This window comes from Pseudomonas sp. AN-B15, assembly GCF_019056475.1.
In the GTDB taxonomy this organism is placed as follows: Bacteria; Pseudomonadota; Gammaproteobacteria; order Pseudomonadales; family Pseudomonadaceae; genus Aquipseudomonas; species Aquipseudomonas parakoreensis.
In genome coordinates this window covers 4,642,073-4,698,658 of record NZ_CP049737.1, presented here as the reverse complement: position 1 = coordinate 4,698,658, position 56,586 = coordinate 4,642,073, and the positions used below count along the sequence as shown (strand labels likewise).

Here is a 56,586-nt window from a genome sequence, read left to right as displayed (position 1 = left end):
GCGTAAGCCGCACGGGGCGACGAAATAGGGGAAGGCGCGATATTGACACTAAATGTCGCGTTACGCCAATAGGCTACGGATTTTGCGGGACTCGGAGGATGTTTCGTATCTTGCTGGCGGACATATGAAGACCGGTTCAAGGCCGCAGCGAGGCTCTTTGTACACCGGCCTTGCAGGGCTTGGCAATCGAGTGTGGCGGGGATCGAGTCGCCTGAGTCGGTTTACGACCGTGGCGCCATGCCATCACTTGGTCGGATGCTCGGACTGAAACATTTGCTAAAGCAAAGTGCTGGGTTATAAATAAGTTTCGAGCGACGCAGGAAGCCTCCGCATGGAATCGAAAGAAAAACTGTTAATGGAACTGCTGGGTCACACGGCTCGCTCATTGACCCATCTCACCGCGTCGGTGACTTCAATGTCCTTCGAACTGCTGCGCAGCGAAGACGAAGTGGTCAAGACCGCCGGCCGTCACATGATCGATCGCATGGCGACCATCAGTGCCGGGCTCGACGAGCACTGGCGACTGATCGGCGAACTCACCGGCGTGCACGTCGCCCACGAGCAGATCGAAACCATTCAGGAAATTCAGCTGGCCGCGCCGCCGCAGCTGCCGTCGAATTGATCATGGCGGCTTATCGGCTCGCCTGATAACCGTCGATTCACAGGACAAACGTCGCTGGCGCAGGATCTGCGCGGGGGCCATAGTTTTGTTCCCGCAGGCATGCCCGTTGCCTGCCCAGAACAAGACAGAGACTGGCCATGACCAAGACTCTCCATCACCGTGCCTGCCACCTGTGTGAAGCCATTTGCGGCCTGACCATCGAGACCACCGAAACCGATGGCAACGTTGCGATCACCTCGATCAAGGGTGACGCGCTCGACACCTTCAGTCGCGGGCACATCTGCCCCAAGGCCGTGGCCCTGCAAGACATCCAGAATGACCCCGATCGCCTGCGTCAGCCGATGCGCCGGGTCGGCAGCGAATGGCTGCCGATCGAGTGGGACGAGGCCTTTGCACTGGTGGCCGAGCGTCTGGCGACGATTCAGGAGCGTCACGGGCAGAATGCGGTGGCGGTCTACCAGGGCAACCCGAGCGTGCACAACTATGGGCTGATGACTCACAGCAACTACTTTCTCGGCCTGCTGAAGACGCGCAATCGCTTCTCGGCGACTTCGGTCGATCAGTTGCCGCATCACCTGAGCAGTTACCTGATGTACGGCCATGGCTTGCTGCTGCCGATCCCGGACATCGATCACACCGATTTCATGTTGATCCTCGGCGGCAACCCGCTGGCGTCCAACGGCAGCATCATGACCGTGCCGGATGTCGAGAAACGCCTGAAGGCGATTCAGGCCCGCGGCGGCAAAGTGGTGGTGGTCGATCCACGGCGCAGCGAAACGGCGGCCATCGCCGATCAGCACCTGTTCGTGCGGCCCGGTGGCGACGCGGCGTTGTTGTTCGGGGTGCTCAACACCTTGTTCAGCGAAGGCCTGACCCGTGACAGCCACTTGCCGGTTGATGGCCTTGATGAAGTGCGCGCAGCCGTCGCAACCTTCACCGCCGAAGCCATGAGTCCGCTGTGTGCGGTGCCGGCCGAGCAGATCCGCCAACTGGCGCGGGATTTCGCTGCCGCCTCGAGTGCGGTGTGCTACGGGCGTATGGGCGTTTCGACCCAGGCGTTCGGCACCTTGTGTCATTGGGTGGTGCAGTTGATCAATCTGGTCACCGGCAACCTTGACCGGGTGGGCGGCGCGTTGTGCACCGAGCCGGCGGTGGATCTGGTGGCGTCGACCTCGGGCGGGCATTTCAACAAATGGCAGAGCCGGGTGTCCGGACGGCCCGAATACGGCGGCGAACTGCCGGTGTCGGCGCTGGCCGAAGAGATGCTCACCGAAGGCGAAGGGCAGATTCGCGCGCTGATCACGGTGGCCGGCAATCCGGTGTTGTCGACGCCCAACGGCCGGCAACTGGAGCAGGCGCTGGACGGTCTGGAGTTCATGCTCAGCATCGACCTGTACATCAACGAAACCACGCGTTACGCCGACCTGATCCTGCCGTCGACCTCGGCGCTGGAGAACGATCACTACGACACTACGTTCAACCTGTTCGCGGTGCGCAACGTCACTCGCTTCAACCGGGCGATTCTCGCCAAGCCCGAGGGGGCGTTGCACGATTGGGAGATCTTCGTCGGCCTGGCCAAAGCCTTTGCCGAAAAGACCGGCAAGGAACTGAAGCCGACCCTGCCGCCGGCGAAGATGATCGATATGGGCCTGCGCATGGGGCTGTATGGCGATACGTCCGATCGGAAGCTGTCGTTGGCGACATTGTTCGATCATCCGCACGGGATTGATCTTGGGGCGTTGAAACCGAATCTTGCCGCCCGCCTCAAGACGCCAGATCAACGGGTGCAGGCTGCGCCGCCGGAGATCCTCGCTGATCTCGCACGCTTTGCGGCCTTGCAGGCACCGGCAGCCGATGAGCTGTTGATGATCGGCCGGCGCCATGTGCGCAGCAACAATTCGTGGATGCACAATTACCATCGTCTGGTGAAGGGCAAGCCGCGTCATCAACTGCTGATGCACCCGGACGATCTGGCGAGTCGCGGACTCGACGACGGGCAATTGGTGCGCGTCAGTTCGCGGGTCGGACAGATCGAAGTGGAGGTGCTCGGCAGCCTGGACATGATGAAAGGCGTGGTCAGCCTGCCCCATGGCTGGGGGCACGCGCGCCCGGGCGTGCAGATGGCGATTGCCAGTGGTCAGCCGGGGTCGAGCGCCAACGACCTGACCGATGAATGCCAGCTCGACGAGCTGTCGGGCAACGCGGCGCTCAATGGCGTACCGGTGACGGTGGTGGCGGCTTGAATATGCCTGTCGGGGAGACCGAGCAGCGCGCTCGGGATTCCGTTACAATGCGTCACCGTGCCGACCCATGAGTCGGAAAGTTCAGCCGAGGTGCTCCATGGATATCATCGAAACGATTAAAGAGCAGATTGCCAACAACACCATTCTGCTTTACATGAAAGGCTCGCCGAATGCCCCACAGTGTGGCTTTTCCGCGAAAGCTGCGCAGGCTGTAATGGGCTGTGGCGAGAAGTTCGCCTACGTCGACATCCTGCAGAACCCGGAAATCCGTGCCAATCTGCCAAAGTACGCCAACTGGCCGACTTTCCCGCAACTGTGGGTTGGCGGTGAACTGGTCGGCGGCAGCGACATCATGGCTGAAATGTTCGCCAACGGTGAGCTGCAGACTCTGGTCAAGGAAGCATCGGCCAAGGCGGCTGCGGCCAAGTCCGAAGCCTGATCCGGCTTTCACTCGGCACATGCTTCTGCTGTAGGAGCTGTCGAGTGAAACGAGGCTGCGATCTTTTGATCTTCAGCCAATAAAAAGCCCCGCACCTCGAAAGAGGGCGGGGCTTTTTAGTGCGCTGGAAAAGTTAACGCGAGTTGCCGGTGCAATCTGAAAAGATCGCAGCCTGCGGCAGCTCCTACTCTTCGCCCATCTGCGATTGCAGATAGTTCTCGAGACCGACTTTATCGATCAGGCCCAGTTGGGTTTCCAGCCAGTCGATATGCTCTTCTTCGGATTCGAGAATGTCTTCAAGCAGTTCACGGCTGCCGAAGTCGCCAACCGATTCGCAATGGGCGATGGCGGCTTTCAGGTCGGCGTGGCCGGTCTTCTCGATGCGCAGGTCACACTCCAGCATTTCCCGGGTATGCTCGCCGATGTGCAGCTTGCCCAGGTCCTGCACGTTTGGCAGTCCTTCGAGGAACAGGATGCGCTTGATCAGCTTGTCCGCGTGTTTCATCTCATCGATGGATTCGTGGTACTCGTGCTTGCCCAGCTTGTTCAGGCCCCAATCTTCATACATGCGGGCATGCAGGAAGTACTGATTGATCGCGACCAGCTCATTGGCAAGGATCTTGTTGAGATGCTGGATGACTGTAATGTCGCCTTTCATGATGGGAGTCCTGCCCTGTAATAGCTGTATATAAGGCGGAGTTTGAGCCGGGTATTTATAAGTGTCAAACCTAAGTTATTGAATAATAAATGAAATTAAATCTGAATAAGAATGTTTGTGTTCCGCGTCTGGCACCTAAGCACTTGATTTGCGGACATAAAAAAACCGGACATAAGTCCGGTTCTTCGAAATCTGGGTAATTACGCAGCTGTAAATTCTACCGGATAGGGGATCGCAGCCTGAGCGGTTTGCAGCTTGGTCAGGGTTTCGCGAACCACTTCCTTGGCCAGGCAGGCACATTTGCCGCATTGACTGGCGACGCCGGTGGCCTGGCGGACTTCTTTATAGCTGCAGCAACCTTCATAGATCGCTTCGCGGATCTGTCCGTCGGTGACGCCAGTGCAGAGGCAAACATACATAAGTGAGAACCGTCGCTGGTTGTGACTCAATTGCGATGGATCTTAATGTTAACGAGAATGATTGTCAAAGTGCTTTCTGAATGGTTTTCGATCGAAAGGCGGGTCACTGACGAACGGTGATTAATGGCGAATTGCCTGGCCCCGAAAATGCGGGTCCGTTACCTGCATTGGGCAAAAAACCGTTAAGGACAGGCGAAAAACGCAGTGTATGATGGTCAGCCCTTGCGAAGAGGGTTCGTGTCACAGGGCTGTCGCCTAAGGGTGGCAGGCTGGCCCGGACCCTGAACTTCAAAGTTATTCACCAGGAGATATCCATGAGCGTACTCGTAGGCAAACAAGCCCCTGACTTCACCGTCCCGGCCGTACTCGGCAATGGCGAGATCGTTGACAGCTTCACCCTGTCCTCGGCCATCAAAGGCAAATACGGCCTGGTGTTCTTCTACCCGCTGGACTTCACCTTCGTCTGCCCGTCCGAGCTGATCGCTCTGGACAACCGCATGGCTGACTTCAAGGCGCGCAATGTGGAAGTGGTCGCCGTGTCGATCGACTCGCACTTCACCCACAACGCCTGGCGCAACACTCCGGTCAACAACGGCGGCATCGGCCAGGTGAAATACACCATGGCTGCCGACATGAAGCACGAAATCGCCAAGGCCTACGACGTTGAATCCGAAGGCGGCGTGGCTTTCCGTGGCGCGTTCCTGATCGACGACAAGGGTGTCGTCCGTTCGCAGATCATCAACGACCTGCCGCTGGGTCGTAACATGGAAGAGCTGATCCGTCTGGTCGACGCTCTGCAATTCCACGAAGAGCACGGCGAAGTTTGCCCTGCCAACTGGAAGAAAGGCGACAAAGGCATGAACGCTTCGCCAGAAGGCGTCGCGGCTTACCTGACCGAGAACGCTGCTGCCCTGTAAGGCGCAACGTCGAGGTACAAAAAAACCGGCCCAAGTGGCCGGTTTTTTCATGCGCAGGAAATACCCGACGAGGATCAGTCGTCGAAGTCTTCCCAGCCGCCCATCTGCTTCCAGCGGTTGACGATGCCGCAGAACAGCTCGGCGGTCTTCTCGGTGTCGTAACGCGCCGAATGCGCTTCACGGCCATCGAAGTCGATGTCGGCGGCCTGACAGGCTTTCGCCAGAACGGTTTGCCCGTAAGCCAGGCCGGCCAGCGTCGCGGTGTCGAAGCTGGAGAACGGATGGAACGGGTTGCGCTTCATGTCCAGACGCGCCACGGCGGCATTCAGGAAGCCCAGATCAAAACTGCTGTTGTGGCCGACCAGGATCGCCCGTTTGCAGCCGTTGGCTTTCAGTGCCTTGCGCACGCCACGGAAGATGTCGGTCAGCGCGGTTTCTTCGCTGACCGCCATGCGCAGCGGGTGATCGAGCTTGATCCCGGTGAATTCCAGCGCGGCTGCTTCAATGTTTGCGCCTTCGAATGGCTCGACGCGGAAGAAGTAGGTGTGGTCCGGGTAAACGAAACCCTTTTCATCCATGGCGATGGTGGTCGCAGCAATCTCCAGCAGAGCGTCGGTGGCCGAGTTGAAGCCACCGGTCTCTACGTCGACGACAACCGGCAGGTAGCCGCGAAAACGCGCTGCCATTGGATGGCGGGAACCGCCGCCGCCACCTTGACCGTCCAGTTCGTCGTCGAAATGGTCTTCACTCACGCGTGTTCCTCCAGCAGGCGCCAGCGCAGTTTTTCACCGGCGCGCAGCGGGATAACGTTCAGCTCGCCGAATGGCAGGCTGGTCGGGGCGGTCCATTCTTCACGAACCAGGGTGATGCGATCGGTGTTGGCCGGCAGACCGTAGAAGCGCGGGCCGTTGAGGCTGGCAAACGCTTCGAGCTTGTCCAGCGCATTACGCTGTTCGAACGCTTCGGCATACAGCTCGATGGCGGCGTACGCGGTGTAGCAGCCGGCGCAGCCGCAGGCGGCTTCCTTGGCGTGCTGGGCGTGCGGCGCCGAATCGGTGCCGAGGAAGAACTTCGCGCTGCCGCTGGTGGCGGCGTCGAGCAGGGCTTCCTGATGGGTATTGCGCTTGAGGATCGGCAGGCAGTAGAAGTGCGGCCGGATCCCGCCCACCAGCATGTGGTTGCGGTTGTACAGCAGGTGATGCGCGGTGATGGTCGCGCCAACGTTGGCCGAGGCTTCGTTGACAAACTGCACGGCGTCGCCGGTGGTGATGTGTTCGAACACCACTTTGAGCGTCGGGAAACGCTCGACCACACGGCGCATGTGTTCATCGATGAAAATCTTTTCGCGGTCGAAGACATCGACATCGCCACGGGTGACTTCGCCGTGGATCAGCAGCGGCATGCCGACTTCGGCCATGGCTTCCAGCGCCGGGAAGATCTTGTCGATGCTGGTCACTCCGGAATCGGAGTTGGTGGTGGCGCCAGCCGGATACAGCTTGGCAGCGTGCACGAAACCGCTGGCCTTGGCCTCACGAATTTCTTCGGGCTGGGTGCGGTCGGTGAGGTACAGCACCATCAGCGGTTCGAAACGACTGCCGGCCGGGCGGGCAGCGAGAATCCGCTGGCGATAGCCATCGGCTTCAGCGGCGTTGCGCACCGGTGGTACCAGGTTGGGCATGATGATGGCGCGGCCAAAGGTGCGCGCCACATCGGCAACGGTATTGGTCAACACGGCACCATCGCGAAGATGAATGTGCCAGTCGTCGGGACGCAGCAGGGTCAGGCGGTCGGACATGAGGGGATTCCAGGCGGGTCAAACTGAGGGGAATGCTACCGGAAAAGACTCTTGCAGGCACTCGCTATCAAGTTTTGCCGGAACCTTCCGATAGCCCGTAGGTATGCCGTAAACATAGTGTGAATCGGTCTTTGTGTGACAGAAGCCAATGGAGCCTCCCGTGCGCCAGCGATATTTAGCCTTGCTCAGTGTGTTTGCCAGCCTCCCCGCGATGGCGCTCACCTACCAGACGCGTCTGGAGAACATTGAGTGGACGGTCGAGGGCGACAAGTTCGAGTGCCGTCTGACCCAGCCGATCACCGATTTCGGCTCGGGCCAGTTCGTGCGCAAGGCCGGCGAGCAGGCGATCTTTCGTCTCAATGCCTACAACGCCATGCTGGGCGGCGGTTCGGCGACGTTGCTCGCGGCGGCCGCGCCCTGGCAGCCGGGGCGCAACGACATCAATCTGGGCAGCGTCAGGATCGGCACCGGCAACGTGCTGTTCAACAGTTCGCAATCCCAGGCCGGCGGACTGATCAGCGGTTTGCTCGACGGTCGCAGTCCGGTGGTGCGTCGTGCGTCCAGCGATGGCCGGGTTTCTGAAGTGCGTCTGTTGCCGGTGAAGTTCAGCAAGGCGTTCAACGAATACCAGACCTGCGTGGCGAAGCTGCTGCCGCAGAATTTCGATCAGGTCAAACACTCGCAGATAGGCTTTCCTGGCGAAGGCACCGATCTGGATGCCGACGCCAAGGCCAGGCTGCAGGTGATGCTCGAGTTCATGAAGGCCGACCCGACGGTCAATCACATCGAACTGGATGGCTATTCCGACAACAGCGGTAATCGCCTCACCAATCGTGAACTGTCACGCCGGCGCGCGCTGGCGGTGGTCGACTTCTTCAAGGCCAACGGCATCGCCGAATCGCAGATCACCGTGCGCTTCCATGGCGAGCAGTACCCGCTGGTGCCGAACAACAATGCGGCTAACCGGGCGAAGAATCGCCGGGTCAGCGTGAAGCTTGCACGAGTGGCGCCGACCACCGCGCCAGCGCCGCAAGCCAGCACACCCGCCAATGCTGCGGCGACTTCCTGACCCGCCGGTCATCGTCGCGCTCTCGACAGATTCTGTCGCTTTGTCGTCTTAAGCTGTCGCGCCTCTGTAAATTATCGGATTTGAGCGGTAGACTCCTCGGCTTTCCGTAGAACCCCGTGGAGTGATGGCATGGCGGACGTAAACAAGGTCGTTCTGGCGTATTCCGGCGGCCTGGACACTTCGGTGATCCTCAAGTGGCTGCAGGATACTTATAACTGTGAAGTGGTGACTTTCACCGCTGACCTGGGTCAGGGCGAAGAGGTCGAGCCGGCTCGCGCCAAGGCTCAGGCCATGGGCGTCAAAGAAATCTACATTGACGACCTGCGCGAAGAATTCGTGCGTGACTTCGTGTTCCCGATGTTCCGCGCCAACACCGTTTACGAAGGCGAGTACCTGCTGGGTACTTCCATCGCACGTCCGCTGATTGCCAAGCGCCTGATCGAAATCGCCAACGAAACCGGCGCCGACGCCATTTCCCATGGCGCCACCGGCAAGGGCAACGACCAGGTGCGTTTCGAACTGGGTGCCTACGCCCTCAAGCCAGGCGTGAAAGTGATCGCGCCATGGCGTGAGTGGGACCTGCTGTCGCGCGAGAAGCTGATGGACTACGCCGAGAAGCACGCGATCCCGATCGAGCGTCACGGCAAGAAGAAGTCCCCGTACTCGATGGACGCCAACCTGCTGCACATCTCCTACGAAGGCGGCGTGCTGGAAGACACCTGGACCGAGCACGAAGAAGACATGTGGCGCTGGACCGTCTCCCCGGAGAAGGCTCCCGACACCCCGCAATACCTGGAACTGACCTACCGCAACGGCGACATCGTTGCCCTCGACGGCGTCGAAATGACCCCGGCCACCGTATTGGCGACACTGAACAAGATCGGTGGTGCTCACGGCATCGGCCGTCTCGACATCGTGGAAAACCGCTATGTCGGCATGAAGTCCCGTGGTTGCTACGAAACCCCGGGCGGCACGATCATGCTGCGTGCACATCGCGCCATCGAATCGATCACTCTGGACCGCGAAGTCGCTCACCTCAAAGACGAGCTGATGCCGAAATACGCCAGCCTGATCTACACCGGTTACTGGTGGAGCCCGGAGCGTCTGATGCTGCAACAGATGATCGACGCTTCGCAGGTCAACGTGAACGGTGTGGTTCGTCTGAAGCTGTACAAAGGCAACGTGATCGTCACCGGTCGCAAGTCCGACGATTCGCTGTTCGACGCCAATATCGCGACCTTCGAAGAAGACGGCGGCGCTTACAACCAGGCTGACGCGGCGGGCTTCATCAAGCTTAACGCGCTGCGCATGCGCATTGCAGCCAACAAGGGCCGCAAGCTGTTTTAAGTCACGCAGGCCTGTATGAAAAATGGCGGCTTGTCTCTGGACAATGCCGCCATTTTTTTGTGCTCGTCTGGCGCTCTCCTGGATTGTCTGTCGCTACGGCCCATTCCGGGGTTTTCTTGAATACCCATTTCAGGCATCTGCCTTGCGTTTCATAGTTCTCTCAGAACCGTAGTGCTTTGCGTACTCACGTTATAGGCGACAAAGAGTTTCGCACCGCCGCTTTTCTTCGACTGTCTGATAAGGCTGAGCGTCCTTTGCTTGAGCAAAACTTCGGATACGGGATCGGTCAAAAACAGCACTGCCTTGGTTGATTGCTTGCTCAGGCGCGGAAAGTGTTCGACCAGAATATTGAACGCCTGTGAATTGTTCATCGGACGTACATCTATGGCACGCAACGTGCCCACGGGTTTAGGGAACTGAATGTTGTGTTCAATCCACGGTTCCTCCGGGCAGGCTATTTCAGCAGACCGATGGGAGTGCGTCTGGTCAGTACCTTGTTTTGGTAGCGTTCGTTCTGGCTTATTCGAATTTGATTTCTTGCCGCTTGCAATTGAAGTGTCTGTCGGAGACAAATCAGGGGTGCTCTCGGTGGTCTTGAGTTCCTCAAAGGTTTTTAGAAAGCTGTCATCTTTCTCGAAATCCGAGGGGGCGTACAGAGAGCGGTAGTTGAAGTTCAGTGTTAGAAAAAACAGCAGCAACAAGTAAAACGGGAAGCTGATCAGAAACCAGACATAGACCTCCCTTTCGTTGTTATCTAAAAAAGGCAAGGAAATGGCGGCTGATGATTCGGAAATAAATGCAAATATCGCAATTATAGTCATGGGGTTGGTTATCTTTTTTCTGACTTTTATCATGGGAAGTGCTCATTAAATGTGTGTTTCCGATAGGTGGAGTGGTTGGGTGTGGGTTGAAGTTTATGCTTGAGGCTATTTTTATATTAAAGAAAATCAGTTGGGTAGAAGTATCTTGTTTCAGACATTGATTGTTAAAGTGCTTTGAATGGTTTGTATGTTGTTTTTTACAATTGGTCATCTGCCAAGTGCCGATGGCGGGTGAGTCACAGGTATTCGTCGAACAGGAATATTCTGTCTGCATTCGATGAGCAACTTGCTCTGAAAGCGAGTGCGCAAGGGCTTCAGGGCGTAGTATTTTTCACGTCGGTGCAGGGGGTGGAAAAACAATCGTGTCATGGAAATAGTGCGTCAGTGGGTTTTTTTGTAGGAATAGTCTTTATTTGTTGTAGGGAATGTCTTTCGCTGGGAGTGCAATGGAACTCTCTTGTGCCATGTCGGAAGTGACTGGGCTATTGTGCGTGCTCTAAAAATTCGAACAGCGAAACTGGACTTGCCCATGAATAAAGTGCTGATCGTGGATGATCATCCCGTCATTCGTCTTGCTGTGCGTATGCTGATGGAACGTCATGGCTACGAAGTCATTGCAGAAACGGATAACGGTGTAGATGCTTTGCAACTTGCGCGTGAACAGATGCCGGACATCGTTATCCTGGATATTGGAATACCGAAGCTCGATGGTCTTGAAGTTATTGCGCGCCTGAACTCGACACCGATGCCCCTGAAAGTATTGGTGTTGACTTCCCAGGCCCCAGGGCATTTTTCAATGCGCTGCATGCAATCGGGGGCGGCAGGGTATGTCTGTAAACAGCAGGATCTGACGGAGCTGCTCAGTGCGATCAAAGCCGTACTGTCCGGATACAGTTATTTTCCCAATCAGGCCCTGCATACCGTACGTACCAGCCTCGGTAATGCCAGCGAGGCCGATATGGTAGACCGCCTGTCAGGGCGGGAGATGATGGTGTTGCAGCAGTTGGCGCGGGGTAAAACGAACAAGGAAATCGCCGATGGCATGTTTCTCAGCAACAAGACGGTCAGCACTTACAAGACCCGCCTGCTATTGAAACTCAATGCCCGGTCGTTGGTGGATCTGATTGAACTGGCGCAACGCAACGGGCTTGTCTGATGCTCCTGAAGCCCGAGGCAGCGTGGGCCGCACCGTGTCAGATGCTGCAGAAAGTAAAAAGCCTCCGGTCAGGGAGGCTTTCAAGTGTCAAAGATCAAAATCGTAGTCGGCCAATTGCTTTTGCAGTCGGCGCTCCTCAAGCAGGTTGTCGATGGTGCGGCGTTTGCTCAGATTGGTCTTGGCGACTTCGACCACCGGTTCGGCGTCGTCGGTTTCTACAGCGGTGAAATCGTCATCTACATCCAGTTGTTCTTTGCTGTCAGTCATAAGGTGAACTCCAGGCTAAGACTGCCTTTGGCGCTCCTTATATCGATATTCCTGCTGCGGGTAAAAAAGATTTTTTCAATCGGTAAATCAATTATTCCAATAGCCAATCAATCGTCCGAGGTTTTGTGTTTGTACTCGCACAAATCTTCGATCCGGCAGCTGCCACAGCGTGGCTTGCGCGCCAGACACACATAGCGACCGTGCAGAATCAGCCAGTGGTGAGAATCCAGCAGGTAGTCTTTTGGCACAAATTTCATCAGCTTCTTTTCAACTTCAACGACATTTTTACCCGGGGCAATACCGGTGCGGTTGCTCACACGAAAAATGTGCGTGTCGACCGCCATGGTCAACTGACGGAAAGCGGTATTCAGGACCACGTTGGCCGTCTTGCGGCCGACGCCGGGCAGCGCTTCCAGTTCTTCGCGCGTCTGCGGGACTTCGCCATTGTGCAGTTCGACCAGCATGCGGCAGGTCTCGATCACGTTTTTCGCTTTGCTGTTATAGAGACCGATGGTTTTGATGTATTCGGACAGCCCTTCGACGCCCAGTGCGTGGATCGCAGCGGGGGTGTTAGCCACCGGGAACAGTTTGGCCGTGGCCTTGTTGACGCCGACGTCGGTTGATTGCGCCGAAAGAATGACCGCGATCAACAACTCGAACGGCGAGGAATAGGCCAGCTCGGTCTTCGGCTCGGGATTGTCTTCATGAAGTCTGCGGAAGATTTCCAGACGTTTTGCGGCATTCATGGATGATGTGTTTCCTTGGAGAGAGCGTTCGAACGGGTCCAGGCCTGGCGGGCGGCGAGCAGAAGCCCAAGCACGATAAAGGCGCCGGGAACCAGGGTGAACAGGTGCAGCCCTTCGTCGAACAGCACCAGGCCTTGCCAGTGCTCAGGCAGGCCACGGCCGATATGGCCCTGACCGAACAGTTCACGCAGTCCAGCCAGCGCGATCAGCAACCCGCTCGACAGGCCAAAAAACTTCAGGCGCAGGCCAAATGCCTGAGCAAAGAATCCATTGTATTCCAGCACCACGCATTGCAAGGCGATCAGCCCGGCATAGATTCCGAGTGACTGTTGCCACTGCAACGCCCAGCGTTGCGCGAGGAGATTGGCGCAACTGGTCAGGGTGGCGGCCAGCAGCAGACTGGCCAGCATCCGGTCACTGTCAGACAGTCGCGAGCGCAATGCGCCGAAACAGACACCGTAAACCGCCACGACGGCGCCCGACATCAGCAGCATGCCCACTGCGCTAGCCAGTGTTGTACTGGTGCCAAGCAGCACAACCAGCATCAAGGCATTCGTCAGGTTTATCGGCCGGTTCATGATCCGATCCCCAGCAAGGTTGCCCGGTGCTCATCGAAGTAGCGCAAGGCGTCGTGGATGGCATTGACGGTGGCCCGGGAGGTGATGGTCGCGCCCGCCAGTTGATCGAACTGTCCCTGATCCTTTTTCAGCGCCCAGCCTGCGTTGTCAGGCGCGTGACGCGATTGACCGGTAAATGTCGCCAGCCAGTGGTTCGGCCAGTCGCCAATCCGCCCGCCGAGCGCGGGCGTTTCGTTGTGCCGCAGGGTTTTTACGCCCAGCAGTCTGCCGTTGGCATCGATGGCGATCAGCAGTTCGATAACGCCGGCATAACCCTCGGTCTGCGTGCGCAACAGCACCGCCACCGGCTGTCCGGCTTTGCTGGCGCGGTAACCCGCCAGCAATTTGCTGTGGCTCAACGTCGCATCAGTCAATGCCAGTGGCTGCTCCAGCGGCTGATTGTCGTATGCATCAGCCGCGAGTACATCGAGCAGTTTGCGGCTGTCGAGCAGGGTTTGCTCGCTGGCAATCTGTGGCGCACTGGCGCGTTGCACCACATAAGTCAGGCCGAGCCCTGCGCCGGCCAGCAGCACAAGCGTCACGACAGATACCGTGCGGCTCATGATTGCACCTGCGTCTGGCGGGCGGCGGCAAAACGTTCCAGCGCTGGCACGCAGAGATTCATCAGCAACACCGCAAACGCGACACCGTCGGGGTAGCCACCCCATGTGCGAATCAGGTAGGTGAGCAAGCCGACGCCAACGCCGAACAGCAGCCGGGCCAGCGGACTTTTGGCGCCCGACACCGGTTCGGTGATGATGAAAAAGGCACCGAGCATGGTTGCCCCGCTCAACAGATGAAACAGCGGTGAGCCGTGGGAATCCGAACCCGAACCGTTCCAGCAGAGCAGGCTGACGACAAACAGGCTGGCCAGCATGCCGACCGGCGCTTGCCAGGCGATTACCCGGCGCTGCAACAGCCACAGCCCGCCGGCGAGAAACGCCAGATTGATCCACTCCACGCCGCGTCCGCCGAAGCGGCCGAACGCCGGGTTGGCGGCGAACAACTCATCCATGGTCAGGCTCTTGTTGATGCGCAGACTGTCCAGCGCAGTGGCCTGCACCCAGGCGTCCGGGGCCTGGCCCAGATTCAGGACTTGGGCAAAAGCGGCCTGCAGATTCATGCCGTGCGCCGGCCAGTGGGTCATCGGCTGCGGGAACAGCAGCATCGCCAGGGCGAAACCGAGCATGGCCGGGTTGAACGGATTCTTGCCGACACCACCGTACAAATGCTTGCCGAACAGCAGACCCGAAGCCACCGCGGTCACGGTCAGCCACCACGGGCAGTAAGGCGGCAGGGCAGCGGCCAGCAGTGTCGCGCTGACCAGCGCGCTGCCATCGCTGAGCGTCAGTTGCAAAGGTTGGCGCCGCAGGCGGGTGACGCCGGCCTCAATCAGCAGCGCCGTGCTCGCCGCCAGAATCAAATTGATCAGCACGCCCCAGCCGTAACACCAGAACAGTGCCAACAATCCCGGCAGCGTGGCCAGCAGCACCTGCTTCATCGCCTGTTGCAGGCGATCATCCGGTGCCTCACGGGGCGACATGGTCTTGCACCTGACGCTCGGCGGCCAGCAGGCGAGCGCGGGCCTTGTCGAGGATGTCATTCGGTGTGTCGGCGCGGCGTTCGAGTTTGCTCAGGTCGGCGCGGGCGTAGGCCAATTCGGTTTTCAACTGGCGGAGCTGGTTGTCGATCGGGCGCTTTTCCATCCGGACCAGATCAGGCACAGGCTGCTCACTGGCCGCCTCGGCCACATGCAGGCCTTGCTCGGCATCACGCAGGGCCTGTTCCAGCGTGGCAATCTGCTGCGCGGGTGCTTCGGCGGTCTGAGCCTTTTTCAGTTCGGCGCGACGCATGGCCAACTGGATTTTTGCCCGTTTCAGATCCGCGTCTTTCACTGGAGCCGGAGCCGGAGCCGGAGCCGGAGCCGCAGCGGCTGGAGCGGCGGCGCTGCTTTCGAGTTTCGCCAGCGCCTGTTCTGCCGCTTCGAACTGCTGTTGCAGCACGATCAGTTGCGATTGCTGTTCGAAGGTCGGTGGATGGCCGAAGGCTTTCAGCGATTTGTGCAATTGTGCGCGGCTCATGGCGACATCGATCTTGGCTTTCTTCAGCGCCGCATCGGCGGTTGCGGCTTTCTGCGCGCGCACCCGTTCCAGAGCTGCCTGCACCGGGTCGAGAGTGGCCGCCGCCGGTTGCGCCGCCCGTTGCGCGCGGGCTTCGCGCTCAGCCTGTTTGTGCTGTTCTTCACGTTGCAGGCGGGCGTTGCGGCGTTCAAAACGCTGGCGCGCATGATCGCGTTTGGCCGTGCGTGCGCGCAGCTCTTCAAGGCTGGTCGCCAGACCACCGACCACCGGCAAGGTGCCGAGCGGCAGCGGGTGCATCTCGATGCAATCCACCGGACACGGTGCCACGCACAGGTCGCAACCGGTGCATTCGTCGATCAGCACGGTGTGCATCAGTTTCGCCGCGCCGACGATGGCGTCGATCGGGCAGGCCTGGATGCACTTGGTGCAGCCGATGCACTCGGCTTCGCGGATGTAGGCCACTTGTGGCGGTGCCGCGCCGCGGCTGACGTCCAGTTCCAGCACCGGTACTTTCAACAGTTCAGCCAGGGCGGCGATGGTTTCGTCGCCGCCGGGCGGGCACTTGTTGATCGGTTCGCCGTCGACGATGCCTTGCGCATAGGGCTTGCACCCGGGGTGGCCGCATTTGCCGCACTGGGTCTGCGGCAGGAGGGCGTCGATGAGTTGAATCAGACTCATGTTTTGATCAGTCCACTGAATCCGAGAAAAATCACTGCGATCAGTCCGGCGCCGATCAGGTCGATCGGCAAGCCGCGAAAGGGCAGGGGAATGTCGTTGTCCGCCGTGCGTTCACGCAAGTCGCTGAACAGGCTCAGCACCAGCCAGAAACCTAGCCCGGCGCCGAGGCTCAGTGCCGCCGCCTGCAACAGGCCATGATCATTTTGCGCATTGATCAAGGCCAGCCCCAGCACGCCGGCATTGCCCAACAACAATGGCCATAGCCCATCGAAGGGCCAGTCAGGCAGCGCACGGGTCAGCAGTTTCAATACTGGCGCGATCAGCAGCACGTTGAGCGGCAAGAACACGAACAGGTGCAGGGCCTGCAGTTGCAGCGGTACCAGCAGCCAGTGCCAGATTGCATAACCGAAGATGCCGACGCTCAGCATCAGGCACCCCGTCGCCAGCCCCAGCGCATGCACCAGGCGCCGACTGCCGGCCAGCAACGGATCGATACCCAGCGGCCAATGCAACACGAAGTTGTTGAGCAGGGCGGCACTGATCAGCGTAAGCGCAAGTTCGGTCATGGTTCTGCCGGCAGCAACGGGCGGGTGTCACTTAAGGTTAGGCATTATCCGGCACCCGCGAAGGGTGGGCCAGATATGAAAAATCCCACAGGCCTGCAGAACATGCCTGTGGGATCGTTTTACCGCTGGGTCTTACTTGATGCGTTGACCCGGCTTGGCGCCGCTGTCCGGGCTCAGCAGGTAGATTTCTTCACCGCCAGGGCCGGCGGCCATCACCATGCCTTCGGACATGCCGAACTTCATTTTCCGGGGCTTGAGGTTGGCGATCATCATGGTCAGGCGACCGTCGAGTTTCGACGGGTCCGGGTAGGCGCTCTTGATTCCGGAGAACACGTTGCGCTGCTCATCACCGATGTCCAGGGTCAGGCGCAGCAGCTTGTCCGCGCCTTCCACGTGTTCAGCCTTGACGATCAGGGCCACGCGCAGGTCGACGGCGGCGAAGGTGTCGAAGTCGATTTCCGGCGACAGCGGATCCTTGGCCAGTTCGCCATTGCCCGCAGGTGCGGCAGCGCCGGTGTCGGTCTGGCTGGCGGTCAGGTCTTCTTTCGAGGCGTCGGTCATGGCTTGCACTTTTACCGGGTCGATGCGGGTCATCAACGGTTTGAATTCGTTCAACTGATGGTTGGCCAGCAGGGTGGTGTGGTCGTTCCAGGTCAGCGGGGCGACATTGAGGAATGCCTCGGCGTCGGCGGCCAGCAGCGGCAGCACCGGTTTGAGGAAGATCACCAGCTGGCGGAAAAGGTTGATGCCGGTGGCGCAGATCGCCTGGACTTCATCCTGCTTGCCTTCCTGCTTGTTCAGCGACCATGGCGCCTTGTCGGCGATCCAGGCATTGGCGCGGTCGGCCAGGGCCATGGTTTCGCGCATGGCGCGGGCGAAGTCGCGGGCTTCATAGGCGTCGGCAATGCTTGGCGCCGCGGCGAGGAAGGCCTCGGTCAGCTCTGGCGCAGCATTGTTGTCGACCAGCAGGCCGCCGTTGCCCTTGTGGATGAAACCGGCACAACGGCTGGCGATGTTGACCACTTTGCCGACCAGGTCGGAGTTGACCTTCTGCACGAAGTCTTCGAGGTTCAGGTCGAGGTCATCGACACCACGGCCCAGTTTGGCCGCGTAGTAGTAACGCAGGTATTCCGGCGACAGGTGATCCAGGTAGGTGCGCGCCTTGATGAACGTGCCACGGGACTTGGACATCTTCTGGCCGTTAACGGTCAGGTAGCCGTGCACGTTGATCCCGGTCGGTTTGCGGAAACCGGCGCCTTCGAGCATGGCAGGCCAGAACAGGGCGTGGAAGTTGACGATGTCCTTGCCGATGAAGTGGTACAGCTCGGCGGTCGAGTCCTTGCCCCAGAACGCGTCAAAGTCCAGCTCCGGCGTGCGGTTGCAGAGGTTCTTGAAACTCGCCATGTAGCCGATCGGCGCATCCAGCCACACATAGAAATATTTGCCCGGCTCGTCCGGAATCTCGAAACCGAAGTACGGCGCATCGCGGGAGATGTCCCACTGTTGCAGGCCGGCGTCCAGCCACTCGGCGATCTTGTTGGCCACGGCGTCCTGCAGGGTGCCGCTGCGGGTCCAGGTCTGCAGCATCTGCTGGAAGTCTGGCAGCTTGAAGAAGAAGTGCTGGGAATCCTTGAGCACCGGAGTGGCGCCGGAGATGGCCGACTTCGGATCCTTCAGGTCGGTCGGGGCGTAGGTCGCACCGCACTTTTCGCAGTTGTCGCCGTACTGGTCTTCAGTGCCGCATTTCGGGCAGGTGCCCTTGATGAAGCGGTCGGCCAGGAACATTTTCTTTTCCGGGTCGAAATACTGGGTAATCGAGCGCTGGGCAATGTGCCCGGCATCGCGCAGCTTCAGGTAGATCTGGCTCGACAGCTCACGGTTTTCTTCGGCGTGAGTGGAGTGGAAGTTGTCGAAGTCGACCAGGAATTCGGCAAAGTCGGCGCTGTGTTCAGCCTGCACATTGGCGATCAGTTGTTCCGGAGTGATGCCTTCCTTTTCCGCGCGCAGCATGATCGCCGAACCATGGGCGTCGTCGGCGCAGACATAAATGCATTGATTGCCGCGATGCTTCTGGAAGCGCACCCACATATCGGTCTGGATGTATTCCAGCATGTGGCCAAGGTGGATCGAACCGTTGGCGTAGGGCAGGGCGCTGGTGACGAGGATCTTGCGTGGTTCGGACATGTGGGGCTTCGCTACTTGATGAAACGGAGGTCGGCCACTATAAAGCGCTGGCGCATATTTTTCACCCTGTGCCGCTGGGTACTTTGAGAGCATTTGTGGCGAGGGGATTTATCCCCGATGGGTGGCGAAGCCGCCCCCAAACCCGATATCAGGGCCTGTCAGACACACTGCGGGTGATGGTTTTGCGACTGCTGCGCAGCCGATCGGGGATAAATCCCCTCGCCACAGGGGATAACGGGTTGAAGTAATCAGTTCGCCACAAATCAGCGTCCAGCGTACGATACCCGCCATCTTTTCCCAGTCTTGTTATCGGAGTTGCCCATGAGTGCCGTCACTCGCGCAGCGGTGGAAGCCGTCCTCAGCCAATACACCGACCCCTACCTGAACCAGGACCCGGTCAGCGCCGGTTGCGTGAAGCACATCGAGATCGATGGCGACCGCGTCAAGGTTCAGCTGGAAATCGGCTACGCCGCCGGCCTGTTCAAGAGCGGCTGGGCGCAGTTGCTGCAACTGGCCATCGAAAACCTCGATGGGGTGACGATCGCCAGGGTCGAGGTCAACAGCGTGATCGCCGCGCACAAGGCCCAGGCGCAGATCCCGGGCCTGGCCAACGTCAAGAACGTGGTCGCCGTGGCGTCGGGCAAGGGCGGTGTGGGCAAGTCGACCACTGCGGCCAACCTCGCATTGGCGCTGGCCCGCGAAGGCGCCAGGGTGGGGATTCTCGACGCCGACATCTATGGCCCGAGCCAGGGCATCATGTTCGGCATCCCCGAGCGCACTCGCCCCGAGGTCAAGGATCAGAAGTGGTTCGTGCCGCTCAAGGCCCACGGTGTCGAAGTCATGTCGATGGCGTTCCTGACCGACGACAACACGCCGATGGTCTGGCGCGGGCCGATGGTCTCCGGCGCGTTGCTGCAACTGGTTACGCAAACCGCGTGGGGCGATCTGGATTATCTGGTCATCGATATGCCGCCAGGCACTGGCGACATCCAACTGACCCTGGCGCAGAAAGTCCCGGTGGCCGGTGCGGTTATCGTCACCACCCCGCAGGATCTGGCGTTGCTCGATGCGCGCAAAGGCGTGGAAATGTTCCGCAAGGTCAACATCCCGGTGCTGGGCGTGGTGGAAAACATGGCGGTGCACATCTGCTCGAACTGCGGACATGCCGAGCATCTGTTCGGTGAGGGCGGTGGCGAGAAACTGGCCACCCAATATGGCGTTGAACTGCTGGCCTCGCTGCCGCTGTCGATGCTGATCCGCGAGCAGGCCGATGGCGGCAAGCCAACGGTGATCGCCGAACCGGACAGCCAGATCGCGATGGTCTATCAGGAACTGGCCCGCCACGTCGGCGCGCGCATTGTGTTGCAGGAAGCGGCGACGCCGGCAATGCCGAATATCAGCATCAGTGACGATTGATCGGCGTCGTTTGCTAAAAGATCGCAGCCTGCGGCAGCTCCTACAGAAAAGCTCTGTGTAGGAGCTGCCGCAGGCTGCGATCTTTTGATCTTGCTTTAGATGCGCAACCCGCCATCCATCTCCAGAATCCGCCCGGTGTAGTAGTCGTTCTCGAAGATGTACGCGGCCGAATGGGCGATCTCTTCCGGCTTGCCCATGCGCTTGAGCGGAATACCCGAGGTCATTTTTTCCAGCGCTTCGGGCTTCATGCCCAGGGTCATCTCGGTTTCGATGAAGCCCGGCGCAATGCCCGCCACGCGAATGCCGTAACGCGCCAGTTCCTTGGCCCAAGTCACGGTGGCTGCGGCCACGCCTGCCTTGGCGGCGGAATAGTTGGTCTGGCCGACGTTACCGGCGCGGGAGATCGAGGAAATGTTGATGATCGCGCCGCTGGTCTTCAGCTCGACCATTTTCGCCGCCACTTCACGGGTGCACAGGAACACGCCAGTCAGGTTAACGTCGATCACCGCCTGCCACTGGGCCAGGCTCATTTTGCTCATTTCGCCGTCTTTGACCTTGAGCAGCAGGCCATCGCGCAGGATTCCGGCGTTGTTGATCAGGCCGTGGATCGCGCCGAAATCTTCGGCAACCTGCGCGACCATGTGTTCAACCTGTTCTTCATTGGCCACGTTGCACAGATAGCTGCGCGCCTCGACACCCTTGGCCTTGCAGGCTGCCACCGCGTCATCGAGTTTTTCCTGATTGAGGTCGACCAGTGCAAGCCTGGCGCCTTTGCCGGCGAAATACTCGGCCATGGAACGGCCCAAACCCTGGCAACCGCCGGTGATAATGATTACTTTGTCGTTGAGTTGCATGCGCATGCCCCGATAGCCGGTCTGAGTGGTTTTTGTTATTGGCGACGCTCGATCCGTACCGGTATGGCCAGATTGCACATGAGCATTGCCCGATGGCGTTACAGGGACTTATCCCCAGGCGCCTGTCCGTTTTTTCGACGGATTCTATTTAAGGAGTCATAAATTGAGCGTTGAAGCGGCCAAGAATGCCCGAGAATTGCTTCTCAAGGAATACCGTGGCGTATTGTCGACCCACTCCAAATCGATGCCCGGTTTCCCGTTCGGCTCAGTGGTGCCGTATTGCCTGGACGAGCAAGGCCGTCCGCTGATCCTGATCAGCCGCATCGCCCAACACACTCACAACCTGCAGAAGGACCCGAAGTGTTCGCTGCTGGTGGGCGAGCGTGAGGCCGACGACGTGCAGGCCGTTGGTCGCCTGACCTATCTGGCCGAGGCGCAAAAGCTCGAAGATCCGGCGGCTATCGAAGGCGCCGCCGAGCGTTACTACCGTTATTTCCCCGATTCGCAGAACTACCACAAGGCCCACGATTTTGATTTCTGGGTGCTCAACCCGGTACGTCACCGCTACATCGGCGGTTTCGGCGCGATTCACTGGGTCGATCAATTGACCCTGGCCAATCCGTTCGCCGGCAAGGCGGAAATCAGCATGGTCGAGCACATGAACAGCGATCACGCCAAAGCCATCGCGCATTACGTGGAGCTCAGCGGGTTGCCGCAAACCGTGCCGGCGCAACTGGCCGGAATCGACAGCGAAGGCATGCACCTGCGCATCGGTCAGGCACTGTACTGGTTGCCCTTTCAAGCGCCTTGTCATACGCCGATACAAGTGCGCGAAGCCTTGGTTTCTCTGGCTCACGCCGAGGTCTGGCCAAAAAATGCGGTGGCCGACGCTTGAATTCACGAAAGGGCGACGTCATCTAAGGCTTACTGCAAGGCATTTCTTGCGTTGAGGAATCTTTGATGCGCCCTTTTTTGTTGCTCTTTCTGCTGTTTCCGGTGCTGGAGCTGTTCGTATTCGTCAAAGTGGCAGGGGCGATCGGGTTTTTCCCGGCCCTGCTGCTGATCATTCTCGGCTCGATGTTCGGTGTGTTCGTACTGCGCGTCGCCGGTCTGGCAACTGCGCTGCGTGCCCGTGAAAGCCTGAATCGCGGTGAGTTGCCCGCACAGACCATGCTTGAAGGCTTGATGCTTGCCTTGGCTGGCGGCCTGTTGATCCTGCCGGGTTTCGTCAGTGACGTGGTCGGTCTGGTGATGTTGTTGCCGTTCACCCGTCGTCTGCTGGCCAATAAAATGCGTCAGCGCGCCGAAGAGCAGGCGATGCGTCAGCGGGCCTTTGCCGATGACCTGCAACCCCGTGGCGGTCCTGCAACGCGCCAGCCTCTGGGCCGCGAGGGTGATGTGATCGAAGGCGAGTTCGAACATCGCGACAGCCAGTAACCCCTGCATTGACACGGCACCTTCGGGTGCCGTTTGTTTATGCGCGGCATTCAAGGGGCACATGATGAAAAATTTTCTGTCCCCGCCCTTGTAATAAGCTTATGCGCCCTTATGTATCGGTCACCGAAAGGTTTCCGGCATTCAAGCCGGACAGACTTCCGCGGTTCGCTCGACGAACCGCAACCGGCGCAGGCCGGATTTGTTAAACCCGCCGGGACTACACCGGCCGATGAAAACCACAATTAGGAGAGATCGACAATGAAGCTTCGTCCTCTGCATGACCGCGTCGTCATCCGTCGCAGCGAAGAAGAAAAGAAAACCGCTGGCGGTATCGTCCTGCCAGGTTCGGCTGCTGAAAAAGCCAACCACGGTGTGATTCTCGCTGTAGGCCCGGGCAAGGCTCTGGAAAACGGTGAAGTGCGTGCACTGTCCGTGAAGGAAGGCGACAAGGTTGTGTTCGGTCCTTACTCCGGCAGCAACACTGTGAAAGTTGACGGCGAAGACCTGCTGGTAATGAGCGAGAACGAAATCCTCGCTGTTATCGAAGGCTGATACCCCCGTTCATTTTCCCGTTACTACAAAGTATTTAAGGAATATCGATCATGGCTGCTAAAGAAGTTAAGTTCGGCGATGCCGCTCGCTCCAAGATGCTCAAAGGCGTCAACGTTCTGGCTGACGCGGTAAAAGCGACCCTGGGCCCGAAAGGCCGTAACGTGATTCTCGAGAAGAGCTTCGGCGCTCCGACCATCACCAAGGACGGCGTTTCCGTCGCCAAGGAAATCGAACTCGAAGATCGCTTCGAAAACATGGGCGCGCAGCTGGTCAAAGACGTTGCCTCCCGTGCCAACGATGACGCTGGTGACGGTACTACCACTGCGACCGTTCTGGCTCAATCGATCGTCAACGAAGGCCTGAAAGCCGTCGCTGCCGGCATGAACCCGATGGACCTGAAGCGCGGTATCGACAAAGCGACCATCGCCATCGTCAAAGAGCTGAAAGCCCTGTCCAAGCCATGCGCTGACACCAAGGCCATCGCTCAGGTAGGTACCATCTCCGCCAACTCCGACAACTCCATCGGCGACATCATTGCCGAAGCCATGGAAAAGGTCGGTAAAGAAGGCGTGATCACCGTTGAAGAAGGCTCGGGCCTGGAAAACGAACTGTCGGTTGTAGAAGGCATGCAGTTCGACCGTGGCTACCTGTCCCCGTACTTCGTCAACAAGCCGGACACCATGGTGGCCGAGCTCGACGGCCCGCTGATCCTGCTGGTCGACAAAAAGATCTCGAACATCCGCGAAATGCTGCCAGTGCTGGAAGCCGTTGCCAAAGCCGGCCGTCCACTGCTGATCGTTGCCGAAGACGTTGAAGGCGAAGCCCTGGCGACGCTGGTCGTGAACAACATGCGTGGCATCGTCAAGGTTGCAGCCGTCAAGGCGCCAGGCTTCGGCGACCGTCGCAAGGCCATGCTGCAGGACATCGCCGTTCTGACCGGCGGTACCGTGATCTCCGAAGAGATCGGCCTGAGCCTGGAAAGCACCACCCTGGAGCACCTGGGTAACGCCAAGCGCGTGACCCTGTCCAAGGAGAACACCATCATCGTTGACGGTGCTGGCGTACAAGGCGACATCGAAGCACGTATCGCTCAGATCCGCGCCCAGGTTGCCGAAACTTCCTCGGACTACGACCGTGAAAAACTGCAAGAGCGTCTGGCCAAACTGTCCGGCGGTGTTGCAGTGATCAAGGTTGGCGCTGGTTCCGAAGTTGAAATGAAAGAGAAGAAGGCCCGCGTTGAAGACGCCCTGCACGCAACCCGTGCAGCCGTTGAAGAAGGCGTGGTACCTGGCGGTGGCGTTGCGCTGATCCGCGCTCTGGAAGCCCTGACCGAACTGACCGGCGACAACGCTGACCAGAACGTCGGTATCGCTGTGCTGCGTCGCGCTGTTGAAGCGCCGCTGCGTCAGATCGCTGCCAACTCCGGTGACGAGCCAAGCGTAGTGGTCAACGAAGTGAAGAACGGCAAAGGTAACTTCGGTTACAACGCCGCTTCCGGCGAATACGGCGACATGATCGAAATGGGTATCCTGGACCCAACCAAGGTCACCCGTTCCGCTCTGCAAGCTGCAGCCTCGATCGGCGGTCTGATTCTGACCACCGAAGCAGCTGTTGCTGATGCACCGAAGAAAGAAGGCTCGGCTGGCGGCGGTATGCCAGACATGGGCGGCATGGGTGGCATGGGCGGCATGATGTAAGCCAGCCTTACCCCTGTAACGAAAAACCCCGCCTGCGATGAGCAGGCGGGGTTTTTTATTGCCTTCGATTTGTCGTTGGCGCTATACCGAGGTGCGCCCATCGCTGGCAAGCCAGCTCCCACAGGTTTAGCGCAATCCTTGTGGGAGCTGGCTCGCCAGCGATGGCGTCATGTCAGTCAACACAGAGGCTGACTGACACAACAACGTCCATCTTCAGTTAACGATCACTGACCTGCGGAGCCTCTTCTTTCACAGGCTTCCAGCTCAGCAACTGCTGTTTGAAGCCATAACTGGCGGTCTGGTAATAGGTGATCGCGCGAGTAATCAGCGGGTCGTCGCTGCTGACCCGCGACTCGCGGCTTTCGGTCAACGCATCGTCATGCCGGCGCAAGCCCTGGCGTGGGCTGAGGATCGCCAGATCCTTGCCATCGAACAGGCCCAGATGCTGGTAGTTGCCGACCACCACGCGCGATGGCAGCGGGTTGTCCTGCAACAGGTTGCGGCCGAAGAACGTCGAGGTGTAATCCAGGTTCAGCAGGCCCAGCAGCGTCGGGGCCAGATCGATCTGGCTGGCCAGTTGCGCGCTTTCGCGAGCCTCGATCATTTTCGGCGCATAGATGAACAGCGGGATCTGATAGTTGGTGATCGGCAAGTCTTCCTTGCCGGCGCTGCCCGCGGTGTGGTCAGCGACGAAAATGAAGATCGTATTGTCGAACCACGGTTTCTGCCGCGCCTGCTCGAGGAACTGGCCAATCGCATAGTCGGTGTACTTCACCGCGCCATCGCGGCCGTTACCGGACTTGATGTCGATGCGGTTGTCCGGGTAGGTGTAAGGGCGGTGATTGGAGGTGGTCATCAACTGCAGCAGAAACGGCTGCTGTTTGGCGTAGTCGGCATCCGCCAGCTTCAGGGTCTGGCGATACAGATCCTCGTCAGCCATACCCCAAGCGTTTTTGAAGTGGATTTCGGCTTCATCGACGCTGCTCTGATCGACGACGCGATAGCCGTTGCCGCTGAAGAACGCGTTCATGTTGTCGAAGTAGCCGCGTCCGCCATAGACGAACACGCTGTCGTAACCTACGGCGCTGAGCTGTTGGCCAAGGCTGGCGAAACCGCTCTCACGGCCGATGCGCTTGACGATCGAGCGGCCCGGCGTTGGCGGGATGGCCAGGGTGATGGCTTCCAGACCGCGGTCGGTGCGGGTGCCGGTGGCGTAGAAGTTATTGAAGTACAGGCTCTGCTTGCGCAAGGCGTCGAGGTTCGGCGTCAGGTTGCGACCGTCGCCGTTGCTGCCCAGGTACTTGGCGCTCAGGCTTTCGATGGTCACCAGCACGATGTTCGGCTTGCGCGGGGTGCCCGGGTTGTCGATCACCCGGCGAATGTCCTGTGGATCTTTGCCAATGAAGCGCGCGTCGCTCTCACTCAGCTCGGAACGGATCTGGCTGGCGACTTTTTCAGCCGGCAGGCTTTTGTAGAACTGGGTGTAGTCCAGTTCATTATTACGGAACGCGGCGAAGAACTGATACGGACCGTTGCTGGCCAGCTCGTTCTGGTAGGCGTTGCCGCCCTGGGCACGTGGGGCGTCCTGACTGAGCAGTTGCAGACTCAGACCCGCGACGATCAGCAGGCCCAGTGCACTGAGCAGACGTCCGCGCAGCGCTGGCAGCGGGGCATTCATGGCGGCATTGAACGGCTTGCGCAAAGCGAAACTGATGACCACGGCCAATACGGCGAGAAGGCTCAGCAGTTTGCCGATCGGGTAGGATTCAAGGACGTTGTTCAGCACTTCGTCGGAGTACACCAGGTAATCGACGGCGATGAAGTTGAAGCGCACGCCGAACTCGTCCCAGAACAGCCATTCGGCCACCGCCACGAACAACATGGCGAACAGGCTGGTCGTCAGCAGGACGCGCAGGAATCCGCGATGTCCGCGACGGCGCCACAGGCCCGGCGGACAAAGCAACAGGTACAAGCCCATTGGCAGTGCCGCGTAGGCAAGGAACCCCAGGTCATACAGCGTGCCGATGCCGAACACGGAAAGGGCGAAGCCACCGGCCTCATCCAGGTGAGTCAGCAACAGAACCGCGCGCGTCAGGAGAAAAATAACCAGCCAGGCACCGGTGATCAGCAGCAGAAGGCGCACGGGCGCTGTCTTGAAAGAGTCCATCGTCTCGTTTTCCTCATAGCAATGGCGCGCGAGTGTCGCGATGCCACTGTGATCAGGTTGTGAATCGATAGTGAAAACCTTGTTAATGAATTAATTTGCCTGGGCAAATGGACTTGCGCGCGTGCCGGCCCTAGCCCTGAACCGGCGTAGGCCTTAAGCTGCGCGGGCCAAGACGGCCGTCACCGTGTACGGAGGAAATGCCAATGCGAATTCTATTGGTCGAAGACAACCGCGACATCCTGGCCAATCTGGCCGATTACCTGGGGCTCAAAGGCTATACCGTCGATTGTGCCCAGGACGGTTTGTCAGGCTTGCATCTGGCGGCCACCGAGCATTACGACCTGATCGTGCTCGACATCATGCTGCCCGGGATCGATGGCTACACCCTGTGCAAGCGTCTGCGTGAAGACGCGCGGCGCGACACGCCGGTGATCATGCTCACCGCCCGCGATCAACTGGATGATCGTCTGGAGGGCTTCAAGTCCGGGGCCGACGATTACCTGGTCAAGCCGTTTGCCCTGTCCGAACTGGCGGCGCGCGTCGAGGCCGTCATGCGCCGGACCCAGGGTGGCGGACGCCGCGCGTTGCAGGTCGGCGACTTGAGCTACGACCTCGACACCCTGGAAGTGACCCGCGAGGGCAAGCTGCTCAAGCTGAATCCGGTCGGCCTCAAACTGCTGGCGGTGCTGATGCAGAAAAGCCCCCACGTCCTGCGTCGGGAAATTCTCGAAGAAGCATTGTGGGGTGACGACTGCCCGGACAGCGACAGCCTGCGCAGCCATGTCCATCAATTGCGTCAGGTGATCGACAAGCCCTTCGCCAAACCGTTGCTGCAAACCGTGCACGGTGTGGGTTACCGCCTGGCCGAGGGGCGTGATGGAGTTTAAGCAAAGCCTTTCCCAGCGGATCATCATCGCCTTTGCGCTGATGAGTGCGCTGGTGGCCGGGGCCTTTGCCATGGGTATTGTGGCGACCGTGCACCTGGTGGAGGAAAAACTGATTTCGGCGGGGCTGGGCGGCGACCTGCAACGTCTGTTGCTGATGGACAACGTCTCGGACTGGAGCCATCGCCCGGAACCGGATCAGTTGTTCTATTTCAGCGGTGGGCCAGGCGATTTCGAGCTGCCCAAGGATCTGCGTCACCTTGATGCGGGCTTCCACGAAGTGTTCCGCGAGCAGTTGTCTTATCACGCGATGGTCGAGATCGTCGACGGCCGTCGTTATGTCCTGCTGCAGGATCAAAGCGATTTCGAAGAACGTGAACGCGTGCTGTTCGCCGTGGTGCTGGTGGGGTTTGTGCTCAGTCTGGCACTGGCGGTGTTTCTCGGCTGGGTGTTGGCGCGCAAGGTCATGGCGCCGGTGGTGCGCCTGGCGCGGCAAGTGCGCCACCGCGATCAACTGTTGGGGCTGGCGCCACCCTTGGCACCGGATTATGCGGCTGACGAAGTCGGCGAACTCGCGGTGGCGTTCGATGCCACGCTCGGGCGTCTACGGCAGGCACTGACCCGCGAGCGGCTGTTCACCAGCGATGTCAGCCACGAACTGCGTACGCCGTTGATGGTGTTGGCCAGTTCCTGCGAGCTGCTTCTGGAAAACCCGGGGCTGGATCAGCGCGGTCGGGCCCAGGTCGAGCGAATTGCCCGAGCCAGCGAGGAAATGCGCGAACTGGTGCAGACCTTCCTGATGCTCGCCCGCGCTCAGCGGGAAGACGCCGGTTCCGCGCCGCAGCAGACCCTTGCCCAAGTGGCTGACGGACTGCTGGGTATCTGGCGTGAACCGATCGAGTCGAAAGGGCTGCGACTGATGTACGAGTCGGGCAACCCGCCGGACACCTGTTTCAATGCCACCCTGCTCAGCGCGGTCATGGGTAATTTGCTGCGCAATGCCTGTCACTACACCGAACACGGATTCATTCGCCTGACACTCAACGACAACGGTTTCGTCGTCGAAGACTCGGGTGTGGGTATTCCCGAGGAAAAACGCGAAGCCATGTTCCAGCCCTTCGTGCGTGGCAATGAAAAGCGCGGTGAAGGCTTGGGGCTGGGCTTGTCACTGGTGCAGCGAATCTGTGAAAACCAGGGCTGGGAGGTGACGTTGAGTACCATGGAGCCTAATGGTTGCCGCTTCGAGGTCACGCTGGGCAAGCGTTGAGAATCGTTGACCGGCCCGCGCTATTGCTTTTCGCTTGTAAAACCCTGTAATAATTTGCCGGTTTACCTGACGTAATTTTCACATAGGGACGACCTGACGCTGACATGCCACTACCTATGGTAAGGGTATCAGTCAATCAGGAGCCCCCATGATGAGCAGACCGATCAAGCTCGATTTTTCCGAAAAGTATGATGACCAGCATGCACAAAAATATTTGCGCAAGCATCAGGACGGTCTAGGTCGTCGGTTGTCTCACTGGCGGGACGAGCAGTTGGCCCGCAAGGCGTTGACGCTGGCCGGCGAGCCGGGGCTGGTTCTGGATCTGCCGTGCGGTGCAGGGCGTTTCTGGCCGTTGCTGGCGGAAAAGCCCAACCGGGTGATCATTGGTGCGGACAATTCCGAGTCGATGATCAAGACCGCGATGCAAGCGCAACCGGCTGACGTCGTGAAACGGGTACAACCTTTGCACACGTCAGCGTTCGACATTGCTTTGCCCGATAACGCCGTCGACAGCATTTTCTGCATGCGATTGCTGCATCACATCGGTGAAGCCGAGCACCGGCGGGCGATTCTGCGCGAGTTCGAGCGCGTCACCCGTGATAGCGTCATCATTTCGTTGTGGGTGGACGGTAATTTCAAGGCCTGGAAACGCAAGCGCGCCGAGCGGCGTCGCGGGCAGGAAGGTTACCAGAACCGGTTTGTGTTACCGGCTGTGACAGTTGAAAAAGAATTCGAAGAAGCAGGTTTTCGCATTCAGGAACAACTCGATTTTATCCCGCTCTATGCCATGTGGCGGGTTTACGTATTACGCAAGAGGTAACAGGATGGTGGTGCAAACAGCAGCAGAAACGGAAGTCGCTCCCCAGGATCGCTTCGATTACTACTGGAACCAGCGCGGTGAATGGGTGGAAGAGCCCAACGTACGCCGTGGCGGGGAAAGTGGTGTGCAACGGGTCGTGGGCCGTGACGGCCAGTTACTGTATGCCAAGCGCCAGACCGGACATATCTATCGCAGCTGGCTGCATCCTTTCGGCCGTCCGACGGTCTTGCGCGAGCTGGATGCACTGACCGGCGTCAGCCGTCTCGGTGTCCGCGTCCCGCAAATCGTCTTCTGCGGCGCGCAGCCCGATCCGCAATACAAGTGGCGTGCGCTGTTGGTGACCAAGTCACTGGACGGCTTCGACGAACTTGAAAAGTGGGAAGCCGCCGGTGGTCGTGCGCAATACGGCGAAGCCGTCTACGAGCGCGTGCTCAAAGACCTGGCAGAAAACCTGGCGCGCATGCACAAGGGCCGCTGGCAGCACAGCTGTATCTACATCAAACACGTATTTGTACGGGTGACCGGTGAGGGCGACGCGGCGCAGGTCGAAGTGGCATTGATCGATCTGGAAAAATGCCGCCAGCGTCTGACCGCTTATCGCGCGGCCTCCCATGACATGAAGCAATTGCGTCGCCATTCGTCGTTCAGCGACACGGACTGGAAAAAACTCGTCTACTTTTACGAGACGGCGTTTGGCAGCGCTATCAAAGGTTTATAGCGATGAAACTCGAAATTGCACGAGGTTTGTTTTTGGTTGGAGCCTTGGCAGTTGCTTCATTGGCGGTGGCGGCCTGGGAGCAGCCCCGCATGCAGGTGATCGGTGCCACGACCGGCGATGCTCACTGCGCAGTACCACGGGTGGCGAAAGCCACCGTGGCGACTAAACCCGACCATGATCTGTTGTTGTTCATGTTCGGACTTTCTCAAGGGATGAGGCCACAGAGTTGAACCGATTGAAGCCAAAATGAAAGGCCTCGCAGATGCGAGGCCTTTTTTATGCATGAATGAAAATCCCCTGTGTAGGAGCTGCCGCAGGCTGCGATCTTTTGATCTTGATCTCGGCTTTTAAAAACAAAATCAAAAGATCGTCCGAACGCGGCCCGAACCTTCGGCAGCTCCTACACGGACATGGTCATGATTTGGGATCGGGCTTTGCCAGCAGGGTGTAGATGCACGGCAGCACAAACAGGGTAAACAAGGTGCCGATCGACATCCCCGTGGCAATCACCATGCCGATATCAAACCGGCTCACCGCACCGGCACCGGTCGCCAGAATCAACGGCACCATGCCGAACACCATCGCCGCCGTGGTCATCAACACGGGGCGCAAGCGGATTGCCGCGGCTTCCTCGACCGCTTCGCGCGCGGTCAGGCCTTTGTCCTTGCGTAACTGGTTGGCGAATTCGACGATCAGGATCCCGTGCTTGCTGATCAACCCGATCAATGTCACCAGGCCGACCTGGGTGTAGATGTTCATGCTCGACCAGCCAAGGAACAGCGGAATCAATGCACCACAGATCGACAGCGGCACCGTCACCAGAATCACCAACGGGTCGCGGAAGCTTTCGAACTGCGCCGCCAGCACCAGGAAAATAATCGCCAACGCGAGGGCGAAGGTTACCCACAGGGCGCTGCCTTCCTGCACGTACTGGCGCGAGGCGCCGCCATAGTCGAAGGCGAAACCCGCCGGCGCTTCTTCCCGGGCGATCTGCAGCACGGTGTCGATGGCTTCGCCCATGCTGACCAGCGGGAACCCGGAGATCTTCGCCGCGTTGAGTTGCTGGAACTGGTTGAGCTGGCGCGGCCGTGCCCGGTCGCTGACCTTGATCAGGGTCGACAGCGGCAGCAGCTCGCCCTGGGTGTTTTTCACGTAGTAATTGTTCAGCCAGCCGGGGTTTTCGCGGTACGGTCGTTCGACCTGAGCAATCACCTTGTAGCTGCGGCCTTCGATGGTGAAACGGTTGATTTCCGCCTCGCCCAGCAGCGTCGCCAGTGTTCCACCGAGGTCCTGCATCGACACGCCCATCTGCGCGGCTTTGGCGCGGTCGATATCGACCACCACTTCCGGCTTGTCGAACGCCAGATCGAGGTCTACGAAGGCGAACTTGCCCGACTCCATCGCACGTTTCTTGATCCGGTCAGCGACTTGCAACAGCAACTCGTAGTCGTTGGCCGTGTTGACCACAAACTCGAACGGCAGACCTTCACCGGTGCCGGGCAGGGAGGGCAGGTTGAAACCGAAAATCTGCAGGCCGGGGATACTCGCCAGTTTGCCTTGCACCTCGGGCAGGATCTGCATCTGGGTGCGGCTGCGCTCGTTCCACGGCTTGAGCAGGAAGCCGCCGATGCCCGCTTGCACACCGTTGTAGCCATTGATCTGGAACGAGGAGTAGTACTCCGGAAACTCTTTGAAGATCTTGATGAATTCGTCGGTGTAGGTGCTCAGGTAATCGAGGTTGGTCGGCTGGGGGGCCGTGGCCATCATGAAGATGATGCCCTGATCCTCATCAGGAGCCAGTTCCGACTTGGTGAACTTGAGAAACACCGGGATCAGGCACAGCACGATCACTGCGAACACCAACACCACCGGCCGTGTGTTCAAGGTGCCGTGGAGCATGCTCTGGTAGCGGCGTTTGAGGCTGTCGAAAATACGGTCGAGGCGGTGCGCCAGGCCACTGGGGTTTTCTTCGTGACGCAACAGCAGGGCGCACATCATCGGCGACAGGGTCAGGGCGACAATCCCGGAAATCACCACGGCACCGGCCAGGGTCAGGGCGAACTCCTTGAACAAGGCCCCGGTCAGTCCGGTGAGGAAGCCGATCGGCGCATACACCGCCGCCAGGGTGATGGTCATCGACACCACCGGCATGGCGATTTCCCGTGCGCCTTCCAGTGCGGCCTCCAGCGGCGTCTTGCCTTCCTCGATATGCCGGTGGATGTTCTCCACCACGACAATCGCGTCGTCCACCACCAGACCGATGGCCAGCACCATTGCCAGCAGGGTCAGCAGGTTGATCGAATAGCCCATCATCTGCATGAAGAACATCACGCCGATCATCGACAGCGGGATGGTCACCACCGGGATCACCACCGAGCGCAACGCGCCGAGGAACAGGAACACCACCACGATGACGATCAGCACCGCTTCGAACAGGGTTTTCACCACTTCGTCGATCGAGGCCTGAATAAACAGCGTGGCGTCGTAAGCAATCTCGCTCTTGAGGTTGGGCGGCAACTGCGCTTCCAGTTCCGGCATCAGCTTGCGCACTTCCTTGATCACATCCAGCGGGTTGGCCCCGGGCGTGGCCTTGATGCCGATGTACACCGACGGCGTGCCGCCGAACGAGCTGATCGAATCGTAGTTTTCCGCGCCCATCTCGACCCGCGCCACATCACTGAGCAGCACGCGGCTGTCGCCACTGACCTTGAGCGGAAGCGCCGCGAAGGCTTCGGCGGATTTCAGTTCGGTGTTGGCGTTGATGCTGGTGACCACGTATTCGCCCTTCACCTCGCCGGCGGCGGAGAGGAAGTTGTACTGGCGCACGGCGTTGGTCACATCGCTGGCGCTGAGGCCGAAACCGGCGAGCTTCACCGGGTCGAGCCACAGGCGCATGGCGAACACTTGATTGCCGAGAATCTCCGCCTCGGCCATGCCCGGCAAAGTCGCCAGTTTCGGCTGGATCACCCGCGACAGATAGTCGGTGATCTGCGGGTTGCTCAAATCCTTGCTGAAGAAACTGATGTACATCAGCGCCGAGGCGTCGGCCGATTCTTTGCTCAGCACCGGGTCTTCAGCGTCCTGCGGCAGTTTGTTCTTCACCTCGTTGGCCTTGGCCAGCAGTTCGGTGAACAAGCGGTCGGTGTTGGAGCCGATGCGCGCGTAGATCGAGATCACCGAGAAGTTCTGGCGGCTGACCGAGGTCATGTAGTCGATGCCTTCGGCGCTGGCCAGGCTTTGCTGCATCGGTTGGGTGATGTAGCCCTGAATGGTCTCGGCGTTTGCCCCGGGGTAGGCGGTGGTCACCGTGATCAGGGCGTTTTCCATTTGCGGGTATTGGCGCAGCGGCAGTTTGCTCCAGGCCTGGAAACCCAGCAGCACAATCAGCAGGCTGACCACGGTGGCGAGCACCGGGCGGCGGATGAACGGATCGGTAAAAGCCATGGGGATTCCTTGATCAGTCGGCGCGGGGCGGACTGTTCTGCTCGCCGAGGGTCTTGTCGTCGCTGATGGCAATGTGTGCGCCGTTGTCCAGTTTGATCTGGCCGGCGGTCACCACTTGTTCGCCGCTCTGCACGCCCTTGTTGATCATCACCAGGCCATCGCGGCGTTCACCGGTCTCGATGAAACGGCGTTCGGCGATCAGCACCGGCTGGCCCTGGTCGTCCTTGACCACGCTGCCATCCTCGGCCTTCTGTTGCCCGACCACGTACAGCGAGTTGCCGTAGAGGGTGTAGGTGATCGCGCTTTCCGGCACCACGATGTGTTGCTGTGGATCGGGCAGCAGCACGTCGAGGCTGGCAAACATGCCCGGCAGCAATTTGCCGTCGGGGTTGGCCAGGGTCGCGCGCACCAGAATATTGCGCGTGGTGCTCTCGACAATCGGGTTGATCGCGCTGATGGCGCCGGGGAAGGTCTGTCCGGGATAGGCCGCAACTGCGATCTGCACCGGTTGGCCGATGGCCAGTTTTGGCACCGATTGCTCCGGCACATAGAAGTCGGCGTAGAGGCTGCTCAAATCCTGCAGGGTAGCGATTTTAGTGCCGCTGGCGAGGTAGTCGCCGATGTCGACCTGACGAATCCCGATGGTGCCGCTGAACGGCGCGACGATGCGCTTTTTCGCCAGTGCTGCATTGAGCTGATTGACCGTGGCCCGCTCCTTTTGCAGCACGGCCGAGAGCCGGTCGTATTCACCTTTGGAGATGGCACGGCTGTCGATCAACTGGCTGCCCCGGCCGAAATCCAGTTGCGCCAGGCCCAGGTCAGCCTTGGCGGTTTCCAGCAGGGCGGCTTCGACGGCACTGTCGAGCTGCAGCAGTGGCTGCCCGGCCTTGACCTTCTGTCCGGATTCGAATTTCAGTTCAGTGACGGTGCCGGCGACTTCAAGACTCAGCTCGACGCCTTGCAAGGCCTTGAGCGAGCCGACGGTGGGCAAACGCATCTGCCACGGCTGTTCGGTAGCGCGGGCCACGGCGACGCTGATCGGCGGTTTCGGTTTGGAGAAGCCCTGGATCATGGTGTAGATCGAAAAGGCTTTGTACCCGCCCAATACCAGGACGACCAGCAAGACAACACCCAACATGATCAGCATGCGGCGACGCAGCATTTTTCCAGTTCCTTGGATAAATCAGGTGAGACAGGCGGGCACATTACCCCGAGTCAGGTGGGGATTCCAACTGCCAGTTATTACAGTGAGGACGAATAAAACCCCTGTGGCGAGGGAGCTTGCTCCCGCTGGACTGCGCAGCAGTCCCATGCTTTTGAGTTAAAAAAAGCGGGGCCGCTTCGCGCCCCAGCGGGAGCAAGCTCCCTCGCCACAGTACCGTGTTGATTCAAGCCATCAGATGAAGATGGTTGTCCCAGAGCCCCGCCGGCAATTCCAGCGGCTTGGCCAGCAGTTGATCCTGGCGGCAATCGTAGTAACGGCAACGGCCCTGACCCGAGGTCACGACGAAGCCGTCCTGCACCGCACCGACGCCGGCGCAATCGGGCAGCGGCGCGTCGAGGCGCACTTCGCCGCTGTCCAGATCCCAGATGAAGAAGCGGTTGCCGCGCGGTGCGGTCAACGCCACCAGTCGCAGTTCACTGTGCACCGCAACGCTGGCGGTGTAATGCCCCATCGACTGCAACTGATGCTCCGGCACCGGGAACGCCACGAAGGGCTGACCCGGACGCTTGATCGCCAACAGCTCGGAGCGCTCATGCGAGGCGCCCATGAACTGCTGGCCGGCGACGATGGTGCCGTCGCTGGCAATGCCCAGGTGGCGCACGCTGTTCATCTGCTGCGCAAGGGTTTCCTTGCTCAGCAGCGTGCCGTCGCGCTGCATCAGCACCAGGCTGGGTTCCATGGCGTTGAGGTTCATGTCGACGCGGCTTTCGGCCTCGGTGCGGATCCCGCCGTTGGCCACCACCAGGGTTTCGCCATCGGGCATCCACGACACCTGATGCGGGCCGAGGCCGTGGGTGGAAATCTCGCCGCTGTGCACCAGCCGCTCGCCTTCGAACCTGTACACCCCGAGCAGGCCACGCCCCGGATCAGTGGTGTCGTTCTCGGTGGCGTACAGGTATTCGCCGTCCTTGTGCACCACGGCGTGGCCGTAGAAATGCCGGTTCGGCTGCGAGGTCACGGTTTGCAGCAAGGTCCCGTCGCGCAGGTCGATCAGGTAACTCTCGGTGCCCGGGCGGCGGGCGACGAACAGCGCGATCGGCAGCGTCGGGTGGTTGATGATGTCGTGACAACGCTGGCCGACCTGGGTGGCGAACACCCGAGTACCGTCCAGCCGATAACCGACGGCGTAATGCTTGCCGTCGGTGTCGTCGCGCGCCGAGAGCAGCAGCGGGCTCTGATCCTTGCGCTTGAACAGCGTCCAACCGCCCAGTGTCACTGCTCCCAGCAGCAAACTACCTAAAGTCAGAGCCTGGCGTCGCAGCATGGCACTTGCCCTCATCAGTCACCGTCGTTGGCGTTGAAGCCCAGTTGGATGCCCAGCGCCTTGGCCAGTTCGCCTTCGTGCAGGCGATGGACGACGTTGAGGCTGTCGTAGAGATCGTTGAGTTGTTGACGACCGGCGTCGTCCTGGAGCATTTCGGTCAGCGAGCGCTGCGTGCTGCCGAACAGCTCCAGCGATGCGGCGTAAGCGGCGTCGATTTTGTCTGCCAACGGTTTCTGCTCGGCCGGCAACAGACCGCGCAGGCCCTTGTTGTCGACGCCTTCCCAGACGGTTTTGGCGGCAGCGAGGCTGGCTTCCAGCGCGGTCAGCGACGACTGGCTACGCCATGCATCGGCCTGGAACGGTTGCGGCACCCCCTTGCTCTGACGGCCCATTGGCGTGCCGAGTTTTTTCTTCAGGGTATCGAGGGCGGTGACCTGCACACGCAGCAGATCGGCGATCGCTTCGTGGGAGTCGGCGTAGCGCTGGTTGGGGAATTTGCTCATTTGCGCGAGCATGCCGTCGGTGTTGTTCCAGCTCTGCAGAATCTCTTCGGCCAGTTGCTTCTGGCGCTCGCCGATGGCGATCAGCAACGGGCAGTATTTGGCTTTTTGCTCGGCGTTGGCGACGTCCGGTTTTTCATCGAAGAGGATGTATTCGTAAGCCGACAGGCCCTGCACCACCACGCTGGATTTGGCCAGTGCGGCGGCGTCGATCTGCGGCTGGGCGGTGACCAGTTGCTCGACTTGACGGCCAACGAGGTTTTTCTTGTCCGGCCAGAACTGCACCTGCCACGAACGGTTGCCCTCGGCCAGTGGCCCGATCAGCAACGGTTGCAGCTCTGCCCAGGCTTTCTGCGCGTGCAGGAAGTCGGCGCGGGCGGTTTCCAGGGTTTCCTTGCCTTGGCAGTAGGCGAGGGCGCTGATCGCCAGTTGCTTGTCGGCTTCGACCCAACGGGTGTAGGTCGGCAGGATCACCGATTTGGCGATGGCGGCCGACGTGACCGCTTGCGGGTCCTGCGGCGAGCAGGCGCCGAGGGCGAGTGCGGCAAGGCTGGTGAACAACAACTTGGGACGGAACATGTCGGGCTCCCGATTCTTTTAAGTGTTTAAAGTGAGTTCAAGAACGCCAGCAGCGCGGCACGCTGTTCGGCGTTGAAAGACAAAACCTGTTGCTGCGCCTGCTGCGCTTCGCCGCCATGCCAGAGCACGGCTTCGAGCAGGTTGCGGGCGCGGCCGTCATGCAGAAACTGGGTGTGACCACTGACTGCCTGCGTCAGGCCGATGCCCCACAATGGCGGAGTACGCCAATCGCGGCCGGAGGCTTGGAATTCGCTGCGGTGGTCGGCCAGACCCTCGCCCATATCGTGCAGCAGCAGATCGCTGTACGGGCGAATCACTTGATTGGCCAGTTCGGGTTCGGCGGCGTTGGCGGCGGTGGTGTATTTCGGGGTGTGGCAGGACTGGCAACCGGCCTGGAAGAACAGGTTCTTGCCGGCCAGCACTTGTTCGTCATTGACGCCACGACGTGCCGGCACTGCCAGGTTGCGCGTGTAGAACAGCACCAGACGCAGGATGTTGTCGCTGACTTCCGGCTCGCCGTCCGGGCCATTGCCATTGGGTGCCTGTTTGCACGCGGTTTGCGCGTCGGTGCAGTCATCGAAGGGGCGCAGGCTGGTCGTGAGGCCCATGTCTCCGGAAAACGCGTGGACATTCTGCTGATTGAGATTGGGTTGCCCGGCTTTCCAGCCGAATCGACCCATGACGGTCTTTTGCTGCGCGTCATCCCAGACCCGATTCGCTCGGCCGTTGATGCCGTTGTTCTCTTTGGCTTGCGCGGCGGCGTTGGCGAGTATCGCGTCCTCGGGAATCGCTTCGAGCAGGCCGAGGCCGATCATCGGCGGCGCAACCCGGGCCGAGAAGCGCGTGTCCGGGTGCATCGGGCCGTAGCCCAACTGAGTGAATTGCAGCACCGGTTTGCGCAGCTCGACTTCGGTGCCGTCCTTGAAACGAATCGGCACCGGGGTGTATTCGACGCGCACCTTGCCCTCGGGCGTAACTCCGGGTACGGCCATGTCCTGGAACTGCCCGCCGTAGACCGGCTCCGGCACTACGCCGAGTTGCTCGATGACGTTGGCATAGGCCGGCGAATCGGGAATCGACAGGCGCACCAGCATCGACACCGCGTTCGCCGCATCCGGTGCCGGCGGGTGGCCACGGCCGTCCTTGATGTGGCAGTTCTGGCAGGCGTTGGTGTTGAACAACGGGCCGAGGCCATCGCGGGCGGTGGTGGTCGACGGCGCGATCACCCACGGACTGCGGAAGAAACTGTTGCCGACACTGAAGTCGACCCGACGCGACGGCGGCAGATTGGCCGAAGGCAGCGAGAACGCATTCTGATCGGTCTTGCGCACAGTCGTCGCCCCGCCCGAACGCGCTTCACCGGGCTCAGCCTTGGTAAAGCGCGGGGCGTCATCGCAGGCACTCAGGCCCAGGGCCAGAAACAGTGCGGACAAGCGAAGCGGCAGCGAGGGCATCAGACATCCTGCGGGCGGGCGAAAACAAAGGCGCAAAGTCTAACAGGGCGGGGGAGTTTGAATAAGAGGAATTATCGTTTGCTTGATTTGCGGCAGGGTTTCACTCGAGACCGAGGCGCAGCCATCGCTGGCAAGCCAGCTCCCACAGTATTTGTGTTGTACTCGGAGTGTGTGAACGCCGCGAAACCTGTGGGAGCTGGCTTGCCAGCGATGAGGCCATCAGCATCACCGCAAAAAGCAGGCATGAAAAAGGCGACCCGAAGGTCGCCTTTTTTGACGCAGACGCGCGTGATCAGAACTCGTGATCAGCGTTGTCCGGGTTCAGGTCGCTGATGCCCAGCTTGCCGGCAGCGGCTTCGATCGAACCGGTCTGCTTGACCAGCGCGGCGATGGCGTCACGCACGATCTGATTGCCGGCGGTGTTGCCCGCAGCGATCAACTGGTCGTAGTGCTCACCCTTGTTGGCGTGATCGACCATGACCTGGATCTTGGCTTCGGTAGCGGCCAGATCGGCTTTCAGCGCGGTGTCGGCAGTCGGGTCAGCCTTGGCCACCAGCGACGACAGGCTGGCGCCGGTCATCTTGGTCCCGTCAACCCGGGTGTACTCGCCCAGGTACACGTTACGAATGCCTTTGGCATCGTAGAAGTGCGAGTTGTGGGTGTTGTCGCTGAAGCAATCCTGTTCGTCTTCCGGCGAGTTGGCTTCCAGCGAAACCTTCATGCGCTCGCCCGCCAGTTCACCCAGGGACAGGCTGCCCATGCCGAACAGCATTTTGCGCAGACCGCTTTCAGCCGGCTCGGCTTCCAGGGTGGCGCGGTAGTTGTCAGCCACGTTCGGCTTCCAGTTGCCGACCATTTCTTCCAGGTCGCTGACCAGCAGTTGGGTCACGGCTTTGAGATAGGCACGGCGACGATCGTTGTGACCGCCAGTGGCGCCGGCGCCTTCCAGGTAATCCGACGCCGGACGGTTGCCGGCGCCCGGGCCGGTGCCGTTCAGGTCCTGGCCCCAGAGCAGGAATTCGATCGCGTGGTAGCCAGTGGCGACGTTGGCTTCGGAACCGCCCAGCTCGTTGAGGCTGGCGAGTTTTTCCGGAGTGATGTCCTTCACGTCGACCTTGTCTTCGCCGACCTGCACTTCAGTGTTGGCGATGATGTTGGCGGTGGCACCCGGGTTGCCCAGTGCGTGTTCGTAGGACTTGTCGACGTAGTCGATCAGGCCTTCGTCCAGCGGCCAGGCGTTCACCTGACCTTCCCAGTCGTCGATGATGGTGTTGCCGAAGCGGAACACTTCGCTCTGCAGGTAAGGTACGCGCGCAGCGACCCAGGCAGCCTTGGCGGCTTTCAGGGTGTCGGCGTTCGGCTTGGCGAGGAACGCGTCGACCGCGGTTTGCAGGGTTTTCGCAGTGGATTCGGCATCGCTGTAGACGGCGAAGACCATGTCCGCGTAGTGCGCAACCACAGCCTTGGCGGCGGCTTCATCGACTTTACCGGCAGCGGCGGGGGCCGGTGCAGCGGCGGTGCTGGCGGCCGGCGTCGGCGCGGCCGGAGCGGCAGCCTTGTCTTTGCCTTCGCCGCAACCGGCGAGGGAAATAGCGATGGCCAGCAGACTGGCGGTAGCCAGAGGCATACGAATCATGGCGAACATCCTGCTTCGGTAATGGAATGGACAGGGCGCGGGGGTGCGCAAAGCTGCGACATAATGCAAATCTTTCGCATTATGTGTAAAGGGTTGTGGCTGGAAATATTTCTTATTTACGCCGGTGTGATGGCGCAGATCAAAAGATCGCAGCCTCGTTTCACTCGACAGCTCCTACAGGGGAAATGCGATCCCTGTAGGAGCTGCCGCAGGCTGCGATCTTTTGACTTTATAAAATAGCCGCGTTGCTGCGTTGGGCTTGCTTGAGGTAGGCGGTCAGCTCCCGGGCCGGCAGCGGCTTGCTGTAGTGGTAACCCTGACCTTCGTGACAGCCTTCGGAGATGATGTAGGACTCTTGCTCGGCGGTTTCCACGCCTTCGGCGATCACCTGCATGCCCAGGCTCTTGCCCAGCTGGATGATGGCGCGAACGATGGTCGCATCGTCGTCGTCATCCAGCAGGTCCTGAACGAAGCTCTTGTCGATCTTGATCTTGTCCAGCGGCAGGCTTTTCAGGTAACTCAGCGATGAATAGCCGGTGCCGAAGTCGTCGATGGCAATCAGCGCCCCGGAGCGGCGCAGGCTCAGCAGGTGTTGGGCGGCGGTGCTGATGTCTTCCATCAGGCCGGTTTCGGTGACCTCCAGCTCCAGGCTGCGCGGTGGCAGGCGGTAGATCTGCAGCAGGTTGTTGACCACCCGCGGCAGCTCGGCGTGGTGCAGTTGCACGGTGGACAGGTTGACCGCCATGCGCAGGTCGACGAAGCCCTGATCGTGCCATTCCCGAAGTTGTTTGCAGGCCTGATCGAGCACCCATTCGCCGATGGCGATGATGGTGCCGTTCTGCTCGGCCAGCGGGATGAACAGGTCCGGCGGCACCAGACCATGCTCCGGATGCTGCCAGCGAATCAGTGCTTCGACCCCGACCACGCGGTGATCGCGGTAGCTGATCTGCGGCTGATAGACGAGGTAGAACTGGTCGCGAATCAGCGCGTCACGCAGGTCTTTTTCCAGTTCGCGACGGCGGCGCATCTCGCTGTCGACGCTGGCGATGTAGAACTGATAGCGATTGCGCGAGCGGGTCTTCGCCAGCGTCATGGTCTGCTCGGCTTTCTGCAACAGTTTCTCGGTGCTGTCGCCGTCTTCGGGGAACAGGGTAATGCCGATGGTCGCTCGCAGGCGGATCTGCTGATGATCGAGGTCAAACGCCGCTTCCAGATCATCGAGGATGCTTTGCGCCAGTTCTGCCGCCTCATAAGGCTGCTCGATATCGGCCTGCACCAGGGCAAACTGGTCGCCACCCAGACGAGCAAGGGCGCCAAGGCGACCGCTGTGGGCGCGCAGGCGATCAGCCAGTGCCAGCAATAACTGGTCGCCGGTCTGGTAGCTGAATTGCTCGTTGATGCCCTTGAAATCATCCAGCCCCACGCACAGTACCGCGCCCCGGCGTTGCAGCTTGCCGGCATCCACCAGAATCTTGTCCAGTTGCTGCTGCAATTGCTGGCGGTTCGGCAGGCCGGTGAGGAAGTCGTACTGGGCCATGCGCAGCAGGCTGTTTTCCGCTTCGTGGCGCAGGTGGGTGTTGCGCTCGATGGACTCGAGCAACTGGTTGGCGGTGTTGATCCAGATCCCCAGTTCGTTTTTCTCGTGGCCCTTGAGCTGCGGAATCTTGTGCTCGCTGGGGCGATCGGGATTGATTTCGGTGAGGTGCTCGATGATCCGCGACAGCGGCTTGGTCAGCAGCCAGTGATAGACCAGATACAGCACCAGGCCCATGGCCAGGGCGCGCAATACGCCGGAAATGAAAATGATCACCGAACTGACGATGAAACTCTCGCCATAGGTGGCGGTGTCGAGGGTGATGCTCAGGTCGCCGTAGTATTCGCTGTAGGGGCCACGACCGACCAGTTGGGTGGTGAAGGTGCGTTCCTGGCCGAGGATCAGATCGGTCAGCCAGCGGCTGTTGGAGTGCTGCAACTCACGGGATTTTTGCGCGAGCATCGCTTCGTTCGGATGGCCGATGGAGGCCTGGCGCACGGCGTCGTCCTGGAACAGGCCTTCGATCACCTGCATGCCCATTTCCCGGTCCAGGCTGTAGACCGCCTGAGTCGAGGGATCACGGAACATGTCGAGGATGCGCTGCGCGTCGCCGGCCACCGCCTGGCGGGTTTTATAGGCATCGAAAACAATCTGGGCGCAGCTCAAGACCACGCCGACGATCAATGCCGAAAGGAGCACGACCCGGAGCAACTTCACCGACAAGCTGTTCTTGAGTTCCAGCTTCAAAGGGTTATTCCTTGTTCCGTGCGGGTAGCGTCAAGTTGCCATGAGTATTGGCAATCCCGTGTTGGCAGTCAAAGGGACAATCAAGCCCAAGGATATTTGCCTGTGGCGTTGGCCGAAATGCTGCTGTCTGGAGTGTCAGCTCTATTTGTACTGTGTCGGTAGTTTCGGCCCTCAACTTGAGCGGTGCGGGACAATTTTTCCTCTTTTTGATGTTAGTCCGATGTGCTGCCCCGGCAAGCCGCCGCAGACAACGGTTATCGTGAGAAAAACGCTATTCCCTGTAGGAGCTGCCGCAGGCTGCGATCTTTTGATCTTGCTTTAAAAAATCAAAGTCAAAAGATCGCAGCCTGCGGCAGCTCCTACACAAAGCAAAGGCATAAAAAAACCCGGCAATAGCCGGGTTTTTTGACTGGCGCGCAGCTTAAGCGGTGAAGGTTTTGCCTTCGAACTGCTCGGCAACGAACTTCCAGTTGACCAGGTTCCAGAACGCTTCAACGTACTTCGGACGCAGGTTGCGGTAGTCGATGTAGTAAGCGTGTTCCCAGACGTCGCAGGTCAGCAGCGGGGTGTCGCCGCTGGTCAGCGGGTTGCCGGCGCCGATGGTGCTGGCCAGGGCCAGGGAACCGTCAGCCTTTTTCACCAGCCAGCCCCAGCCGGAACCGAAGGTGCCGATCGAGGTTTTGCTGAACTCTTCCTTGAACTTGTCGAACGAACCGAAAGCCGCGTTGATGGCTTCAGCCAGTGCGCCGGTTGGTTGACCGCCGGCGTTTGGCGCCAAGCAGTTCCAGTAGAACGTGTGGTTCCAGACCTGAGCGGCGTTGTTGAAGATGCCGCCCGAGGAAGTCTTGACGATCTCTTCCAGGGTCTTGCCTTCGAACTCGGTGCCTGGCACCAGGTTGTTCAGGTTCACGACATAGGTGTTGTGGTGCTTGTCGTGGTGAAATTCCAGGGTTTCCTTGGAAATGTGCGGCTGCAGGGCATCGTGTGCGTAAGGCAGCGGCGGCAATTCGAAAGCCATGATGATTCTCCTAATCAGGTCTGTTGCGGTGAGCGCAAGGCCGATCACGGGCGGCCAGAAATGCACCGACGAGTTTTTACTCTTTGCGGCGCAGGGTTCGGATCATAGCACCGGGGTCAAGGCTTAACCACGCAACAACTGTGTGGGATAGAGGTTCCAGAGCCTTTTGGAATAAATCACGAGGCCAGGATCAACTGACCGGCTACGGTGAACATCATCACTGCCACGAGAAGATCGAGAATCCGCCAGGTACTCGGCCGCGCCAGCCACGGCGCGAGCCATGCGGCACCGAGGGCGAGGGTGAAAAACCACAGCAGCGAAGCACTTGCCGCACCCACGACATAAGCCCCCGGCACCGATTGCTGCGCCCCCAGCGAGCCGATCAGCAACACCGTGTCCAGATAAACGTGCGGGTTGAGCAGCGTCACCGCCAGCGCGCTGAGCATCACCGCGCGCAACGAGCGCACGGTGTGGTTTTCGCCCTGATCCAGACTCTGTTTCGAGAACGCCCGGCGCAGCGCCTGGCTGCCGTACCAGATCAGAAAGACGGCGCCGCCCCAGCGCGCCACCGCGAGCAACGTCGGGTTCTGCGCCAACACAGTGGCCAGACCGAACACCCCGGCCGCCACCAGCAGCGCATCGCAGGCGACACACAGCGCCGCCACCGGCAGGTGATGTTCGCGGCGCAGGCTCTGAGCCAATACGAAAGCATTCTGGGTGCCGATTGCCATGATCAGCCCCAGGGCCACCAATAGCCCGTTCACGTAGCTTTGCCACATCAATAATTACTCCGCGTTGGCTGCGAGATCGCGCAGCACGTGCATGGCGCGTTCGGCGTCGGCCTGACCGACAAACAAATGATCGTGGTAGTAACCGGCGATCACGTTGCAACTGATCCCGGCCTTGCCCAATGCCGTGGCGAACGCAGCAGTGAGGCCGACCGCTTCCAGTGCCGAATGCACGTTGAGGGTGATCCACGCCGCGACATAATCGAAACTGAACCCGGCGCGTTCAGCCTGGGACCGCTCGAGAATCACGGTCAGGCCTTCCTGCTCGCGGAAGCTGCCGACAATTTCCAGACCATTGGGCAACTGCGCGTCGCGCAGGGTGCAGAACACGTATTCGCCGGCATTGAGCTGCGGGCTCATGCTGCGCAGCAGAGTCGTGAGAGAGGTTTCGCCAGCCATTGCCGTGTTCCTTGATAAAGAGTGCTTGCTGGCTATTCTCCGGTCGAAAGCGGTATAAGAAAAACCAATAGTGCTGATCGCTCATTAGGAAAACTGATGTTCGACTACAAATTGCTTTCCGCGCTGGCCGCCGTGGTCGAGCAGGCCGGATTCGAACGTGCCGCGCAGGTGCTGGGCTTGTCGCAATCGGCGATCTCGCAGCGGATCAAACTGCTGGAAGCGCGGGTTGGCCAACCGGTGCTGGTGCGCGGCACGCCGCCGTCGCCGACCGAGATTGGCCGACGTCTGCTCAACCATGTGCAGCAGGTGCGCCTGCTCGAACGTGACTTGCAGACCCTGGTCCCCGCACTCGACGAAGAGGGGCTGCCGGAACGTTTACGCATCGCCCTCAACGCCGACAGCCTCGCCACCTGGTGGGCCGAAGCCGTGGGCGATTTTTGCGCCGAACAGCATTTATTGCTGGATCTGGTGGTGGAGGATCAGACCGTCGGCCTCAAGCGCATGCGGGCCGGGGAAGTGGCGGCGTGTGTCTGCGCCAGCGAACGCCCGGTGGCCGGTGCGCGCAGCGTGTTGCTCGGGGCGATGCGCTATCGGGCGCTGGCCAGTCCGACATTCATCGAGCGGCATTTTCCCGACGGGGTGCGCGCCGAACAGTTGCCGCGCACCCCGGCGCTGGTGTTTGGCCCGGACGATTTCCTCCAGCATCGCTATCTCGCATCGCTGGGTGTAGATGGCGGATTCGAGCACCATTTGTGTCCGTCCTCCGAAGGGTTTGTGCGCCTGACCGAAGCCGGGTTCGGCTGGGGACTGGTGCCGGAACTGCAAGTGCGCGAGCAACTGCAACGCGGTGTATTGCGCGAACTGTTGCCAGATAAACCGATCGATGTGCCGTTGTACTGGCATCATTGGCGCAATGGCGGTCAGCTGCTGGCCTTGCTGACCGAACAATTGCTACGTTCTTCATCGCGCTGGCTGGTGCCCTTGGGCTGATGATCAGCGTCAAGACAGACGTATCAGGTAAACGAAAGTCATCGGAGCGTTACATGAAAATTCTGGTCACCGGCGCAAGCGGCTTCATCGGCGGGCGCTTTGCGCGTTTCGCCCTGGAGCAAGGCCTGGACGTGCGGGTCAACGGTCGCCGGGCCGAAAGCGTCGAGCATCTGGTGCGCCGTGGCGCCGAGTTCGTCCCGGGCGATCTCACCGATGCGGACTTGGTGCGCGAACTCTGCGCCGACGTCGAAGCCGTGGTGCACTGCGCCGGTGCCGTCGGCTTGTGGGGACGCTATCAGGACTTTCATCAGGGCAACGTGCAGGTCACTGAAAACGTCGTCGAAGCCTGTCTCAAACAACGCGTGCGGCGGCTGGTGCATCTGTCGTCGCCGTCGATCTATTTCGATGGCCGCGATCACCTCGGTCTGACCGAAGAACAAGTGCCCAAGCGTTTCAAACATCACTACGCGGCGACCAAATACCTGGCCGAACAAAAGGTCTTCGGTGCGCAGGAGTTCGGTCTGGAAACCATCGCCCTGCGTCCGCGCTTTGTCACCGGTGCCGGCGACATGAGCATCTTCCCGCGGCTGTTGAACATGCAGCGCAAGGGCCGTCTGGCGATCATTGGCGACGGCCTGAACAAAGTCGACTTCACCAGTGTGCAGAACCTCAACGAAGCGCTGCTCAGCAGCTTGCTGGCGGCCGGCTCCGCGCTGGGCAAGGCCTACAACATCAGCAATGGCGCGCCGGTACCGTTGTGGGATGTGGTCAATTACGTGATGCGCAAGATGGAAGTGCCGCAGGTCACCAAATACCGTTCGTACGGCCTGGCCTACAGCGTTGCTGCGCTCAATGAAGGCGTGTGCAAACTCTGGCCGGGCCGTCCGGAGCCGACCCTGTCGCGGCTGGGCATGCAGGTCATGAAGAAAAATTTCACCCTCGACATCAGCCGCGCCCGGCATTATCTGGACTACGATCCGAAAGTCAGCCTGTGGTCGGCCCTCGACGAGTTCTGTGGCTGGTGGAAAGCCCAGGACATCCGTTGATACAAGTCGCCCGGCCAGCAATGAACCGCACTGCCGCTTGAGGGTCAATCCCTGCGGCTGCGGCGGTTATACTTCGCAGCATTTAGCCATCACCGCGTTCCACAAAGGTTGCCTCAATGTCCATGCGTAACGATGCCAACGACGATTTCGACGATGTACCGAGCCTGCGGGCCGACACCTTTGACGACGATGACATTCCGCCCAGCGCCCGCACCTCCGTGCACTCGCGCACACCGCCGGTGGTCAAGGTCAAGGCTGCGAGTACCGGGCCGCTGTGGGCACTGGTCGGCGCGTTGTTCTTCGCCTTCATCGGTCTGGCCTGGTGGAGCTTTCAGCAGATTTCGCTGATGGAGCAGCAATTGGTCGCGACCCAGGAAAGCTTTGCACGCATCAGCGAGGAAGCTGCAGGGCGCCTGCAGGACATTTCCGGCAAAGTCGTCGCCAGCCAGAGCAACGTCAACAGCGACAGCGAAGCCTTGAAGCTGCAGATCAAACAGCTGGAAACCCAGTTGCTGGATCAGAGCAAACAGCAGCAAGGCGTGGTCGGTCAGGCCAGCGATCTGGACAAGCGTCTGGCGCAGATGACCGCGCAGACCACCGAACAACAGAACGCCAATACCCAGTTGCAGGCTCAGGTCAAAGCCTTGAGCGCGGAACTGGCGGCCCTGAAAGGCGCACCGGCGGATACCAGCAAGGTCGACGCTCAGCTCAAGAGTTATGACGCTCAGCTGAAAAGTCTCGGCGCTGATATCACGGCGCTGAAAAAGCAGGGCAATTCGAACGCGGCGATCGAGCGTCTGGAGCAGGAAATCGTCGTCCTCAAAAGTGAACAGGACAATCGCCCGGCCGCTGCGCAGGGTGGCGGCAATACCGCCGAGTTCGACGCATTTCGTGGCCAGATGACCCGCAACCTCAATACCCTGCAGGCGCAGATCCAGAACCTGCAACAGCAGATCAATGCCCGGCCGTAGGGCCTGACTCAGGATATCTTGTGGCGAGGGAGCTTGCTCCCGCTGGAGTGCGAAGCGCTCCCCTGCTTTCGTTCAGGTAGAGCGCATTTGCGGGTTTTGCGACTGCTTCGCAGCCGAGCGGGAGCAAGCTCCCTCGCCACAGGAAATGCGGCAACTTCTGGATTCATCTTCGACCTCCGTCCGAGCCCAATCCGTCTACGCTCTTGAAACACCAACAAGAACGAGGGATGCGTTATGGGGTTTCTGCATAAAGTGGCGTGGCTCGGGGTGATGCTTTTTGTGGGGGCAGGGCAAGTCAACGCTGCCGCCACGCAAAAGGACGACAGCAAGGCCGCCATCGCTTTGCTGGAAAAGGCCCTGGCCTATTACCACGACAACGGCGACAAGGCCTTCGCCGCGTTCAGCCGTCAGGGCGAGTTCGTCGACAAGGATCGCTACGTGTTCGTGGTCGACACCAAGGGTGTGATGCTCGCCAGCGGCGGGCCCTCTTCAGCCTTGATCGGCCGTGACGTCAGCGAGGTGCTCGCGCCGGATTTGCAGAAAGCCTTCAAGGACGCTCTGCTGGTGCCTGAAGGCAACGGCATTCAACAGGCCGAATACCGCTGGCAGAACTGGGCCGACGGCAAGGTCGAGCGCAAGCATGTCTACTACCAGCGCATCGGCCAGCGGATTCTCGCGGTTGGCTATTATTTGCCGCGTGCTTCAGCCGAGCAGGCCAAGGCACTTCTCGACAAGGCTGCAACCGATCTGGGGAAAAACGAGAAGGGCACGCTGACTGCCATCAACTCGCTCAAGGGTGGTTATCTGCAGGATGACTTGTATGTGTTCGTGGTCGATCTGCAGACCCAACGCTACGTTGCCCACGGCACCAACCTGCGCCTGATCAACACCGATTTCAGCAAGATCAAGGACCCGGAAGGCAAACCGGTGGGCGAGCCGATGCTGGCGCTGATCGCCAAACAGGATGACGGTGAATACGAATACCGCTGGAAAAACCCGGTGACCGGCAAGGTCGAGGACAAGCATGCGTACTTGAAGAAGGTCGGGCATTTTCTGGTGGCGGTGGGTTACTACAGCCCCTGAAAATCAAAAGATCGCAGCCTTCGGCAGCTCCTACATGGGAATGCATCTCTGTAGGAGCTGCCGCAGGCTGCGATCTTTTGCTGTTATTTGGCGCCGTGCTCGCGCCCGCGCAGCAGGTTGTTCGGCATCGCAATCGCCGCCGCCAGCCCCAGCAGCGACACCGCCGTACTCACCCACAGCAAATGGCGGAACGTCACCGAAAGCTCGGCGCGCAAGGCGTTCTGCGCGTCGCCCGGTGCGGCGTTCAGGCCGTCGAGCAGCACGTTGCCCGAATGGCCCTCGCTGAGCAGCGAGTTGCTCGCCAGATGGGCGAAACTCGAATCCTGCAACAACGCCAGCAACAACGCCGACATCAAGGCCACCCCCACCGCACCGCCCAGCGAGCGGAACAGATTGGTAGTGCTGGTGGCGACGCCGATGTCGCGCTGATCCACCGAGTTCTGTGTGCCCACCAATGAAGTCGGGAACTGCATGCCGCCGGCAATCCCGCTGAGCAGCATGAACAGACTGCTGACCAGCGTCGCATCCGGTGGGCTGAACGCCATGCCGAGAATCGAAATCGGCATCAGGATCGCACCCGTCAGAATCTGGGGTTTGTAACGACCAGTCACCGAGGTGCGACGTCCGGCGAAATAGGCGCCTATCGGCAGGCCCATCGCCAGCGGCAGCAAGTGCAACGCCGCCGCATCGGCACCGGCTCCAGTGACGCTCTGAAAGCGCAGCGGCATCAGCACGATCAGCGAGATCGCCTGAAAACTGGTGAAGAAAATCGTGCACCAGCACAGCAACGCGTTGCGGTTGGTGAACAAATGCATCGGCAGCAGCGGCTCGCGCGCCCGGCGTTCATGCCAGACGAACACCGCCAGCACCAGCACCGCACAGGCGAACAAGCCAAGCACTTCGCTGCTGCGCCACGAATGGCCCTGACCGACCTGAGTGATGGCCAGCAGCAACGCGGTCAAACCGATGATCATCAACAGCGTGCCGAGGTAGTCGATGATCGGTTTGCGCTGCGGAATCGGCAGCCCGCGCAGGTTGCGATTGGCCACCCACCAGGCGCCCAGCCCCAGCGGCAGGTTGATCAGGAATACCCAGCGCCACGACAGGTATTCGGTCATGTAACCGCCGAGCACCGGCCCGGCGACGCTGGCCACCGCATACATGCTGCTGAAGTAACCCTGATAGCGCCCGCGTTCGCGGGGCGGAACGATGTCGCCAATGATCGCCTGACTCACCGAAATCATCCCGCCGGCGCCGATGCCCTGGAGAATCCGCGCCAGCACCAGTTGCTCCATGCTCTGCGCCATGCCGCAAAACAACGAGGCGAGGGTGAACAGGCCCATGCCGAACAGCATCAATTTGCGCCGTCCGTACAGGTCGCCGAGCTTGCCGTAGATCGGCACGGCCACGGTCATTGCCACCATGTACCCGGAAATCACCCAGGCCAACAGGCTGACGTCCTTGAACTGTGCGGAGATGGCGGGCATCGAGACGGCGACGATGGTCTGGTCCAATGCCCCGAGAAAGATCGCCAGCATCAGCGCGACCAGCACGCTGCGAATGGCCGGTTTGGGTGTTTCAGGCTGGTGAAGATTGGTCACGGGCGGAACCTGCGGGCAGTGAGAATCCCGCAGGCCATCGAGCGAGCGGGGATGCTCTCCAGTGTAAGTCGGTAGGAAGCTATTCGATAGCCTCATAAGGAAGCCCGACGTAATTTTCTGCAATGGTTTTCCGACCCGCTTCTGAACTGACGAAATAGTCCAGTTCCGAGGCGCTGATCCGTTGGCTGAAAGCATCATGCTCGTCGAAACGGTGCAGCATCGAGGTCATCCACCAGGAAAACCGTTCGGCCTTCCAGACCCGGCGCAGGCAGATTTCCGAGTATTTCTCCAACAGATCCGTGCGCCCTTCGCGATAAACCTTCAGCAGGATATTGAACAGCGTACTGACATCGCTGGCGGCCAGGTTCAGGCCCTTGGCGCCGGTGGGCGGCACAATGTGCGCGGCATCGCCGAGCAGAAACATCCGTCCGTACTGCATCGGCTCAACGACAAAGCTGCGCAGCGGCGCGATGCTTTTTTCAATCGACGGGCCGGTGACCAGTGTTTCGGCAAGCTCGGCGGGCAGACGGGTTTTCAGCTCAGCCCAAAAGCGCTCGTCGGACCAGTCCGCGACGTTTTCTTCCGCCGGCACTTGCAGGTAATAACGGGTACGGGTGGCCGAACGCATGCTGCACAGGGCGAAGCCGCGTTCGTGACGGGCGTAGACCAGTTCTTCGTGCACTGGCGGGGTGTCGGCGAGAATTCCCAGCCAGCCGAACGGGTAGACCCGTTCGAAAACCTTCAGGCAGTCTTCGGGAATCGACTGCCGGGCCACGCCGTGGAAGCCATCGCAACCGGCGATGTAATCGCAATCGACGCGCCAGGTTTCACCGTCCTTTTCGAAGGTGACAAACGCTTCGTCGCTTTTCATGCCGTGAGGAACGACATGGCTCGCCTCGTAAATCGTCGACGCACCGGCCTCCCGACGAGCGGCCATCAGGTCGCGCGTGACCTCGGTCAGGCCGTAGACCATCACGGTTTTGCCACCGGTCAGACCCTGCAGATCGATGTGGGCCAGACGCCCATCCAGGGCCAGATCGAAACCGCCGTGCACCAGTCCTTCGGCGTCCATGCGCTGGCCGACTCCGGCCTGGCGCAACAGCTCTACCATGCCTTGTTCGAGCACGCCGGCGCGAATCCGCCCGAGGACATAGTCGGGCGTCTGGCGTTCAAGAATCAGGGTGTCGATGCCGGCGTTGTGCAGCAACTGACCGAGGAGCAATCCGGAGGGACCGGCGCCAATGATGGCGACTTGGGTTTTCAGCGTTTTCATTGTTTTTATGACTCGCAAGCTTCACGCGACAGCAGCCGGTGAATGATTTTTATGGATCGAGTGCTTGCATTTTTCCCTTGCGGGTCTGTCAATTGAAGGTGAAAACTGAGCCGATACCTGTACATTCTGCCAATCGGTGCGATTATCGCCCGCAAACCTCGAGGCCTGGATTGAAGTGATGAACAAGCCTGACCTGCCTTCGATTCCGGTGTTCAAGCTCTACGGTGAAAGCCTGGACTGGCCGACCCCTGACTTGCTGCACTGTGAAACCATTTCCAAACGCAGCCGCGAACATCAATGGGAAATCAAACCCCACCGCCACGCCGATTTGTGCCAGTTACTCTTCGTTTTCAAAGGTCAGGCAGAGCTTGAAATCGAAGGTCAACGCACGCAGCTCAACGAACCCGCAATTCAAGTCCTGCCCCCGTTGTCGGTGCATGGCTTTCGTTTTTCCGAGGACGTCGAAGGTTTCGTCGTTACCCTCGCCAATCCGTTGATCAACCACCTGCAGGCGCAACTGGGCAATTCGGTGCATGCCCTGGCGCAGGCCGAGCACTATCCGGCGGGCAAGGATGCGGAATACCTGCACAGTCTGTTTTCAGCATTGCAGGCCGAGTACAACGGCCATCAACCCGCGCGGGAAATGCTCATGCATTCGCTGGTCAGCGTGATCATGGTCTGGGTCAGCCGTCAGGCGATCGTGCGCCATAACGCCAGTCAGCGCCCACAACGCCAGCGCGAATACCTCAATGGGTTCATTCAATTGGTGGAGGAGACGTACCGCCAGCATGTGAAGGTCGAAGACCTGGCGCATCGCCTGGGGATTTCGGTGTCACACCTCAACGGTACTTGCCGGGAACTGGCAGGGCAGCCAGCGCTGCAGATCATGCACGAACGCCAGTTACTGGAAGCCAAACGTTTGCTGACCTACACCAGCATGACCATTTACGAGATGTCGGAGCTGTTGGGGTTTTCCGATCCGACCAACTTCACGCGCCTGTTCCGGCGCAGGGTGGGGATTTCACCCAAGGCGTTTCGCGACCGGCTGAAGGCCGAGCAGTGATCGGGTAAAACACCACCGCCCCCTGTGGGAGCTGGCTTGCCAGCGATTGCGTCCTGTCAGTCAGCACTGAAGGCGTCTGGGCCACCGCCATCGCTGGCAAGCCAAGCTCCCACAGGGTTGATAGCAAGCCGAATCAGCGCAATGCGTTCAGCGTCGCATTGTGCGGAATACAACGCTCGAAATTGCAGCTCGCATAATCGCGGGGCAGTTGTCGCAGTTGCTCGACCCGCCAGGCCGCAGTGCCGTACAGCGCCAGCGTGGCGGCGCAGGTGATGAAGATCGCGAAGTACCTTCTTGTTCTGATGTTCATGGCGTAGACCTCTGAACGCATACCCTGCGGTATTACTTTCAGCATAGAACAAGATCAAAAGATCGCAGCCTGCGGCAGCTCCTACATTTGGAAAGCATTTCCTCTATAGGAGCTGCCGCAGGCTGCGATCTTTTGCTTTTCTACAACCCCACATCCCACTTTGGATGCTCGGGAAACCGTTGCACCAGAAAATCCAGCATGCTGCGCAGCGCCGCCGGCATGTGCTTGCGCGAGGCGTACACCGCGTAGATGTTCATCTGCCGTGGTTCGGCATCCGGCAGCAGACGCACCAGTTCTCCGGCATGCACATGCACCCCGGCCTGATAGGTCGGCAGCATCGCCACGCCCGCACCGGCCAGGGTCGCGCGCAACAGGGTGCTGGCTTCGTTGGCGCTGATGTTGCCCTGCACCGGCACCGACACCGGTTCGCCGTCCTCTTCGAAATGCCACAGGCTCTTGCCGAAATACGAATGCGTCAGGCAGTTGTGCCGGCTCAGGTCCTCGACCCGCTGCGGCGGCGGGTTGTCGCGCAAGTAGGCGGGCGCGGCGCAGACCACCGAACGGCATACGGTCAGGCGGCGGGCGATCAGGTTCGGGTCCAGGTCATTGCTGGTGCGGATCGCCAGATCGATGCGTTCATCCACCAGATTCACCGTGCGGTCGAGCATTTGCAGATCGATGCTGACCCCGGGGTAGCGCTTGACGTACGCCGCCATGGCATCGGCCAGTTGTGCCTGGCCAAACGAGGTGCTGACACTGATGCGCAGCAGTCCGCGCGGCGCATCGTGGGGTTCGCTGACAGCGGCCTGCATATCGCTTGAGAGTTCGAGCATCTGTCGGCAGCGCGGCAGGATTTCGCTGCCGGCGGCCGTCAGGCTCAATTTGCGTGTGGTGCGGTGCATCAGGCGCGCGCCGACCCAGTCTTCCAGCTCCGCCAGATAGCGCGACACCACCGGCCGCGACAGCTCCAGATGATCGGCCGCCGCCGACTGGCTGCCCAGATCCACGACGGTGACAAACACGCGCATTGCTTGAAGACGATCCATGATTTGCCCGCTTTCAGAAACAAACTATGTTCAAGCATCGCATTTTTTGTACCGAGTCAGGCAACTAAGCTCTGTCCCATCGCCAAACACGGCATTCGGATCACGGAGCAACAGATGATCGGCTTCACCACCCTCAAGCGCGTTTTGCTGGCCACCGCCACCCTCGGTTTTGCGGCCCACGCCGCTGCCGCCAACCTGACCCTGGACGTTTACAACCCGGGCACCAACGCGATCTTTCCGGTGACCTCGGTGCTGGTCAGCGGCGAAAAAGACGCGATCCTGGTCGATGCGCAATTCGGCAAGGCCCAGGCCGAACAGGTGGTGGAAAAGATCCGCGCCAGCGGCAAACACCTGACCACCATTTACATCAGCCACGGGGACCCGGATTACTACTTCGGCCTCGACACTCTGACCCAGGCCTTCCCCGACGCCAAGGTGCTGGCGTCGCAGCCGACTGTGGATCACATCAACAAAACCGTCGCCGGCAAACTCGCCTTCTGGGGCCCGAAAATGGGCGCCGACGTGCCGGCCAAAACCATCGTGCCGGGCGTGCTCAAGGGTGACAGCCTGATGCTCGAAGGGCAGAAACTGCAGGTGGTCGGTCTTGAGGGCAAACAACCGGATCGCAGCTTCGTGTGGATTCCGTCGCTCAAGGCTGTGGTCGGTGGCGTGGTGGTCGCCGAGAATATTCATGTGTGGATGGCCGATACCCAGACCGCGCAATCCCACGCCGACTGGCTGCAAACCCTGCACTCGATCGAAACCCTGAAGCCGAAAACCGTGGTGCCCGGTCACTATCTGGGCGAGAGCAGCCGCTCGCTGGCCAGCGTGAAATTCACCGCCGACTACATTAAGGCTTTCGACGAAGAAACCGCCAAGGCCAAGGATTCCGCCGCACTGATCAAGGCCATGCAAAAGCGCTACCCGACACTCGGCGAAGAAAGCTCGCTGGAGCTGAGCGCCAAAGTCGCCAAGGGCGAAATGCAGTGGTAAGCCGATTGATCTGGAACACAGGTCGAGAGGACTTTTGTGCGAGGGAGCTTGCTCCCGCCCGCCTGCGCAGCAGGCGTAAAACCTGCCAATGCGTTGTAGCTGAAACAGGCGGGGAGTGCTCCGCCCTCCAGCGGGAGCAAGCCCCCTCGCCACAGGGAATACCGCTTCAAGATTAGATTTATGCCGTCGTTGAAACTCTCAAGCCAACTGGAGAATGTCATGAGCAAGATCGCAATCATTGGTGCCACCGGTCGTGCCGGTAGCCAACTGCTGGAAGAAGCCCTGCGTCGCGGCCATAGCGTCACCGCCATCGCCCGCGATACTTCGAAGGTCGGCGCACGTGCCGGTGTGGTCAGCAAGAATCTCGATGTGCTGGATTCGGCGGCGCTGCAAGCCGCCGTCGCCGGTCACGACGTGGTGATCAGCGCCGCGCATTTCGCCACGGTACCGGCCAGTGCCGTGGTTGGCCCGGTGAAGCAGGCGGGCGTGAAACGTCTGCTGGTGGTCGGTGGTGCCGGTTCGCTGCTGCTGCCGGATGACACCCGAGTGATCGACAGCGCCGGTTTCCCGGCCGAGTACAAAGCCGAGGCCAGCGCCGGGGCAGCGTTTCTCGATGCCTTGCGTCAGGAGAGGGAACTGGACTGGACCTTCCTCTCGCCATCGGCCGAGTTTGTCGAAAGTGAGCGTACCGGCAGCTTCCGCGTCGGCAAGGATCACTTGCTGGTGAGTGCCGAAGGTCGCAGCTGGATCACCTTCGCCGACTACGCGATTGCGTTGATCGACGAAGTGGAAACGCCGAAGCATTCGCGTCAGCGGTTTACCGTCGGCTACTGACCTGCAAACGCCCTCTGTAGGAGCTGCCGCAGGCTCGGGCCGCGATCGGACGATCTTTTGACTTTGATTTTAAAAAACAAGATCAAAAGATCGCAGCCTGCGGCAGCTCCTACAGGGGAATGTGGTGTTTCAGCGGGTGTGCGCCTGCTCCACCAGCCAGATCATCAATTCTTCCAGCTGCGGCGACGCCCCTGCACCCTGCGGCATCACCACGTAGTAGCCCAGCCCCGTCTTCACCTTCAGCTCAAACGGCATCACCAGCCGCCCGGCGCGCAGGTCATCGCCGATCAACGACCAGTCGCCAATCGCCACACCCGTCCCGTGGGACGCCATCGACATCGCCTGATCCAG

54 protein-coding genes (1 of these 54 running past the window's edge) are annotated in these 56,586 nt (G+C 60.0%); 24 read left to right on the top strand and 30 right to left on the bottom strand.

Going from position 1 to position 56,586, the window contains the following annotated elements; genetic code table 11:
• The first annotated feature begins 331 nt into the window (after window positions 1-331).
• From GTQ41_RS21240 to grxD, 3 genes are all read left to right on the top strand, one after another.
• Complete coding sequence (locus GTQ41_RS21240) at window positions 332-622, top strand: hypothetical protein (protein ID WP_027612069.1); 291 nt, start codon at window positions 332-334, stop codon at window positions 620-622.
• A gap of 137 nt (window positions 623-759) precedes the next feature.
• Entirely contained in the window at window positions 760-2,865 is a 2,106-nt protein-coding gene (locus tag GTQ41_RS21235; RefSeq protein WP_047296202.1) for a molybdopterin oxidoreductase family protein, read from the top strand.
• Between the two features lie 97 nt (window positions 2,866-2,962).
• Window positions 2,963-3,304: a Grx4 family monothiol glutaredoxin gene (gene grxD, locus GTQ41_RS21230; protein WP_003227729.1), complete on the top strand. Its 342-nt coding sequence runs from the start codon at window positions 2,963-2,965 to the stop codon at window positions 3,302-3,304.
• A 184-nt stretch (window positions 3,305-3,488) separates the two neighbouring features.
• On the opposite strand, the gene bfr is transcribed toward grxD, so the two are convergent.
• Entirely contained in the window at window positions 3,489-3,962 is a 474-nt protein-coding gene (bfr, locus tag GTQ41_RS21225; protein ID WP_007963971.1) for a bacterioferritin, read from the bottom strand.
• A gap of 200 nt (window positions 3,963-4,162) precedes the next feature.
• Window positions 4,163-4,381, bottom strand: a complete 219-nt coding sequence (locus tag GTQ41_RS21220) for a bacterioferritin-associated ferredoxin (protein WP_003227725.1) — start codon at window positions 4,379-4,381, stop codon at window positions 4,163-4,165.
• Between the two features lie 314 nt (window positions 4,382-4,695).
• Between GTQ41_RS21220 and GTQ41_RS21215 the strand changes: the two genes are divergently transcribed.
• Complete coding sequence (locus GTQ41_RS21215) at window positions 4,696-5,298, top strand: peroxiredoxin (protein ID WP_007963972.1); 603 nt, start codon at window positions 4,696-4,698, stop codon at window positions 5,296-5,298.
• Between the two features lie 74 nt (window positions 5,299-5,372).
• Here the strand turns inward: GTQ41_RS21215 and rnt are convergent, their stop codons facing one another.
• Window positions 5,373-6,050: a ribonuclease T gene (rnt, locus tag GTQ41_RS21210; RefSeq protein WP_003227721.1), complete on the bottom strand. Its 678-nt coding sequence runs from the start codon at window positions 6,048-6,050 to the stop codon at window positions 5,373-5,375.
• The gene (gene pyrC, locus GTQ41_RS21205) at window positions 6,047-7,093 is read right to left on the bottom strand and encodes a dihydroorotase (RefSeq protein ID WP_047296199.1); all 1,047 of its coding nucleotides are present in this window, start codon (window positions 7,091-7,093) and stop codon (window positions 6,047-6,049) included. Before pyrC ends, rnt begins: the two co-directional genes overlap by 4 nt.
• A 160-nt stretch (window positions 7,094-7,253) precedes the next feature.
• On the opposite strand from pyrC, the gene GTQ41_RS21200 reads away from it, so the two are divergent.
• The gene (locus tag GTQ41_RS21200) at window positions 7,254-8,162 is read left to right on the top strand and encodes an OmpA family protein (protein ID WP_047296197.1); all 909 of its coding nucleotides are present in this window, start codon (window positions 7,254-7,256) and stop codon (window positions 8,160-8,162) included.
• A 129-nt stretch (window positions 8,163-8,291) separates the two neighbouring features.
• Entirely contained in the window at window positions 8,292-9,509 is a 1,218-nt protein-coding gene (locus GTQ41_RS21195) for an argininosuccinate synthase (protein ID WP_027612065.1), read from the top strand.
• Window positions 9,510-9,658: 149 nt separating this feature from the next.
• Here the strand turns inward: GTQ41_RS21195 and GTQ41_RS21190 are convergent, their stop codons facing one another.
• The gene (locus GTQ41_RS21190) at window positions 9,659-10,363 is read right to left on the bottom strand and encodes a hypothetical protein (protein WP_047296195.1); all 705 of its coding nucleotides are present in this window, start codon (window positions 10,361-10,363) and stop codon (window positions 9,659-9,661) included.
• Between the two features lie 496 nt (window positions 10,364-10,859).
• Between GTQ41_RS21190 and GTQ41_RS21185 the strand changes: the two genes are divergently transcribed.
• Window positions 10,860-11,486 (top strand): response regulator transcription factor, encoded by a 627-nt coding sequence (locus GTQ41_RS21185; protein ID WP_003227711.1) that lies wholly within the window; start codon window positions 10,860-10,862, stop codon window positions 11,484-11,486.
• Between the two features lie 87 nt (window positions 11,487-11,573).
• Here GTQ41_RS21185 and GTQ41_RS21180 read toward each other — a convergent pair whose 3' ends face one another.
• From GTQ41_RS21180 to metG, 8 genes are all read right to left on the bottom strand, one after another.
• Complete coding sequence (locus GTQ41_RS21180; RefSeq protein WP_041068377.1) at window positions 11,574-11,753, bottom strand: PA3496 family putative envelope integrity protein; 180 nt, start codon at window positions 11,751-11,753, stop codon at window positions 11,574-11,576.
• A gap of 107 nt (window positions 11,754-11,860) precedes the next feature.
• Window positions 11,861-12,499 (bottom strand): endonuclease III, encoded by a 639-nt coding sequence (gene nth, locus GTQ41_RS21175; RefSeq protein WP_003227707.1) that lies wholly within the window; start codon window positions 12,497-12,499, stop codon window positions 11,861-11,863.
• A complete protein-coding gene (locus tag GTQ41_RS21170; protein ID WP_131671116.1) occupies window positions 12,496-13,077 on the bottom strand; it encodes an Rnf-Nqr domain containing protein in 582 nt (193 codons plus the stop codon). The genes nth and GTQ41_RS21170 overlap by 4 nt, the downstream gene beginning before the upstream one ends.
• On the bottom strand, window positions 13,074-13,679 hold the full coding sequence (locus GTQ41_RS21165; RefSeq protein ID WP_047296190.1) for an RnfABCDGE type electron transport complex subunit G: 606 nt from the start codon (window positions 13,677-13,679) through the stop codon (window positions 13,074-13,076). Before GTQ41_RS21165 ends, GTQ41_RS21170 begins: the two co-directional genes overlap by 4 nt.
• The gene (locus tag GTQ41_RS21160) at window positions 13,676-14,659 is read right to left on the bottom strand and encodes an RnfABCDGE type electron transport complex subunit D (RefSeq protein WP_047296188.1); all 984 of its coding nucleotides are present in this window, start codon (window positions 14,657-14,659) and stop codon (window positions 13,676-13,678) included. The genes GTQ41_RS21165 and GTQ41_RS21160 overlap by 4 nt, the downstream gene beginning before the upstream one ends.
• Complete coding sequence (rsxB, locus tag GTQ41_RS21155) at window positions 14,646-15,875, bottom strand: electron transport complex subunit RsxB (RefSeq protein WP_047296186.1); 1,230 nt, start codon at window positions 15,873-15,875, stop codon at window positions 14,646-14,648. The genes GTQ41_RS21160 and rsxB overlap by 14 nt, the downstream gene beginning before the upstream one ends.
• Complete coding sequence (locus tag GTQ41_RS21150; protein ID WP_047296184.1) at window positions 15,872-16,441, bottom strand: electron transport complex protein RnfA; 570 nt, start codon at window positions 16,439-16,441, stop codon at window positions 15,872-15,874. Before GTQ41_RS21150 ends, rsxB begins: the two co-directional genes overlap by 4 nt.
• Before the next feature lie 132 nt (window positions 16,442-16,573).
• Complete coding sequence (gene metG / locus GTQ41_RS21145; RefSeq protein WP_047296182.1) at window positions 16,574-18,625, bottom strand: methionine--tRNA ligase; 2,052 nt, start codon at window positions 18,623-18,625, stop codon at window positions 16,574-16,576.
• 321 nt (window positions 18,626-18,946) lie between these two features.
• Here metG and apbC point away from each other — a divergent pair, with 321 nt between their 5' ends.
• Window positions 18,947-20,041, top strand: a complete 1,095-nt coding sequence (gene apbC, locus GTQ41_RS21140) for an iron-sulfur cluster carrier protein ApbC (RefSeq protein ID WP_047296180.1) — start codon at window positions 18,947-18,949, stop codon at window positions 20,039-20,041.
• A 95-nt stretch (window positions 20,042-20,136) separates the two neighbouring features.
• Here the strand turns inward: apbC and GTQ41_RS21135 are convergent, their stop codons facing one another.
• A complete protein-coding gene (locus GTQ41_RS21135; protein WP_047296308.1) occupies window positions 20,137-20,895 on the bottom strand; it encodes an SDR family oxidoreductase in 759 nt (252 codons plus the stop codon).
• 163 nt (window positions 20,896-21,058) lie between these two features.
• On the opposite strand from GTQ41_RS21135, the gene GTQ41_RS21130 reads away from it, so the two are divergent.
• The 4 genes from GTQ41_RS21130 to groL all read left to right on the top strand — a co-directional run bounded on the left by GTQ41_RS21130 (window position 21,059) and on the right by groL (window position 24,581).
• A complete protein-coding gene (locus GTQ41_RS21130; protein ID WP_047296178.1) occupies window positions 21,059-21,790 on the top strand; it encodes a HugZ family protein in 732 nt (243 codons plus the stop codon).
• A gap of 65 nt (window positions 21,791-21,855) precedes the next feature.
• Complete coding sequence (locus GTQ41_RS21125; protein ID WP_047296176.1) at window positions 21,856-22,332, top strand: FxsA family protein; 477 nt, start codon at window positions 21,856-21,858, stop codon at window positions 22,330-22,332.
• 258 nt (window positions 22,333-22,590) lie between these two features.
• Entirely contained in the window at window positions 22,591-22,884 is a 294-nt protein-coding gene (locus GTQ41_RS21120; protein WP_007916610.1) for a co-chaperone GroES, read from the top strand.
• A 50-nt stretch (window positions 22,885-22,934) separates the two neighbouring features.
• Window positions 22,935-24,581, top strand: coding sequence for a chaperonin GroEL (gene groL / locus GTQ41_RS21115; protein ID WP_007964008.1), 1,647 nt, complete (start codon window positions 22,935-22,937; stop codon window positions 24,579-24,581).
• A gap of 217 nt (window positions 24,582-24,798) precedes the next feature.
• Here the strand turns inward: groL and GTQ41_RS21110 are convergent, their stop codons facing one another.
• Window positions 24,799-26,748: an LTA synthase family protein gene (locus GTQ41_RS21110; protein ID WP_047296174.1), complete on the bottom strand. Its 1,950-nt coding sequence runs from the start codon at window positions 26,746-26,748 to the stop codon at window positions 24,799-24,801.
• A 203-nt stretch (window positions 26,749-26,951) separates the two neighbouring features.
• On the opposite strand from GTQ41_RS21110, the gene GTQ41_RS21105 reads away from it, so the two are divergent.
• From GTQ41_RS21105 to GTQ41_RS21085, 5 genes are all read left to right on the top strand, one after another.
• Window positions 26,952-27,635 carry a response regulator transcription factor gene (locus GTQ41_RS21105; protein ID WP_047296172.1) on the top strand — a complete coding sequence of 228 codons (684 nt, stop codon included), beginning with the start codon at window positions 26,952-26,954 and terminating at the stop codon, window positions 27,633-27,635.
• Window positions 27,625-28,899, top strand: coding sequence for a HAMP domain-containing sensor histidine kinase (locus tag GTQ41_RS21100; RefSeq protein ID WP_041068403.1), 1,275 nt, complete (start codon window positions 27,625-27,627; stop codon window positions 28,897-28,899). Before GTQ41_RS21105 ends, GTQ41_RS21100 begins: the two co-directional genes overlap by 11 nt.
• A 151-nt stretch (window positions 28,900-29,050) precedes the next feature.
• Window positions 29,051-29,719, top strand: a complete 669-nt coding sequence (locus tag GTQ41_RS21095) for a class I SAM-dependent methyltransferase (protein ID WP_047296170.1) — start codon at window positions 29,051-29,053, stop codon at window positions 29,717-29,719.
• Window positions 29,720-29,723: 4 nt separating this feature from the next.
• Window positions 29,724-30,437 carry a lipopolysaccharide kinase InaA family protein gene (locus tag GTQ41_RS21090; protein WP_047296168.1) on the top strand — a complete coding sequence of 238 codons (714 nt, stop codon included), beginning with the start codon at window positions 29,724-29,726 and terminating at the stop codon, window positions 30,435-30,437.
• Between the two features lie 2 nt (window positions 30,438-30,439).
• A complete protein-coding gene (locus GTQ41_RS21085; protein ID WP_041068407.1) occupies window positions 30,440-30,667 on the top strand; it encodes a hypothetical protein in 228 nt (75 codons plus the stop codon).
• 184 nt (window positions 30,668-30,851) lie between these two features.
• Here GTQ41_RS21085 and GTQ41_RS21080 read toward each other — a convergent pair whose 3' ends face one another.
• From GTQ41_RS21080 to GTQ41_RS21035, 10 genes are all read right to left on the bottom strand, one after another.
• Entirely contained in the window at window positions 30,852-33,881 is a 3,030-nt protein-coding gene (locus tag GTQ41_RS21080) for a multidrug efflux RND transporter permease subunit (protein ID WP_047296167.1), read from the bottom strand.
• 13 nt (window positions 33,882-33,894) lie between these two features.
• Window positions 33,895-35,043, bottom strand: coding sequence for an efflux RND transporter periplasmic adaptor subunit (locus GTQ41_RS21075; protein ID WP_047296165.1), 1,149 nt, complete (start codon window positions 35,041-35,043; stop codon window positions 33,895-33,897).
• Window positions 35,044-35,269: 226 nt separating this feature from the next.
• Window positions 35,270-36,370 carry a DUF1513 domain-containing protein gene (locus GTQ41_RS21070; protein ID WP_047296164.1) on the bottom strand — a complete coding sequence of 367 codons (1,101 nt, stop codon included), beginning with the start codon at window positions 36,368-36,370 and terminating at the stop codon, window positions 35,270-35,272.
• Window positions 36,371-36,384: 14 nt separating this feature from the next.
• Window positions 36,385-37,449 carry an imelysin family protein gene (locus GTQ41_RS21065; protein ID WP_047296162.1) on the bottom strand — a complete coding sequence of 355 codons (1,065 nt, stop codon included), beginning with the start codon at window positions 37,447-37,449 and terminating at the stop codon, window positions 36,385-36,387.
• Between the two features lie 26 nt (window positions 37,450-37,475).
• The gene (locus GTQ41_RS21060) at window positions 37,476-38,903 is read right to left on the bottom strand and encodes a di-heme oxidoredictase family protein (protein ID WP_047296160.1); all 1,428 of its coding nucleotides are present in this window, start codon (window positions 38,901-38,903) and stop codon (window positions 37,476-37,478) included.
• Between the two features lie 292 nt (window positions 38,904-39,195).
• Complete coding sequence (locus GTQ41_RS21055; protein WP_047296158.1) at window positions 39,196-40,539, bottom strand: imelysin family protein; 1,344 nt, start codon at window positions 40,537-40,539, stop codon at window positions 39,196-39,198.
• Between the two features lie 229 nt (window positions 40,540-40,768).
• A complete protein-coding gene (locus GTQ41_RS21050) occupies window positions 40,769-42,820 on the bottom strand; it encodes a bifunctional diguanylate cyclase/phosphodiesterase (RefSeq protein WP_217325353.1) in 2,052 nt (683 codons plus the stop codon).
• A gap of 421 nt (window positions 42,821-43,241) precedes the next feature.
• On the bottom strand, window positions 43,242-43,838 hold the full coding sequence (locus GTQ41_RS21045; RefSeq protein WP_003227660.1) for a superoxide dismutase: 597 nt from the start codon (window positions 43,836-43,838) through the stop codon (window positions 43,242-43,244).
• Window positions 43,839-44,014: 176 nt separating this feature from the next.
• On the bottom strand, window positions 44,015-44,617 hold the full coding sequence (locus tag GTQ41_RS21040; protein ID WP_047296156.1) for a LysE/ArgO family amino acid transporter: 603 nt from the start codon (window positions 44,615-44,617) through the stop codon (window positions 44,015-44,017).
• Window positions 44,618-44,623: 6 nt separating this feature from the next.
• Window positions 44,624-45,025 (bottom strand): ACT domain-containing protein, encoded by a 402-nt coding sequence (locus GTQ41_RS21035; protein WP_047296155.1) that lies wholly within the window; start codon window positions 45,023-45,025, stop codon window positions 44,624-44,626.
• A gap of 96 nt (window positions 45,026-45,121) precedes the next feature.
• Here GTQ41_RS21035 and GTQ41_RS21030 point away from each other — a divergent pair, with 96 nt between their 5' ends.
• From GTQ41_RS21030 to GTQ41_RS21015, 4 genes are all read left to right on the top strand, one after another.
• Window positions 45,122-46,015, top strand: coding sequence for a LysR family transcriptional regulator ArgP (locus GTQ41_RS21030; RefSeq protein WP_047296152.1), 894 nt, complete (start codon window positions 45,122-45,124; stop codon window positions 46,013-46,015).
• Between the two features lie 53 nt (window positions 46,016-46,068).
• On the top strand, window positions 46,069-47,061 hold the full coding sequence (locus GTQ41_RS21025; RefSeq protein ID WP_047296149.1) for an NAD(P)-dependent oxidoreductase: 993 nt from the start codon (window positions 46,069-46,071) through the stop codon (window positions 47,059-47,061).
• A 116-nt stretch (window positions 47,062-47,177) separates the two neighbouring features.
• Window positions 47,178-48,032, top strand: a complete 855-nt coding sequence (locus GTQ41_RS21020; RefSeq protein WP_047296147.1) for an ATPase — start codon at window positions 47,178-47,180, stop codon at window positions 48,030-48,032.
• A gap of 234 nt (window positions 48,033-48,266) precedes the next feature.
• On the top strand, window positions 48,267-49,115 hold the full coding sequence (locus tag GTQ41_RS21015) for a cache domain-containing protein (protein ID WP_041068432.1): 849 nt from the start codon (window positions 48,267-48,269) through the stop codon (window positions 49,113-49,115).
• 83 nt (window positions 49,116-49,198) lie between these two features.
• On the opposite strand, the gene GTQ41_RS21010 is transcribed toward GTQ41_RS21015, so the two are convergent.
• Window positions 49,199-50,716: an MDR family MFS transporter gene (locus GTQ41_RS21010; protein ID WP_047296145.1), complete on the bottom strand. Its 1,518-nt coding sequence runs from the start codon at window positions 50,714-50,716 to the stop codon at window positions 49,199-49,201.
• A gap of 79 nt (window positions 50,717-50,795) precedes the next feature.
• Window positions 50,796-51,989, bottom strand: a complete 1,194-nt coding sequence (gene pobA, locus GTQ41_RS21005) for a 4-hydroxybenzoate 3-monooxygenase (RefSeq protein WP_047296143.1) — start codon at window positions 51,987-51,989, stop codon at window positions 50,796-50,798.
• Window positions 51,990-52,167: 178 nt separating this feature from the next.
• Between pobA and GTQ41_RS21000 the strand changes: the two genes are divergently transcribed.
• On the top strand, window positions 52,168-53,052 hold the full coding sequence (locus tag GTQ41_RS21000) for a helix-turn-helix domain-containing protein (RefSeq protein ID WP_041068438.1): 885 nt from the start codon (window positions 52,168-52,170) through the stop codon (window positions 53,050-53,052).
• A 133-nt stretch (window positions 53,053-53,185) separates the two neighbouring features.
• On the opposite strand, the gene GTQ41_RS20995 is transcribed toward GTQ41_RS21000, so the two are convergent.
• Window positions 53,186-53,362 carry a hypothetical protein gene (locus GTQ41_RS20995; RefSeq protein WP_174376820.1) on the bottom strand — a complete coding sequence of 59 codons (177 nt, stop codon included), beginning with the start codon at window positions 53,360-53,362 and terminating at the stop codon, window positions 53,186-53,188.
• A 140-nt stretch (window positions 53,363-53,502) separates the two neighbouring features.
• On the bottom strand, window positions 53,503-54,408 hold the full coding sequence (locus tag GTQ41_RS20990) for a LysR family transcriptional regulator (protein ID WP_217325352.1): 906 nt from the start codon (window positions 54,406-54,408) through the stop codon (window positions 53,503-53,505).
• Between the two features lie 114 nt (window positions 54,409-54,522).
• On the opposite strand from GTQ41_RS20990, the gene GTQ41_RS20985 reads away from it, so the two are divergent.
• Both GTQ41_RS20985 and GTQ41_RS20980 read left to right on the top strand, forming a co-directional pair.
• Window positions 54,523-55,401, top strand: coding sequence for an MBL fold metallo-hydrolase (locus GTQ41_RS20985; protein WP_047296138.1), 879 nt, complete (start codon window positions 54,523-54,525; stop codon window positions 55,399-55,401).
• Window positions 55,402-55,620: 219 nt separating this feature from the next.
• Window positions 55,621-56,235, top strand: a complete 615-nt coding sequence (locus GTQ41_RS20980) for an NAD(P)-dependent oxidoreductase (RefSeq protein WP_047296136.1) — start codon at window positions 55,621-55,623, stop codon at window positions 56,233-56,235.
• Window positions 56,236-56,364: 129 nt separating this feature from the next.
• Here GTQ41_RS20980 and GTQ41_RS20975 read toward each other — a convergent pair whose 3' ends face one another.
• On the bottom strand, window positions 56,365-56,586 hold the 3' portion of the coding sequence (locus tag GTQ41_RS20975) for a LysR substrate-binding domain-containing protein (RefSeq protein WP_047296134.1). The gene runs 660 nt beyond the window's last position; the window shows 222 of its 882 coding nt (coding positions 661-882); the start codon falls outside the window, past its right edge; its stop codon occupies window positions 56,365-56,367.

Coding starts and splice junctions, on each gene's coding strand:
- GTQ41_RS21190 (WP_047296195.1), bottom strand. CDS start 10,363: ATGATAAAAGTCAGAAAAAAGATAACCAACCCCATGACTATAATTGCG.
- GTQ41_RS21100 (WP_041068403.1), top strand. CDS start 27,625: ATGGAGTTTAAGCAAAGCCTTTCCCAGCGGATCATCATCGCCTTTGCG.
- GTQ41_RS21160 (WP_047296188.1), bottom strand. CDS start 14,659: ATGTCGCCCCGTGAGGCACCGGATGATCGCCTGCAACAGGCGATGAAG.
- GTQ41_RS21120 (WP_007916610.1), top strand. CDS start 22,591: ATGAAGCTTCGTCCTCTGCATGACCGCGTCGTCATCCGTCGCAGCGAA.
- GTQ41_RS21165 (WP_047296190.1), bottom strand. CDS start 13,679: ATGAGCCGCACGGTATCTGTCGTGACGCTTGTGCTGCTGGCCGGCGCA.
- GTQ41_RS21080 (WP_047296167.1), bottom strand. CDS start 33,881: ATGGCTTTTACCGATCCGTTCATCCGCCGCCCGGTGCTCGCCACCGTG.
- GTQ41_RS21060 (WP_047296160.1), bottom strand. CDS start 38,903: ATGCCCTCGCTGCCGCTTCGCTTGTCCGCACTGTTTCTGGCCCTGGGC.
- GTQ41_RS21110 (WP_047296174.1), bottom strand. CDS start 26,748: ATGGACTCTTTCAAGACAGCGCCCGTGCGCCTTCTGCTGCTGATCACC.
- GTQ41_RS21020 (WP_047296147.1), top strand. CDS start 47,178: ATGTCCATGCGTAACGATGCCAACGACGATTTCGACGATGTACCGAGC.
- GTQ41_RS21070 (WP_047296164.1), bottom strand. CDS start 36,370: ATGCTGCGACGCCAGGCTCTGACTTTAGGTAGTTTGCTGCTGGGAGCA.
- GTQ41_RS20995 (WP_174376820.1), bottom strand. CDS start 53,362: ATGAACATCAGAACAAGAAGGTACTTCGCGATCTTCATCACCTGCGCC.
- pobA (WP_047296143.1), bottom strand. CDS start 51,989: ATGAAAACGCTGAAAACCCAAGTCGCCATCATTGGCGCCGGTCCCTCC.
- GTQ41_RS21045 (WP_003227660.1), bottom strand. CDS start 43,838: ATGGCTTTCGAATTGCCGCCGCTGCCTTACGCACACGATGCCCTGCAG.
- GTQ41_RS21040 (WP_047296156.1), bottom strand. CDS start 44,617: ATGTGGCAAAGCTACGTGAACGGGCTATTGGTGGCCCTGGGGCTGATC.
- metG (WP_047296182.1), bottom strand. CDS start 18,625: ATGTCCGAACCACGCAAGATCCTCGTCACCAGCGCCCTGCCCTACGCC.
- GTQ41_RS21220 (WP_003227725.1), bottom strand. CDS start 4,381: ATGTATGTTTGCCTCTGCACTGGCGTCACCGACGGACAGATCCGCGAA.
- GTQ41_RS21240 (WP_027612069.1), top strand. CDS start 332: ATGGAATCGAAAGAAAAACTGTTAATGGAACTGCTGGGTCACACGGCT.
- GTQ41_RS20980 (WP_047296136.1), top strand. CDS start 55,621: ATGAGCAAGATCGCAATCATTGGTGCCACCGGTCGTGCCGGTAGCCAA.
- GTQ41_RS21170 (WP_131671116.1), bottom strand. CDS start 13,077: ATGAACCGGCCGATAAACCTGACGAATGCCTTGATGCTGGTTGTGCTG.
- pyrC (WP_047296199.1), bottom strand. CDS start 7,093: ATGTCCGACCGCCTGACCCTGCTGCGTCCCGACGACTGGCACATTCAT.
- GTQ41_RS21025 (WP_047296149.1), top strand. CDS start 46,069: ATGAAAATTCTGGTCACCGGCGCAAGCGGCTTCATCGGCGGGCGCTTT.
- apbC (WP_047296180.1), top strand. CDS start 18,947: ATGAGTGCCGTCACTCGCGCAGCGGTGGAAGCCGTCCTCAGCCAATAC.
- GTQ41_RS21235 (WP_047296202.1), top strand. CDS start 760: ATGACCAAGACTCTCCATCACCGTGCCTGCCACCTGTGTGAAGCCATT.
- GTQ41_RS21105 (WP_047296172.1), top strand. CDS start 26,952: ATGCGAATTCTATTGGTCGAAGACAACCGCGACATCCTGGCCAATCTG.
- GTQ41_RS21030 (WP_047296152.1), top strand. CDS start 45,122: ATGTTCGACTACAAATTGCTTTCCGCGCTGGCCGCCGTGGTCGAGCAG.
- GTQ41_RS21095 (WP_047296170.1), top strand. CDS start 29,051: ATGAGCAGACCGATCAAGCTCGATTTTTCCGAAAAGTATGATGACCAG.
- GTQ41_RS21065 (WP_047296162.1), bottom strand. CDS start 37,449: ATGTTCCGTCCCAAGTTGTTGTTCACCAGCCTTGCCGCACTCGCCCTC.
- GTQ41_RS21195 (WP_027612065.1), top strand. CDS start 8,292: ATGGCGGACGTAAACAAGGTCGTTCTGGCGTATTCCGGCGGCCTGGAC.
- GTQ41_RS21000 (WP_041068438.1), top strand. CDS start 52,168: ATGAACAAGCCTGACCTGCCTTCGATTCCGGTGTTCAAGCTCTACGGT.
- GTQ41_RS20990 (WP_217325352.1), bottom strand. CDS start 54,408: ATGGATCGTCTTCAAGCAATGCGCGTGTTTGTCACCGTCGTGGATCTG.
- GTQ41_RS21125 (WP_047296176.1), top strand. CDS start 21,856: ATGCGCCCTTTTTTGTTGCTCTTTCTGCTGTTTCCGGTGCTGGAGCTG.
- GTQ41_RS21015 (WP_041068432.1), top strand. CDS start 48,267: ATGGGGTTTCTGCATAAAGTGGCGTGGCTCGGGGTGATGCTTTTTGTG.
- GTQ41_RS21055 (WP_047296158.1), bottom strand. CDS start 40,539: ATGATTCGTATGCCTCTGGCTACCGCCAGTCTGCTGGCCATCGCTATT.
- GTQ41_RS21075 (WP_047296165.1), bottom strand. CDS start 35,043: ATGCTGCGTCGCCGCATGCTGATCATGTTGGGTGTTGTCTTGCTGGTC.
- groL (WP_007964008.1), top strand. CDS start 22,935: ATGGCTGCTAAAGAAGTTAAGTTCGGCGATGCCGCTCGCTCCAAGATG.
- GTQ41_RS21035 (WP_047296155.1), bottom strand. CDS start 45,025: ATGGCTGGCGAAACCTCTCTCACGACTCTGCTGCGCAGCATGAGCCCG.
- GTQ41_RS21150 (WP_047296184.1), bottom strand. CDS start 16,441: ATGACCGAACTTGCGCTTACGCTGATCAGTGCCGCCCTGCTCAACAAC.
- GTQ41_RS21090 (WP_047296168.1), top strand. CDS start 29,724: ATGGTGGTGCAAACAGCAGCAGAAACGGAAGTCGCTCCCCAGGATCGC.
- GTQ41_RS21215 (WP_007963972.1), top strand. CDS start 4,696: ATGAGCGTACTCGTAGGCAAACAAGCCCCTGACTTCACCGTCCCGGCC.
- GTQ41_RS21180 (WP_041068377.1), bottom strand. CDS start 11,753: ATGACTGACAGCAAAGAACAACTGGATGTAGATGACGATTTCACCGCT.
- rsxB (WP_047296186.1), bottom strand. CDS start 15,875: ATGAGTCTGATTCAACTCATCGACGCCCTCCTGCCGCAGACCCAGTGC.
- GTQ41_RS21185 (WP_003227711.1), top strand. CDS start 10,860: ATGAATAAAGTGCTGATCGTGGATGATCATCCCGTCATTCGTCTTGCT.
- GTQ41_RS21085 (WP_041068407.1), top strand. CDS start 30,440: ATGAAACTCGAAATTGCACGAGGTTTGTTTTTGGTTGGAGCCTTGGCA.
- GTQ41_RS21135 (WP_047296308.1), bottom strand. CDS start 20,895: ATGCAACTCAACGACAAAGTAATCATTATCACCGGCGGTTGCCAGGGT.
- grxD (WP_003227729.1), top strand. CDS start 2,963: ATGGATATCATCGAAACGATTAAAGAGCAGATTGCCAACAACACCATT.
- nth (WP_003227707.1), bottom strand. CDS start 12,499: ATGAATGCCGCAAAACGTCTGGAAATCTTCCGCAGACTTCATGAAGAC.
- GTQ41_RS20985 (WP_047296138.1), top strand. CDS start 54,523: ATGATCGGCTTCACCACCCTCAAGCGCGTTTTGCTGGCCACCGCCACC.
- bfr (WP_007963971.1), bottom strand. CDS start 3,962: ATGAAAGGCGACATTACAGTCATCCAGCATCTCAACAAGATCCTTGCC.